Genomic DNA, 57,671 nt, shown 5'->3' on the forward strand with positions numbered 1-57,671 from the left:
ACCCGGCGTAAGTCCAGTCACAGGAATTCCTGTTGGAACAGTTAATCCCGGCGAGACAGTTACTGTTACATTCCAGATTCAAATAAACGCTATTCCTCCTAATGGAAAAATAGAAAATACAGCAAGTGTTACCTACACTTCTCAGCCTAATCCTAGCGAACCTCCTATTACAACAACAGAAACGACTCCTACCGTAACTTTACCTGTTCGTACCGCTAACCCGAACCCGCAAAAAACAGTGGATCGTGAGTTTGCAAGTATTGGTGATACGCTCACTTATACAATCACCCTTGAAAATACTGGTAATATACCTGCAACTAATGTCATTATTACAGATTCTATCCCTACTGGAACTACATTTATCCCTGGTAGCGTTACGATTAATGGCATTCCACAACCTAATTTGACCCCTGAAACAGGAATCCCAGTTGGCACATTAAACCCTAGACAAGTAGTGACTGTTACTTTAGAAGTACAAGTAACAGCTTTACCACCAAATGGCCTTATCTCAAATGAAGCAAATGTCACTTACACATCTCAACCAGACCCGACACTCCCGCCTGTTACAACAACCACACCTACTCCAATCGCAGAAACAATTGTGCAAAATGCAGAATTAGAGTCAACAAAAACAGTAGATTTGCCAATTGCTAACATTGGAGATGCACTCACTTATACAATCACCCTTGAAAACAACGGAAATATTCCTATGACAAATGTATTTGTCATTGATCAACCACCAGTAGGTACACAATTTATTGTAGATTCTGTTACAGTAAATGGCCTTTCACAACCAGGTGTTGATCCAAGTATTGGGATACCTATTGGTACAATACAACCAAATCAAATTATAACCATTACGTTCCAAGTAACGATTACAAATATACCTCCTAACGGGGTTGTTACAAATGTTGGTTCAATCAACTTTACCTCTCAGCCTAATCCAAATGAACCTCCTATTACAAAAACAGAGACAACACCACCCGTTAATACTGAGATCATTAACAGCATTATTAATCCAGCAAAAACAGCTAATCGAAACAACGTTGATATAGGTGATATCATTACGTACACCGTTACCTTCCAAAACTTACAAACAGTACAACTGACAGACATCGTTTTTACAGACCCAATCCCAACAGGGACTACTTTCATTCCAAATAGCGTTACAATTAACGGCACTCCAACTAGTAATGTAGATCCAGCTCTTGGCATACCTCTTGGCACATTAAACCCTAGTGAATCGGTCATTGTAACTTTCCAAGTTCGTGTTGTTTCCATACCACCTAATGGAATTATTGTAAATGAAGCTACTATCACCTACACCTTCCAACCTAATCCTGAAGAACCTCCAGTAACAGTAACTACACCGACTCCACCCACTACTACAAATGTCAACACCGCAACAACGAGTCCTACAAAATCTGCTGATAAAGTATTTGCTTTATTAGGTGACACAATCACCTATACGATCTCCTTGCAAAATACAGGAACCGTCCCTGCAACAAATGTACTTGTAACCGACCCTATTCCAGCTGGCACTACTTTCATTCCGAATAGCGTTACGATTAATGGTGTTTCACAACCAGGTATCATTCCTAATTCTGGAATTCTTATCGGTACATTAGAACCTAGCACTTCAGCCGTCGTGACTTTCCAAGTTCAAGTAACTTCGATACCGCCGACAGGTTTTATTGAAAATGAAGGGACCGTTTCATTCCAGTACCAGCCAGATCCGACTAGGCCACCTGTATCCGTTACTACGCCTACACCTACTACAAAGACGCAAGTAAGTGAAGTTACCACTAATCCTAACAAACAAGCTAGCCCTCAAGTTATTAATCTTGGTGATACTGTCACATATACAATTACATTCCAAAATGTCGGGAATATTAATGCGACAGATGTTATTATTACAGACCCTACTCCAGCTGGTACTACTTTCATTCCGAATAGCGTTACGATTAATGGCGCCTCTTCGCCTGGAGCAAATCCAAATAATGGTGTCAATGTCGGAATTGTTACTCCAGGACAAATTATTACGTTAACTTATCAAGTTACTGTAACTGCACTCCCGCCAGACGGTATAATTAAAAACACAGCAACTGTCACTTACACATTCCAACCAAATCCTAGTGAACCTCCTATTACCATTACAGATCCTACTCCAACTGTTGAAGTATCCGTTATTACGCCTACACCTAATCCAAATAAACTAGCTGATAAACAAATTGTAGATTTGAATGAACTCATCACTTATACAGTAACGTTCCAAAATCGTGGATCAGTCCCTGCAACTTCCGTTATCATTACTGATCCGTTAGCAAATGGGCTAACATTTGTTCCAGGTACCGTTATATTAAATGGTATTCCTGATCTTGGAGCAAATCCTGTAGAAGGTATACCTGTAGGTACAGTCAATCCGAACGATATAATTACTGTTCAATTCCAAGCGAGAGTAACAAGTGTACCACCTGGTGGTATCATTCGAAATCAAGCAACTGTTACTTTCACATATGAACCAATTCCTGGTGAACCACCTGTTACCATTACAGATCCTACTCCAATTAACACAACGAACGTAAATACAGCGATATTAAATCCACAAAAAACAGCTACGCCGGAAACAGTTACACTAGGTGATATCATTACGTATACGATTTCACTTCAAAATACAGGTACCATTCCTGCTAATAATATCGTTGTAACTGATACAATTCCTGTCGGGACTTCGTTCATTCAAGATAGTGTTACGATTAACAATGTGCCGCAACCAACCGCAAATCCATCCACAGGCATCCCGATTTCAACACTTGCTCCTTCTGAATCAGCAACGATTTCTTTCCGTGTCCTAGTTACTTCAATTCCACCAAGCGGAGAGATCCAAAACCAAGGTAACGTTTCATTCCAATACCAACCAGATGCTACTAAACCACCGGTATCCGTTACTACGCCTACACCTACTACAATTACTCCTGTAAACGTTGGAACTCTTAATCCGATAAAAACTGCTGATAAATCCGTCGTTTCCGTGGGTGATACAATTACGTTTACTATCACATTCCAAAACGAAGGTACGATTCCCGTGACTAGTATTTCTGTTACTGATTCACTTCCTGCAGGTACATCATTCATTCCAAACAGTGTTACAATTAACAACATTCCCGTTCCAAACGCAAATCCATCCACAGGCATTCCAGTCGGAACTCTTAATCCAACAGAATCCGTAACTATTTCATTCAAAGTACAGGTTATTACACTTCCAGCTAATAGAATGATTACAAATATCGCATCCATTACGTATACTTCTCAACCTGATCCTACTAGACCACCTGTCACAACAACAACTACAACACCACCAATTACGATAGAAGTAAACCCTAATGAGCCAAACACATTTATTAAGACCGCAAATGTAAATAGCGCCAATCTCGGTGATTTCATCACATATACACTTACCTTTACTAACAATGGCACCATTCCAGCAAATAATGTACTCATTACCGACCCACTTCCTCCTGAAGTTACTTTCTATCCAAATTCAGTAACAGTAAATGGAGTAGCACGTCCCGGAACTAACCCAACTATTGGTATTCTTATCAGCACTGTTAATCCAGGTGAATCTGTTTTTGTCTGTTTTATCGTTCAAGTAACAGCAGAGCCACGAAATGGTCTCATTCGAAATACCGCCCGCATTCGCTATACACTCAGACCAGATCCTACTCAACCACCGATTTCCGTTGATGAGACTTCAGAACCAAACATTATTCCATTTATCGGTCCGTTCGTCTCACCAAATTTAAATTGCTTTTTTAATGGTACACGTTTTATACGCCGCGGCTGGGATACAAGGTGTTAACAATATAAAATAAAAAGACAGCGTCAAAAAACGCTGTCTTTTTATTTTATACATATACAGTTTTTAAGTTAATTTCATATCTTTTTCATTATAAAAACCATCTTCTTTTTCCATTTCCTTTTGTAATTTCGTAAAGGAACGGTACATGGCAATTCTCCATGACACAATCATCGCGAACGCCAGTAAGAAGAACATGCCACTAAGTTGTCCTAAATCAAGAGATTGACTTAAGTATGTTTTAAATACAATTCGCACGACAAGTAATCCAATTAATATAAAAACAAAGGCTTTGGAACGCTTCAAATAAATCTCTTGTCCTCTAATTTCAAATTTAGATGTTTTAATAAGAAAAATAGAGAAAAACAAACCTACGCCAATCGCTTCTAACATCTCTGCTGGAGTTAATCGAAATTCAGGAAAAACATACATCAATGCTCCCGTACTCATAAAGAATGGCGGAAGTATAATTTTTTTCAATGTTGCAGGTTTCTTAGCTGCTTTTAAACGAATAAACATCGCACCAACAGCCATACAAACAGCAACGATACTGGATAAAACAACTATGTTCATATTTTCTCATCCTTTTTTGTGGCTATATGCAAAATATACTTTCATTATATGCTTTTCCGTTAGTATTTCCAACATTTTCACAGAATAATACTAAAAACCCGTAAAACCACCAAATAAACTTGAGAAATATACGATAATTTTTGTCATCCAGTTAAAGTATAAGAAGATACCCATGATAATCATAATGTATCCCCCGATTTTCATGAACTTCATACTGTTTCTTTTAATCCAAGACATTTTCGTAATAAAGAATGATAGTACGAAGAACGGGATAGCAAATCCAAGTATGTATGCAATCATATAAATCATTGCTGATTCTGGATTTGTTGCTGCTAATCCAATAACCGATACTAAAATAGGTCCTGTACAAGGTGTCCATCCTGCCGCAAATGCCAACCCAATTAGAACAGATCCAAAATAACCACTCGGACGATTTTTAAACGTGAATTTACGATCTTGCATTAAAAACTTCGGCTTAAACACACCGACAATAATAAGACCGAACACGATGATAAATATACCACCTAACTGTCTAATTAAATCTTTATAATTTGTAAAGATGCCTCCAATAAAACTTGTACCAAATCCAATTGCAATAAATATAATTGAAAATCCAAGTAAGAAAAACGCTGTATGTATCATACTTCTTTTGCGAAGCATTGCATTTTCTTCTTTCAGCTCAGAAACCGACATACCTGTTATATATGATAGAAATGCCGGATAAAGCGGCAAGCAACATGGGGAAATAAATGATAAAAAACCGGCGCCAAACGCTAAAAAAATACTAATATCTTGCATTGTTCCACTCCTCTCCTTACATATTGTAGCAAAAACACATAAAAATACTATGAACAATTCGTGAAATCACTTTTCCAACGTGATAATAAGAAAAACTACCCTTTCACACTTTTTCTAAAAAAACGTTTTCATTTCCTTCTATTATATAGAAAAATCTCAATTACACTACAAAACCTCTTTAATGTTATTAACATAACAAAGGTAATATAGTTTCTCAAATGATTAGCATGTTATTCGTACGCCTATATACATATTATTAAAAAAATATTTTTTTCAAATGCTGTCTTTATACAATATAAAGCTGATTTTACAATACTTCTATTATTACTAATTTCAAGATTATGCATAAATATCATACTTTTATTATTATTCTATAAAATGTCACACTTTTCTTTTATTTGACCCTTCATTTTTAATTTTGTATACTTCCCTCTAGTTATATATGTCCGTTACGGAACAATTTCATATAGATGGGAGGAATATTTCATGCTTCGTTATTCTCTTTTAGTTTTATTAGGAGCGTGTAGTTATGGGATTTTAGCTATTTTCGTTAAACTTGCATATGCAGAAGGATTTTCACTTGGAGAGGTAATTGGCAGCCAATATTTGTTCGGTTGGATTATTTTGCTTGCTATTACACTTCTATTTTCTAGACATCGTGTTCCATTAAAACAAGCTTTAATTTTATTCGTTGCAGGTACATCTGCAAGTTTCACTGGAATTTTTTATTATGCTTCATTAAAAACTGTACCAGCATCTATCGCCATTATACTTTTATTCCAATTCGTTTGGGTGGGAATTATTATTGAAGCAGTCGCAACAAAAACTTTACCTTCAAGAGAAAAAGTTATTTCTGTTATTTTCTTACTTGCAGGTACATTTTTATCAAGTGGTTTACTAGAAAAATCAGCAGGTGATTTCGATACGACTGGAATTATATTAGGCCTATTATCTGCTGTTACATTTGCAACATACATTTTCGTGAGCGGAAAAGTTGCTGTTGAAGTACCTTCATTACCACGCGGTGTTCTTTTAATGGCTGGTGCTTTAACTTTAGTAATGATCGTATTCCCTCCAACATTTATTCTTAACGGTGCAATTTCTGAAGGACTTTGGAAATACGGTTTAGGTTTAGGAACATTCAGTATCGTCATTCCTTCTATCGCCTTTACAATTGGTATTCCAAAGATTGGTTCTGGCTTAGCGACTATTCTTGGCGCTGCGGAACTACCAGTTACAACAATTATGTCTGTATTCGTTTTAAAAGAAGCTGTACTATCTTCACAATGGTTCGGTGTATCACTTATCTTAATAGGGATTGCAATCCCGCAAATTGCCTATGCAATGCGTGGACGTTATCGTAAACATCATACACATAAAAAATTGGCAGCATAAACGAGAGAGGATTTTCATTTGAGAATCCTCTCTTTTAATATTGTATACTTAATGTAAATACTTTATTTAGGAAAGAAGGCATTATAAGTGGCAGCAAATCTAGAGCGATTAACTGAGACGCTAATTTCTATTCGTCGAAATTTACATGAGCATCCAGAACTATCCTACGAAGAATTTGAAACGACGAAAGCTATAAAGAATTGGTTGGAAGAGAAAAACATTACGATTATAAATTCTAATTTAAAAACAGGCGTTATTGCTGAAATTTCGGGGAATAGTAACGGACCACTTATAGCAATCCGTGCCGATATTGATGCCCTACCTATTCAAGAAGAAACAAATTTGCCGTACGCTTCAAAAATTCACGGTAGGATGCATGCTTGTGGGCATGATTTTCATACAGCTGCTATTATAGGGGCTGCTTATTTGCTAAAAGAAAAAGAATCTTCTCTTAGCGGAACTGTACGCTTTATATTCCAGCCAGCTGAAGAAAGTAGTAATGGTGCTTGCAAAGTCATTGAAGCCGGGCATTTACGTGGTGTACAAGCTATTTTCGGTATGCATAATAAACCTGATTTACCAGTAGGTACAATCGGTATTAAAGATGGTCCACTGATGGCTGGAGTTGATCGATTTGAAATTGAAATTCACGGAGTTGGTACACATGCAGCTGTACCAGATGCTGGGGTAGACCCTATTGTCGCATCTTCTCAAATTGTGATGGCACTCCAAACAATTGTAAGTCGAAATATAAGTTCTTCACATAATGCCGTCGTTAGTGTCACAAACATCCACTCAGGAAATACGTGGAACGTTATTCCTGAAAAAGCAACACTGGAAGGAACTGTACGTACATTTCAAAATGAAACACGTGAAAAGATCCCTGCGCTAATGAAACGTATTATTCAAGGGGTTTCTGATGCATTAGGTGTAAAAACAGAATTTCGTTTTTATGCAGGTCCTCCTGCTGTTCATAACGATACATCCCTAACAAACTTATCGACTCAAGTTGCAGAAACTATGAATTTAAATATCGTCTCTCCTACCCCGTCAATGGCCGGAGAAGATTTTTCTTTTTATCAACAAGAAATACCTGGTTCCTTCGTCTTTATGGGAACAAGTGGTACACACGAATGGCATCATCCCGCTTTTACAGTAGATGAGCGAGCATTACCTATAAGTGCAGAATACTTCGCTTTGCTAGCTGAAAGGGCACTTAAACAATTTGCATAAAAAAGGAGCCGTTAAGACATATTTAACGGCTCCTTTTTTAAGTTAAATCACGTTTTAAAAATACTGTATAGGAAATGATTAAAAATACAAATAAATACAGTAATAACATACATGATGCAAACGGGAACGTTACTCCATCAATAAAGCTTCCATTCTTTGCAATACTATATAAATCTGTGTTTGCTGGCAATAAATATTTCGCCCAATCATATCTAGTTGCTGCTAGTAATGCGATATTACCTGATAAAGCAAGAAATAGTGAAATACCAATCGCCCCTCCGCTAGATCTTGTTAGCACAGAAATCATAAATGCAAACGCTGCGTACACAATCGTCGGCAACCACGATAAAATATAATACTTACTAGCTTCTACAAAAATATTTTGTTTTATAATATTTCCATCTTGGAAAATAAACTCGCTCCATGCAGGCTGCTGGAATTTATAAATAACCAGTCCACATAAAATGGAGAAAATCATATTAAATATAAACAATAATGCTGCAAATATGACAATTGCTAAAAATTTAGCTGTCAAAATTTTAAAGCGACTTGCTGGTCGTATCGTTAAAAATTTATATGTTCCCCAGCTATATTCATTCGCAAAAATTGTACTTGCATACACGAGGATAAACGGGAGCAATATTGGAAATACGATAAAACCTGTATCTCTCATGAAAGAAAGCGGAGAACTACTTGCCGGTGCTGTATCTGTATCTAAATGCTTCATCTTGAGCTGATATTCCTTTACAAGCTCATCCCCAGATCGTTCCGCTAAAATTGCTTCTTTTTCCATGCCTAGCTTTTTCTCAATTTCTACAGTTCGTTCTGTATAATCAGCTTTCCATCCTTTTGTTTCCGGCTCCAAATACTTTACAGTAACCCATCCTAATCCGATTATTAATACTGCAATAACTGCAAATGGAATAATCGTTCGCTTTCGCTTAAATATTTTATACAATTCGTTATACACTAAATTAAACAATATCTTTTCCCCCTGTTAATTCTAAAAATTGCTCTTCTAACGTTTTTCTTTCTTCATATACACGATATACTTGAATGTTTTTCTCAAGCAATGTACGAATAACATTTGGGATTTCTTCATCTTTTACATGAATAAGTAAATCATTACCTTTTATTAAAACATCTTGGTCTAACATTTCCGCCGCTTTATTCGCATCATCTACGCGTATACGGATTGTCTCCATCTCTTCACTTTGATGATGCTGAATATTTTGCGTCGCGACATATTCTCCGTGCTGAATAATGATAACTCTATCACACATTAGTTCAACTTCTGAAAGTAAGTGACTAGATACAAGAACAGCTTTTCCTTGTTCATGTGCAATTTTCTTTATGTACATTCTCATTTCATGTATTCCACTAGGATCTAATCCATTCGTTGGTTCATCTAATATCAATACATCAGGATCGTGAATAAGCGCTTGAGCAATTCCTAATCGTTGTCTCATACCGAGTGAATATGCTTTTACTTTGCGATCAATGACTTGTCCCATACCTAGCAGTTTCACTACTTCATCGATACGTTCTTCTGTAACGTTACCATTCATGCGTCCGAAATATGTTAAATTCTCATAGCCACTCAAAAACGGATAAAATTCCGGTGTCTCAATTACCGCTCCAATTTTCGAGGCAGTACTTTCAAATTGCTGTTTTACAGATTGACCATCAATCCAAACTTCGCCCTCTGTCATACGAATCATACCGACCATCATTCTCATTAAAGTCGTTTTTCCAGCACCATTTGGTCCAAGCAAACCAACTACTTCACCTTTTTTAACTTCGAAACTAATATTTTCTACAAGTGTCTTTGAACCGATTCGCTTCGTTAACCGCTCAACCTTTACAATCGATTGTTCATTTGTCATGCTATACAACCTTTCCTTCCCATTCTTTGTCAGGTCTTTACACTGTAACATGATTATTTTTATGTGTAAAATGGAAAAAGGCATGATTTCTCATGCCTTTTCTTTAAACTGAAATGAATTTTCATCTTGTAAACTTTGAACAAATCGAATACATTGCACCATCGATAATAGAAGGATAACAATCATAATTATACTCACTACTACTATTGCATATATTGTAATCGGTGCACTATTTATCCCTTGTATTCCTGTTATTTTCATAAAGATAATCGTAAATAATTTTAAAAATAACATCCCATTAACTAATCCAAAAACAAACGCTGCTCCATAAATAAATAATTGCTCCTGACATAATAAACATAGTACATCATTTCTCTTCCTATTCTCTGCTACATAAGATTTAATTTCTTCTTTCCTCGCTTGCAAAAGAGAATAAGTCATTTTATATGTAATAAACGTACATATGAAAATGACTACGATAAACAACGTGTAAAAACACATTTGAAATAAAAGTGTAGTCCCTAATTCCCCAGCAACTACTTCATTAAATTGTAGCGATATCATAAAAAACAAAATCATAATACTCATAGCAATCCACATAAATTGCTTCATCCTTTTGGTAGCAAATGTTCTTATATTTTTTCTCGCTAACCGACATAAAGACATAAAATTCTTCCCCTACCTTATTACATACGCATTCTATACTACTAGTGTATAAAAATATGACATTTTAAACATCACACTACAATCGGAATTTTCTCTAAGTCTTTAGTCCTAGAAAACAAAAATGAACATGTTTATCTCTTTCGTATAGAACTAAAAAAAGAACACTAAAGCAGAAATGCAATTACATTTCCGCTTTAGTGTTTAACGAGGTGTAATTTTTAATAACTTAATTAATCTCATCCTCAACTTCTATTCTTTTCTTCTCTCTTGCAATTTTTAAAAACTCTAAAAGCTCTGGATTGCTATTCATTTTTTTGTAAGCGACTGACATTTCTGCAACAAAATTAGAATCATATAGCTCTTTATATACAACTTCGGTTTTATATAATTTATTTGCCGATACCGGTATTACTGTAATTCCAATCCCTGCTGCTACAAGTCCCATAACTGTTTGATATTCCGTTGCTTCTTGCACAATACGCGGGCTAAATCCAACTTCTCTACAAAGGGATAAAATTGTATCATACAAAGCTGGCCATACTGGTCTCGTAATAAATACAAACGGTTCATCCCGTAAATCTTCTATATGTATTTCATCTTTCTCTGCAAGTGGATGAGCCTTCGGTAAACATAAAGTACAAGATAGTTTTTGAATTGGCTCTAATTCTAATAATTGTGTCGGGATTGGTGGACGCAAAAATCCAATATCAATACGATTATCATGAAGTGCATGCACTTGATCTGGAGTAGATAATTCGTGTAATGCAACAGATACCCTCGGAAATTTCTTTCTATACTCCCTTACGATAGATGGTAAAATATCATATATCGCCGCACCTACAAAACCAATTGAAAGTGAGCCCACTTCTCCCCTTTGGGCACTTTGTGCAATCTCTACAGCTTTTTCAATTTGTTCAAACGCTTTTTTTACTTCTTTCAAAAACATTTCTCCAGCTTCTGTTAATTCAACCTTTCTCTTCGTTCTTGAAAATAACATAACTCCCATTTCTTTTTCTAATTGCTGAATTTGTTGACTAAGCGGTGGTTGTGTCATTTGTAAACGAGCAGCTGCTCGTCCAAAGTGTAACTCCTCTGCCACTACAACAAAATATTGCAAATGCCGTAATTCCATTTTGGACACCCTTTTCCATTTCAATTAATACGTCTAATATATTAATAACATATAATTTATATATTAGACAAATTTTTCGAATGAACGTATAGTAGAAATTGTTAATTCTTTTTTACAATTTTTATGTAAAAAAAGAAAGAGGGGGTTACTGTATGAAATGGTGGAAATTAAGCGGACAAATTTTACTATTGTTTTGTTTCGCTTGGACAGGTGAATGGATTGCAAAACAGGCACACCTCCCAGTTCCAGGAAGTATTATCGGTATTTTTTTATTATTAATTTCATTAAAATTTAACCTAGTGAAAAAAGAGTGGATACAGGACGGTGCAGACTTTTTATTAAAAGAACTTATTTTATTTTTCATTCCTTCTGCAGTCGCTGTCATACGCTACAAAGATACACTATCACAATATGGAATCGATCTCATCTTAATTATTATGATTAGTACACTTTGTGTCACTCTCGTTACAGGACTCTTAACAGAATTGCTACTAAAGCGGAAAGGATCCGTGCAATGATCGGCTTTCTTTGTTTACTATTAACACTATTCACATATTGGATATCGAAGAAAATGTATCAACGCTGGAATTGGAGCCTACTTTCTCCTCTTCTCGTCTGTCCTATTATTTTAATCGCTTTATTACTCGGACTAGACACATCTTATGAAACATATGAAACTGGAGGCCACTGGTTAACAGAATTATTAAAACCTGCAACAGTTGCTTTCGCGTGGCCCATCTATAAATACTTTGATTTACTCAAGAAACATGGAATAGCTATTTTACTTAATGTCATTGTCGGTTCGTTTCTATCAGTTATTACTTCAGCACTACTAGCAAATTATTTTCAAATTGATTCGTCGTTAGAACATAGTTTAGCACCTCATATTGTAACGACACCAATTGCAATGGCTATTTCAGAAATGATTGGTGGTATGTCACAATTAACAGCAGTATTTGTTGTTTTAACTGCGTTAACAGGAGCATTGCTCGGACCTTCTCTCATTCGTATATGCCGTATTAAAACAGCAATTGCAAAAGGTATTATGTTAGGAACGAGCGCAAATGGAACCGGTACATCAAAAGCATTCGAAATCGGTCCTGTAGAGGGAACAATCGCAAGTTTATCTATGCTTTTAACAGCAGGAGCTAGTTTAGTTATCGTTCCGCTTTTCTTATCGTGGATACATTGAAAAAGCAAGTGTTCAAACACTCGCTTTTTTATTTATGTATTTGTTTAAAATCTCATAATCCTCCGGGAAAGATAGCGTTAATTCCTTCATTTCCTCTATCCCCTTCCAAGCAATTTCATGTATTAACTCATCAGGATCTTGGATTTTCATTCTACCGCCTATTTTTTTTACGACATAATAATGAACGTATACAGGAACCCCGTATGTAATCCCTTCTTTTTCGTATATTTTACTTACAACTTCCACATTGTAACCTGTTTCTTCCCAAACTTCTCGGATACAACATCCCTCTAGTGTTTCTCCTTTTTCAAGTCCTCCACTTGGGACGGACCACCTTTTTTCTTCACCCTTTTGTCCTTGCAATACCATTAAAACTTCATTTCTTTCATTTACACATACTGCTGCACAACCTATCCATCTTTCCATATATATCCCTCCCCTACTACTATTCGTCTCCTTTTTTATTTTCTCCTTGAAAAAAGAGGAAAAAAGGAAAACAATGACGAAAATTTACATCAACTTCATAGGCAGTTCCTTCTTAGCAATTAAAAACGGAAGGATGAAAGCATGATTTCTAAATATGTTGTGGAATGTGTCTTTTGTGAAGAAAATCGAAAACCTCGCCAAGCTATCGTCACAGTTCCTGCTACTACTCAGATACTAGCCATTGCAAAAGTGCGTGCAGAATGTAAACGTCGTTTCGGAAAAACTTTATTATTACAAACAGAAATTAAAGAAGAAATAGTTTTTGAACAAAAAGAAAGCTGACCATAAATTGGTCAGCTTTCATATCCGATCATATTTTCACATGAAGATTAGGGGCATCCTCTTTAAGGATCGGGATTTTCCCATTATGTACGTTCCATAATGGTCATCGAACAATATATTTCTATACAATTAAATATTGAATAGAATAGGGCAAAACTTGTTCGCATTTTTAGAAAAGGGATAGGGATATAATTCAAGTAGTACTTCGAATACTCGAACTTTACACTCATTATATTAAAGCAAATCCTTTTATATGGGAAATATGAATTACTTACATAATTCATTCGTAAAACATATTAGTTTGCTATATTATTTTCATTCCATTAATAGCATACATCCAGCGAAAACTGGTGTCATAATCATTGAAAACTTCAAAAGCATACTTGGTGCATAATTTGTAAACTTCGCACCGATATAAGCTCCTAACATCGTCCCAATTAATACTTGCAATAATAATATATAATCTAGATACCCTTCTGAACTATACCCTAACCCACCCCCAATCGCAATGGGCAATATAACAAGCATTGTTGTTCCTACAGATTGCTGAATCGTCAATCCTAATAGAACCATTAATCCAAGTTGAATAAATGGTGCAGAACCAATCCCAAATGAACCAGCCATCATTCCAGTGACTAATCCAAGACATATACATTTCATTATGTTCTCTTTCGAAAAATCTTTAATCTCTGCTAAAAGTAACTCTTCCCTATTTTGAAACTTAATTAATTTAATACACATAAAAATTGCAGATAAAAATAACATCCCAGCTGTAAACCAATGAAGAAGATGTCCTGGTATAAGTGAACCAATTTTTGAACCGATATAAGAACCAAGCGCTCCACATCCCCCAACAATCCCGCCTATAGTAAGTACTACATTTCCTTCACGATAATGACTTATAACCCCAGATAATGTCGTAAATGCCATAGCAGTTAAAGACGTTGCAAGTGCAACGTGAATAGGAATATGGAATACTAACGTGAGTATCGCGATAATGAACCCGGCTCCCCCAGCTCCAACAAACCCTAATAAAATCCCCATTACTAACATCGTTATAATAATTGCCACATACTCTCCCTCCAGTAAGGCAATTATCCACCATATTCTTTCTTCTACACAAATAAAAAGCATCCATCTAGGATACTTTTCATTTCAATACTATGTACTTAATCTTGATTAATCAAAATAACCGCGGGGCCAGCGACTACTACTCCAGCTACTTCGATTTTTTCAAATTCCTTTACTGTAATAGATATAACGCCTTCTCTTTCCATCAATTCTTTACTCAGGACATCAGTCGGTATAGCTTTCACCGTCTTACCTCCTTTTCATTTATACAATATGCAAAAAACAACTTAACGCATCTATATATATGCATCACCTCCGCTTTCATTCCTTATTCCCTTCAAAACCCTTCTCTCCCTTCCGTAACGTATTGAAAAATAAAAAAAGCACTCGCAATCGCGAATGCTTTTTCATTATTTACTTTCTATTACTTTTAACATTCTATTAATAAATGCTGCCGATTCTCCACGCGTTGCAGAACCTTTCGGCATAAATTCATTATTTTCATTTCCTTTTACAATACCTAATCCATAAACACGTTGTACAGCTTGTTTATCATATGCTAAATCTTGATCTGAAAATGGTAACGAGACTAAGTTACCTTTAATTTTTTTATATTGCAGTGCACGGTCAATCATGATAACAGCTTCATCTCGTTTAATCATATCGTTTGGAGCAAATATACCATTTCCTCTACCACTTATTATCCCAGCACTTGCTGCACGATTAATACCATCTATTAGCGATGGATGTGCTGTATTTAAGTCATTAAAATTCGATGATCCTTCAGGTAGCTGCAATGATCTTGATATTAAATTTGCAAATTCACCACGTGTCACAAGGCGCTCTGGCCAATAAGAACCTTTTCCATCTCCAACCATAATACCGCGCTTATCTAATTCACGAATGTCTGCTTCATACCAACCACCCGTTATATCATCTTTATGGTTCGCATCATAATAAACTTTCGTTCCTTGCAAGAATGGTTCCCACCCATTACTTTTAATCATAATGGCTGGACAAATCTTCCCACTCCAAAATTGATGTTTTTTCACATTTTCTAAAGGAATATTTAATTCCCCCATTAAATAAGCTGCTAGTTTACGAGCATTTTCAACAGCTTTATTATAATCACCATCTTCGTTTACAGCAATTTCAATCGCAATTGATTCTCGATTCCCAGTTCCTTCTGCTCCATCTCCTGCATGCCAAGCATTTTCGTTTAATGGCAGGTGTTGATAAATCTCTTTAGCGTCTACCGTAAAGTGCCACGACGCTGAACGATCTTCCGTTCCTGTTGCTTGGTTATATAAATATATCGCATGGTTTCTAGCATTTGCCCCAACATTATAATTATCGGTCTCATGAATCGTAATATACTTCGGGTTCATCGCATAACCTGGACGAATATTTTCATTTCCTTTTGGTACAATCATTTCTTTTAAAGGTACACCATAAATATCCGTTGTTTTCTCTTCTATTGGCGCAGCATACATAGCTGCTGCACGTTTTGTACGTGTTGGTGCTGCATCTTGTATAAGTGAAGCTTTTGTTCCTTCAAATTTTGCTGAAGGTGAATGAATCCATTTCATCTCATTATTTATTTTTACTTGGAACCATTCTCCCGCCTGTCCAATTGCTTGAATAGTTTGCGGCTCCAGTACATTTTCTTCTTTGTATGAAGTAAATGGTTCAGAGTAAGTAGAGCTTTCTTCATTAATAACTAACTTTTCACTTAATAACGGGTGAATTTCTTTAACCTCTACATTTCCATCACTATTTTGTATCCATCCCGTTCCCGATGAAGTTTGAACATAGTAAGCGTTTCCTTTTCTCTTCTCAGCTTTTACGACTTGATTCGAAATACGAATCCCTGTCTCTTTTTGAAAATTACTAGAATCGTATAAAGGTACTTCTTTCACTATATGTACAAGAAACTCACCTTGCACTTCACTTCTTACTCCTTTATCTTCCCCTCGACCATCTTCATCTTTCATATGGTTTTCAATACTTTTTAAAGCTTGTTCATCAGATGAAACTGTAACAGTTTTTCCAAGTTCATTAGCGTAGGAATAGTTTGGAATAGTTACCATACCAAATACAATTGATGCAGCTAAAACATTATAAAATCCTTTTTTCATCATACTACTTAACACGCATATCATTAAATTCGTGTTAAAATTCCCCTCCTCAACCAAAATATAGATTATCTACTAAACTATTAAGCAACATAACCATTTACAATATAACAGACTCATTCCAATTCGTATAGATAGGAATGACTACTATTTGCCTACATTTACTATATTGGAATATAAAAAAGAAGCTATAATATATAGCTTCTCTCTACGGTTCTTTAATCGGTATGCACCTTATATTCCAAAACTTTACCATCTCTATCAAATTGTAAAACAAGATGTTCACTATCTATGGGAATAAAGCCACGTTCAGTTCCAAGATAGTACGAAGTGATAACCCCGTTTTCTCCATTTCTCGTTTCAGTAGGCGTTCCTAATAATTGTGTAATTTCTTCATTTGATTTTCCTGTTAATTTATATTTTTGCAATAGATCATCTACCATATGTACCCGTTTATCTTCAGCATGTAACCACCGATCTTGGTTAAACTTGGAAGTGTACGTATTCATACTTAATTGTGCAGTACATACTACTAACGGAATAAGTGCTACTATTAATACTCCCGACATTTGCTTCTTTTCTTCATTACGATTTTTAGCAACATATAAGATCGACTTTTGAATCATAACTAATAAAACAAATGGCATGACTATTATAAAAATGCTCGTTACACTTAATGACGTATGAGCCATACCAATAATAAACATAAAAGCAAGATACATGAGTATATACAAACAAATATAAACATACAAAATACCCCTTAATATAGCACTCAGAAAGCCCACCTCTTTTTAATTCATTATATAATTCATTCGATTAATGGTTTCTCGAAGTTTTTCTAACTCTTGACCTGTATATATTACTTTCCCCGTTAAGAATTCATTTCTGAAAAACGATACAAGTTGCTCTCTATCTTTTAATCTCGGCGTTTTTTCTTCAGAAAGATCTAACACTTCTTTCCCATTCTCATTATAAAAATATACAATCGGATTTATGTTTTCCTTTACAATATCAACTTGCATTTCTTTCAAACAATTGTATAGAATATGAGATAGTTTCTTCGCTCTATATACTGGGTTCCCGTCATTTTTCACTTGTATCGTTAATGAATCTTCACCTGTAATATATTCAAACGTCTCTTCTTTCTCTATCTCTTGTTGATACTTGCCAATTTCATCAATCATAAATGAATATGTACTAGCATTTTCTTTCGTTAAGCCATGAATTAATTTCCCTGTCCATTCTTTCGTTTCAAGTACATACATACCCGTTTTACTTAAAACAAGATGATGAATTCGAAAATCATTTCTTCCATGCTGATTTCTCATAAAAACATTCGGCATAATATGAAATTCATTATCTAGTATTATGCCTTGCTCTACGAAGCCACGCTTCATATACTGTAATGTTTCGTGTGTACTCACTTCGGCTCCATTTTTCGTATACTCTCGCAAATCTGCAATTAACTTTTGAAACATATGTATTTCGTTACTATGTTTTTCTTGCATTTCACTGCGTTCTTTACTATGTTGCACAGCTAATTGATTTTTCATCATACGCATATTTTCAAGTTCTCTCGCTGCACTTATTTGTAAATCATTGTATTTTTTCTGTTCCATATTTTTTAATGTATTTTGCTGCTCTTTATGTTCTGTAACCGTAGCTGCAATTTCATTTTCGTACGTTTCAATCGCTTGTTTTTTTTCAAATTCCGCTTGCTGACTCTCTGATTCTAGCTGTTTATTTTTATAAAACAGCACGAATACTGCAGCTAATAATAATAAAATTACACCTATTAGCACATAATCCATATTTTTTCTCCTTTATTGCATTTTCAATTATTTTTATAAACATCCATTATATTATACTATGCTTTTAATATACACTTTGTAAAAATTACATATTTATAATAAAAGGCATCTCAAGCGAGATACCTTTTACGTTCATTTGATTGTACACTATACTGAATATAACTCGGATCATAGTATATCCATTCGCTTTCACCTAAAGCAAGCCAACTATCTTGTTCGTCCAAAACTTCATATGATTCTCTTCTATTTAGCTGACGGATTATATTTGACTGTAAAGATGGTCCACCCCATAAATTTACATTATCGCCATTAATTACAGTAACACCACAGACTGCAGTAGCAGTAATGGGCAGGGAAACATTTCCACCACCATTTGTTCCATTTCCTTGCAAAGCTTCTAATGAAACCGCTGCTGTGACGACGTTTATACTATAGACATAAAGAGCAAACATATTTTATAAACAAAGTAAAAAAAGCCTTGTAATTACAAGGCTTTTTGTAAACTTCCTTTATTTTGTAGTAAGTACATATTATAATACAATCCTTGTTCACTCAGTAATTCTTGATGTGTCCCTCTCTCTACTATCTCTCCATCGTGCATAACAAAAATTTGATCTGCATCTTGTATGGTAGATAATCTGTGTGCAATCGCTATCGTAGTCCGTCCTTTTCGCATTTGCTGTAACGCTGTTTGGATTGCATCTTCAGTTTCTGTATCAATATTTGCTGTTGCTTCATCTAATACTAACACTTTCGGATTCGTTGCTATCGTTCTAGCGAAAGCAATTAATTGTCGTTGACCACTAGAAAATGCAGCTCCTCTTTCTACTACTTCCGTTTCATACTGCTCTGGTAATTTTTCAATAAACGTATTCGCTTGCACAAATTGTGCCGCTTCTTTTACTTCTTCATCCGTAATTTCTTCATTATACATACGAATATTTTGCTTTACATTTCCCGCAAATAAAAATGCATCTTGCAATACAAGTCCTATTTTCTTTCTAATTTCTTGTTCTTCAAATTTCTCTAACTCTACACCATCTATTACAATATTTCCGGAATTAATATTATAGAATCTCAGTAATAAATTCATAATAGTACTCTTTCCGCTGCCAGTGTGCCCAACGAAAGCAACCGTTTGCCCTTGTTTCACGTGAAAAGATACATTTTTTAAAACATCACGTTTTCCATCGTACGAAAAAGTAACATTTTTAAATTCAATATCTCCATTAATAACTTGAGGATTTCCATCCCCTTTTTGAACTGGCGCTAAATCTTTCTCATCCATTAAATGAAATACACGTGATGATGAAACCAGTGCCTGTTGGAAAAATGATAATTTCATCATCATCTCATTTACAGGCTGGAAGAAACGATGTATATAGTTAACAAACGCATATAAAACGCCTACTTCAACAGGACTCTTCAAAGCATCAATTCCAAATAAACCAAGTACTAACGCAATAGCTACAATATGAACTAAATCAGTTGCTGGACGTAAAAGCAATGCATCTAACTTTAATGTACGTCGCCCTGCACTATAATGTTTATTATTCACTTCTTCAAATTCTTTTCTCATGCGCTTTTCTTGTCTGAACACTTGAACAATATTCATCCCTTGAATGGACTCGTTTAACTTTGCATTTAACACACTTAATTGATTACGGACTTCTAAATAAAAAGCTGCACTTTTCCGGCGATATAATACCATAATCGCAAACATGATCGGAATTAATACGAGAGAAAATAGCGCTAATTTTACATTTAATAAAAACATCGCTACTAAAATCCCTACTAAAAATACGATATTCTTAACAAATGTTGATAATACACTGACATAAAAATCTTTAATTGCTTCTGTATCATTCGTTATGCGCGATACGAGCGTACCAATCGGCGTACGATCAAAGAAACTTAATGACAACTTTTGAACATGCTCATATACTTCAACACGCATATCTTGAACAATTTTAAAAGCGATATTTTGAAAATATAACAAGTCTAAATAAGTAAATAATACTTTTAATAAGTGAGCAACAATATACACTACAAATAGAGTAACAAGTGCTGATTGATCAAAGTTACGTGGTACTAAGTGTTCATCAAGAAATTGTTTAATTAAAAAAGGACCCATCATTTCTGTTACAGTTGCACCAACTAGAAATAAAAATGCTAATGCTAACAGTCCTTTATATGGCCTCATATAAGACAGTAATCTTCTTAAATCGCTCTGTTTTTTCTCAGCCATCATACGCCTCCTTTCTCGACTAATGCTTCTAACTGCTGGCTCTCATACATTTCTTTATACCAACCATGTTCTTTCATTAGTTGTTCATGTGTACCTCGTTGTACAATTTTACCTTCATCCACAACAAGAATAAGATTGGCATGCTGAATTGCACTTAAACGATGGGCAGTAATAATTGTCGTTTTCCCTGCTCTCTCCCTCTTTAAAGCATTTAAAATCGTTTCTTCTGTTTTTGCATCTACTGCTGATAAACAATCATCTAAAATTAAAATTTCAGCATCCGTTAATAAAGCACGCGCAATAGAAATTCTCTGTTTTTGACCTCCAGATAAAGAAACGCCTCTTTCCCCAACTACTGTTTCATATCCTTCTGAAAATTGAAGGATGTCATTGTGAATACAAGCAATCTCTGCAGCACGGGTAATTTCATTATATGTAGCATCCGCCTTTCCAAAGGCAATATTCTCCCCAATACTCGCTGAAAATAAAAAATGATCTTGCGGCACATATGAAATAGCAGAACGGACACCGTAAAGTGTTACATCGCGAATATCCCGCTCTCCAACTTTTAATTCACCATTAAAATGATCATACTCACGGATTAAACATTTTAATAAAGTCGTTTTCCCTGCACCTGTACGTCCTACAATCCCTAACGTTTCCCCCTTCTTCAAATCAAAATGAATATCTGTTAAATGTAACAGTTCATTTTTCTTATACGAAAACGAATCGACCGCAAATGAAACATCACCGCTCGCTACTGTATGCACAGCATTATCTCTATTTACTACATCTGATTTTTGTGAGAGAATTTTTTCTACACGGTCATACGAAGCACGCCCACGCTCCATAATATTAAACAGCCATCCAAACGCTAACATCGGCCAAACGAGGGTACCTAAATACGTCGTAAATGTAACGAGATCACCTACTGTTAATTCACCTCTCACAACTAATACTGACCCGTAACATACTGCGATTAAAAATGAAAATCCTACGATAAGAGCGATTGTTGGATCAAATAACGAATCAATACGTGCAACTAACATATTTTTATGTACGACATCTTCTGATTTTTTTCGGAACGCTTGCAAATCTTCTTTTTCTTGTCCAAGCGATCGAATTACCTTCATCCCACTCATACTCTCTTGCACTTTATCATTGATTTCCGAAAACGATTGCTGTGCTTTATGAAACCTTTTATGTAATAAAGTGCCGTAATAATTTGTCGATATTGCTACAATCGGCATTGGAATTAAGCTTAACAGTGTTAACTTCCAACTAATTGTAAAACCCATTGCTACGAGTACACATCCTCCAACAGCCAATGAATCAACAAGTGTTAAAACACCCGCCCCAGCAGTTTGCTGAATTGCTTGAATATCATTGGTCGCGTGCGCCATTAAATCACCTGTGCGATTTGACTGATAGAAAGATGGACTCATCTTTGTAAAATGTTCATACAAATTTTTTCGTAATTGGCGAGCTAACTTTAATGAAGACCCAAAAATCATAATGCGCCACACGTAACGTAATATGTACATCGTAATACCTACGAGTACTAAGAGTACAACCCATTTCAGTAACTTTTCAGTCGTTAATGTTCCATCGTTAATTTCATCTACAACAATCCCAATCACTTTTGGTGCTACAAGTTCTAAAAGTGCGACGCCAAATAATAAAATAATTCCGGTTATGTACGCTCGTTTTTCTTGTTTAAAAAACCACGCTAAATTCATAAACACTTTCATATTTTTCCTCCTCCCTTAAAATGAGCGATGTTTTCAGTTTAACAAAAATACAGAATTTTTAAAAGTTTTAAACTCTATTCGTATAAAAAAGAAAAGACACTCTTAGCGAGTGTCTTTTAGCGCTTATTTCATTTGTTGCTTGTTCATCGCGCTCATCATTTGATTGATTTTCTTTTGGGAAGGTTTTTGTCCCATTTGCATCATCATCATTTTTAACATTTGTTCGTTAATTGGTGGATTTTTTTGTAAGTAATTCATCATGTATTTGCGGGCAATGAAAAATCCTAACGCCACGCCTGCTACTAGTGCTACTACGCCCACTAGAATACCTAACCAAATTGGCATATATTTTCCTCCTTCATGTTGTCTACCTTACAGTGTACTAAAACCTTTTCAATAAGACAAGATACAATTCGACATTTTTTACACATATGTTCGTACTTGTTTTAGAGGATTCAGCCATCCGTACTTTGTATTTTCATAATCCATAGCTAAAAATGTTAATTCACACTTCCGAAGCACCTCAAAGAAAGTCGTTTCCATAGAAACATTTCCAGAGGTATTCATGCGAATATAGTGTGGTTTCACCATTATTTCGCCATATTCTGCCCCTGTATAAAGTGTATGTGTATGATGTGTTCGATCATATTTACCAAGAACGCGCAAAGCTTGTTCTAATTTATGATGAATTTTCATTACTTGTAATGGCATCGTTATATACATCATTTGTTTATATAGCACTTTTTTCTCCGAAAGGGACCCAGATTCTGAAAATCGAGCAAATAAATCAAAAAACAAATATTCACGACCAAAGTAAGCTTTCGCAATATCCTCTTGAATTAAATACAATTCATACGTTTTCATCTTTCGCCTCCCAATCTGGACAACCTTTTCTCTTCATTATATAGAAGAAATTTTGCAATGATTGTCTGACTGCGGAGAGAGAAAAAACTTTTTCTGTCGAAAAAACTCATTTACATAGAAAAACCTCTCCATGCCGGAGAGATTTTTCTAAAATCATTAAAGCATTTCTTTTACTTTACGAACAACGTTCTCTACAGTAAATCCATACTCTTCCATAATCTTCTCACCAGGAGCAGAAGCACCAAATGTATCGATACCTAACACATCTCCTTCAAGACCTACGTAACGGTGCCATCCGAATGTAGCACCCATTTCGATTGCGAAACGTTTTGTTACTGCTTTTGGTAATACAGATTCTTTGTACTCAGCAGTTTGAGCTTCAAAGCGATCCATAGATGGCATGCTGACAACAGATGCGTCAACACCGTCTACTGCTAATGCTTTTTGAGCTTCAACAGCTAGACTTACTTCTGATCCAGTTGCAAGTAAGATTACATCAGCTGTTTCTTTCTTGCTTGCAGAAACTACATATGCACCTTTTGCTACTTTTTCATACGTATCGTCTTTTGCACCTTCTAATGTTGGAAGATCTTGACGAGTTAATACTAAAGCAGTTGGTTTGTTTGTAGATTCTAGAGCTAGTCTCCAAGCCGCAACAGACTCGTTACCGTCAGCTGGACGAATAACAGATACATTTGGCATTGCACGTAGCGCCGCTAATTGCTCGATTGGTTCATGTGTTGGACCATCTTCACCAACAGCGATACTGTCGTGTGTGAATACATACGTTACCGGCAATTGCATTAATGCTGCAAGACGAATTGCTGGACGTAAGTAGTCAGAGAATACGAAGAATGTACCACCGTAAGTTTTTAAACCACCATGTAGTGCAATACCGTTCATTGCTGCACCCATTGCGAACTCACGTACACCGTACCAAATGTTCTTACCGCTGTAATCATCTCTTGTAAAGTCTTTTTCGTTATTCATGTATGTTTTGTTAGAACCAGCAAGGTCAGCTGATCCACCGAAGAATGATGGTACAGATTCTGCAATTGCATTAATTACAGCACCAGAAGAATTACGAGTTGCTGCTTTTGATCCTAATTCATAAGTTGGTAAGTTTTGCTCCCAACCTTCTGGAAGTTGACCGTTCATTGCTGCTTGGAATTCGTTTGCTAATTCTGGGTATGCTTGTGCATATTCACCTAGCATCGTGTTCCACTCTGCTTGCGCAGTTTCACCAACATCTTGTACTGTTTTACGGAAGTTGTCGTATACTTCTTCTGCTACGTGGAAGTCTTGCTCAGCAGTCCAAGCGTATGCTTCTTTCGTTAATTTTGTTTCTTCTACACCTAGTGGAGAACCATGTGAAGCTGATTTTCCTGATTTGTTTGGAGAACCGAAACCAATTGTCGTTCTTACTTCAATTAGCGTTGGGCGTTTTTCGTCAGCTTTCGCTTCTTCGATTGCTTTTGCGATAGCTTCAATATCGTTTCCATCCTCAACACGGATTACTTGCCATCCGTATGCTTTGTAACGATCTTCTACACTTTCAGAGAATGAACGATTTAAATCGCCATCTAATGAAATATCGTTTGAATCGTAAAGCACAACAAGACGACCTAATTGTAAATGAGCAGCTAATGAAGATGCTTCAGCAGAAACGCCTTCCATTAAATCTCCATCACCACAAATAGCGTATGTATAATGATCTACTACATTATACGCATCACGGTTATATTTAGCAGCTAAATGTCTTTCTGCCATTGCCATACCTACAGCAGTTGCAATACCTTGTCCAAGTGGACCAGTCGTTGCATCTACACCAGCTGTATGACCGTACTCAGGATGTCCTGGAGTTTTGCTTCCCCATTGACGGAAGTTCTTTAAGTCATCCATTGTTACATCATAACCAGATAGGTGAAGTAGGCTGTATAATAACATTGAACCATGACCTGCAGATAATACGAAACGATCACGGTTAAACCACGTTGGGTTATTTGGATTGTGTTTCATAAATTGAGTCCATAATGTATAAGCCATTGGTGCTGCACCCATTGGCATTCCTGGGTGACCAGAGTTTGCTTTTTCAATCGCATCGATGGATAATGTGCGAATCGTGTTGATAGAAAGTTGTTCGATTGAATGTGACATGCTATTCTTCCCTTCGCTTATATTAGTAAACGTTTTATACATTTATATGATAGCTTCCCACGCAAGATTATACAACATGTATCGACAAATATGTTGATGTTTTTTTGATTTTTTATAAAAAAATCAATGTTTTCGGGAATGTATGGGTATTCAATATGACATACTTTTTTATTATTTTTATTTTGAAAAGAAAGGGAATTATCTGTATATTTATACAGATATACAAAATTCTTCTATACTTACTTTTTTCAATACATTTTACAAAACACAAAAAAGCATCTAACTTCGATGCTTTTCAAATCAGTTAAACAATCCGTTTCCGAATCGAACTTGAAATAAAATCAATGATAATGACCATTAAAATGATGCCCAATAAAATAATTCCCACGCGAGACCAATTACGTGAACTCAGCGCAAAAATTAGGGGCGTACCAATACCACCTGCTCCAATAACACCTAAAATGGCAGCGGATCGTACATTAATTTCGAACCTGTATAATGTATACGATAGAAAATCTGGTAATACTTGTGGCAATACTGCATACCAAAGTATTTGGAACCGGTTTGCGCCTGTAGCTATTAACGCCTCTGTCGGCCCCTTATCTATATTTTCAATTCCTTCTGAATATAATTTCCCTAACATTCCAATAGAGTGTAATCCTAAAGCTAGAACGCCGGCAAAAGAGCCTGGTCCAACAGCCTTTATAAATAAAAGGGCCATAACTAATTCAGGAAATGTACGAACAAAACTAAGTACAAATTTCCCAGTTCCTGAAGTTAGTTTTCCACTGCTCATATTCGTCGCCGCCCAAAAAGCAAATGGAACAGATAAAAAGGCAGAAATAAATGTACCCAATATCGCAATTGCCAACGTATCAATTAAACCATGTAATAAATCTTCACCATCTGGCAAAGATACATACGCCCAATCTGGATTCAATACACCTGTCATAATTGCTTTTGTAATTTCTCCTGCCGTATCCTTAATTCCTTCTAGCGGTACTCCTGAAAAAGCCCATACGTAAACAAATGTAAGTGCTATAAAAATAAACAAGCGATACACACTCGGTTTCTTCGTTTTTGGTACGATTATCGTCGTTTTACTCATTATAATTTCTCCCGCAACAATGTACTTACATAATCAATTAACAATACAACAACAAGGGTATAGATAATAATAGATGCAGTTTGCTGATATTGTAAAAATCCAAGTGTACGATCATAGTATAATCCAATACCACCTGCTCCTACTAAACCTAAAACAGCTGCTGCACGTACGTTCACCTCAAATGTATACAGAACATAAGAGACAAAATGCGCTTTCACTTGCGGAATTACTCCATAAACAATCCATTGCACTTTATTTGCTCCTACTGCTGTCATCGCCTCTAACGGACCTGGATCAATTGATTCAATTGACTCATACAACAATTTCGCCACGAGCCCAATCGAGAAAAAAGTAAGAGCCAGAATACCTGGAAGTGGCCCGATTCCAAAAATCGCTACGAAAATTGCCGCTAATAATAAATCTGGTATCGTTCGGATAAAATTTAATATCATTCGAGCTGGACTGTATAAAAATGTACTAGTAAATACATTACTTGCCGCAAATAGTGCCAGTGGAATAGCTAAAATCGCACCTAAAGTCGTCCCAATAATCGCCATACGTATTGTATCTAACATCGCTGTTGTAATAACTTGAAAATAACTCCAATCTGGCGGCACCATCTCTTTTAACAAATCCATCATATTAGGAAAACCAACTACTAGTTTTGACAATGATGCATCGACCTGTACACTACTTCCCCACAACAGTAAAATGACTAGAACAGCCGTTAACATATGTTTCAACTTACTCGGTGGCTTCGGTATCGATTTCGAATATATCGTCACGTCATTCATTTAACTGCCACCTCTAACAATTCACTTTTCTGTACTACGTCACCATAAATTTCAGCAAACTTTTCATCCGTTGCCTCTTCTACTAAGCCATCAAAAACAATTTCTCCTGCATGTAATCCAATAATGCGCGTCGCATATTGCCTAGCTAAATCAATAGAATGTAAGTTTACAATTGTTGTAATTCCAAAATCTTCATTAATTTTCTTCAAATCATCTAATACTTGCTTTGTTGTTAGCGGATCTAACGATGCAACAGGTTCATCTGCCAATATGATTTTTGCTTCTTGCGCCAACGCTCTAGCAATCGATACACGTTGCTGTTGTCCTCCTGATAATTCATCAGCACGCGCATATGCTTTTTCTAAAATATTTACTCTTTTTAACGATTGAAAAGCAAGCTCCAAATCTTCTTTCGGAAATAGGCCTAACGTTGTACGCAACGTCGAATGATACCCAACACGGCCAGCTAATACGTTCTTTAATACTGTTGATCGCTTTACAAGGTTAAAACTTTGAAAAATCATACCAATATCCCGGCGCATGCGGCGTAATCCTTTTCCTTTCGCAGCCGTAATAGACTCACCTTCAATCATGATTTCTCCTTCTGTAATCTCATGAAGACGATTTACCGATCTTAGAAGTGTAGACTTTCCAGCTCCGGAAAGCCCTACCATTACAACAAACTCACCTTTTTGAATTTTCAAGTTTATATTATTCAATCCTTTTGTACCATTTGGATACACTTTGGAAACATTTCGAAACTCTATCACACATCTTACCTACCTTCTATGTATTCAAAACGGCAAACTAACTGAAAACATACCTTTCCAGCTAGTTGCCATTTCCATATGTATTATTGCGTTTTTACTTTCTTTCCATATTCACGAACGATATCAAATTTACTATCATCAGATTTAACATATCCTTCATGTGAATATACTTCTTTAATGATTTTGTGACCTTCCTCATTCTTTCCAATTTCAATGAAAGCATCCTGTAATTTCTTGCTCCACTCTTCATCTAAATCAGAACGTACCGAAATCGTATCGTTTGGAATTTTCTCCGTAAATTTCACTATTTTCGTTTGATCGAATATATTCGGATAATCTTTTTTTACAATATTACGAGCATCTTGGAATACAACAGCTGCATCTACGTCACCATTTAAAAGAGCAATAAGCGACTGATCGTGACCTTTTAATGTAACAGGTTTCACATCTTTTAACGGATCAATGCCCTCTTTTAATAGTACAGCCGCAGGCCACACATATCCCGCTGATGACGTTACATCTTGATAGCCAATTTTTTTACCTTTTAAATCTTTTACACTATTAATATTTGAATCTTTCTTAACAACAAACTCAGATTTATAAAAGTCTACTAAGTCCTTTGTAGGAGCTCCCGTTTCATCATCTACGCCAAAACGTTGCGCTTGTAAAATTACGTTTGCTGCCTTTTTCTCATGTGCTAACACATACGCTGTTGGGGGTAAAAATCCTACATCTACTTGCTTAGATGCCATCGCTTCTACAATTGTATTATAATTCGTTGAAATACTAACTTTTACTGGAATATTTAACTTATCACTTAATAGCTTCTCAAGTGGTTTTGCCTTCGCCTCTAACGTATCTGCATTTTGAGAAGGAACAAATTGAACATTTAAAGTCTTCGGTACATACCCTTTTTTCGTATCTTCATTTTTACTTGCGCTTGATTCCTTCGTTCCACAGCCACTTAACAAACCCGCTGCTAATACAACTGTTGTGCTCATTGCAAAAACTTTTTTCAACATGTTAATGCCTCCATTTTTCATTGTTATAAAATAACCTTTCATAAACATGAAGAAATATATCACACATTTTTACAAATAATTGATTATTTACAGAATCTTTACACATTATATACACTCACATTAAAATTCTCTCCATATATTTGATATGCTTAATCAGTAGATAATAATAGAAAAGGTGAATGATATTGAATCAAAATCAAATTGTAACTTTAAACATCCTATTAACAAGTGATATACATGGTACTGTTTATCCAATTCACTACCAAGATAACTCTCCAGCAGAAATTGGTTTAGCTAAGATTTCTACTCTTATAAAAAAAGAACGGTCCCAAAATAAAAACGTTCTTTTAATTGATAACGGTGACTTCATACAAGGAACACCATTTACTTACCATTACGCTACATATGAAAAAGATAAGAAAAACCCAATGTCATTAATAGCAAACTATTTACGTTATGACGCTGCAGTGATTGGGAATCATGAATTTAATTATGGAATGGATGTATTAAACAATGCTATTTCTACTGCAAACTTCCCATATTTATCAGCAAATATTTTAGACAAAAGCAGTAAAAAACCTTATTTCGGGAAACCATATATAATAAAACATATTGAAGCAAATATAAAAATTGCTATTTTAGGGGTGACAACGCATTATATTCCAAATTGGGAACAACCCCATCACATTAAAGACTTGCAATTTGAAGATGCGTTAGAAACAACAAAAAATTGGGTTTCTTACATTCACGAACATGAGAAACCAGATTTACTAGTCGTAGCGTATCATGGGGGATTTGAACGCGATTTACAAACTGGAGAACCGACTGAAGTTTTAACAGGCGAAAACCAAGGGTATGCTATGTGTCATGAAATTGAGGGCATAGATATTTTATTAACAGGCCATCAGCACCGAGAAATGGCTCAAACAGTGGGTAATGATGTAACAATTTTACAGACTGGATGTAATGGACATTCAGTTGGAAAAGTAACTGTAACATTTGAAAAAATAAAACAAGAGTGGGTAAAAAAAGAGAGTTATTCAGAACTATTGACTGTGCAAGAAATCGAGGCAGATCCAGATGTTCTTTACTTGGTAACCAATTATGAAGAGAAAACACAAAAATGGCTTGATCAACCTATTGGAACCATCCACGGTGACATGCAAATTTCAGATGCTATGCAAACTCGTTTGCAAGACCATCCTTTTATTGAATTCATAAATAAAATACAGATGGATATGGCTAATGTTTCTATTTCTTGTACAAGCTTATTCCATAATACATCTCCAGGTTTCCCGACATATGTAACAATGCGTGACATCGTTTCTAATTATATTTATCCAAATACATTAAAAGTAATTAGAATAACTGGAGCTGATATAAAAGATGCTCTCGAACTCTCTGCTTCTTATTTCACATTAAAAGAAGATGGAACCATCATCGTAAACCCTAGCTACATAGAACCAAAACCGCAACACTATAATTACGATATGTGGGAAGGAATTTCGTACGTATTAAACATTTCCAAACCAATTGGCGACAGAGTAGAATCTTTACAGCATAAAGGCACTCCTCTTAATATGAGTGAAGAATATGACGTCGTTATGAATAATTATCGCGCGAGCGGCGGAGGGAACTTCTTTATGTTTCAAAATAAGCCCGTAATAAAAGATATACCAACAAATATGTCTGAACTTATCGCTAACTATATATTGAAGCATAAAAAGATAGAAGCAACAGTCAATAAAAACTGGAAAGTTATTAAATAAATAAAAAAAGATGGGCTTCGCCCATCTTTTAGTTTAATTTTGCATTATCTTGCTTTTTTAAAGCTTTTAATTTCGCCGGTGTAACATCAGTACCTTGTTCGTTAACGACTTTAATTCCTTTTAGTTCGTTTAACATATTTTGACGAAATCCTTTTAAATATTGTTCACGTAGCGATTGACGCTCACGTTGTTCTTCTTCAGTTAAACCTTCAGCTTTTGCTTTTTTCGCTAAGAAGTTAATGCGTTCAACGAGTTCGTGACTAAGCATCTCGAATCCCCCTTCTACTCAAAACTGATTATTATCATACAATAGTTACTCTTCTTTATCAAGCAATTGCTTTGTATACTCTACATATCTACGATGTACCGTCGCTTTTGAAACATTATGACCAAAGCCACGTAGTGTTGCTGCAATTTCTTCGAAAGTAAGTTCACTCTTACGCAAACGTACAATTTCCTCAATTGGCACTTCTTTCTTCTCTCGTCCTACACTTAAATGACGATTCTTTAAATTATTTTCTGGACGATAGCCTTTTTCTACTGCTCGTTGCATACCACGTTTAATTTTTAAATTATGAATCTTTCTTTGATACTCTTCAACAATACCAATAATATCTAATACCATTGAATCAGAATCCGACAATTGCAATTCACCATTATGTGTATGCGTATATACTTTTATTCCTTCTTTATGTAAACAGTGCATTAACGCAATCTTTGCATTCCCCCTACCAAGGCGCGTTTCATCTTGTATAAGTAGCACATCAATTTGTTCGTCTCGAATTGTATCTAGCACTTCTAATATACCATCACGTTCAATTGTATAGCCACTAGCCTGCTCTTCAATCACCTTAGTAACATTCATTTGATAGCGCTCCGCTAAATGCAATAATTCATCTTTTTGACGTAATAATGATGTTTCTTGCGCTTCTTTTGTTGTACTCACACGCGCATAAATAATTGCATTCATTATGAACCCCTCTTTCTCACTATAATTTCCCTTTAGTGTAACATAAATTCGCCTTTTGTTCGAACTTATGTTTGTAGAATGTTTTTTCACATGTTATACTTATTAATAAGAAAAATGAAAGAAAACGAGGTGTTAGAAAACATGGAAAAGTTAACGAAACGCCAGCAAGACATTCTCGACTTTATTAAGCTAAAAGTACAAGAAAAAGGATATCCACCTTCCGTACGTGAAATTGGTCAAGCAGTCGGCCTCGCTTCTAGTTCTACAGTGCACGGACATTTATCAAGATTAGAAGAAAAAGGATACATTCGACGCGATCCAACAAAACCACGCGCAATTGAAATTTTAGGTGAAGACCGAATGGATACAGAAACACAATCTGTTATTCAAGTTCCAATTGTCGGGAAAGTTACTGCTGGATTACCAATTACAGCAGTCGAAAGCGTGGAGGAACACTTCCCTCTTCCAGCTAGCATTGTCGCAGGAGCAGATCAAGTGTTTATGTTACGTATTTCTGGAGATAGTATGATTGAAGCTGGTATTTTCGATGGAGATTTAGTTGTTGTTCGCCAACAACAGTCTGCATATAATGGTGAAATTGTAGTCGCTTTAACAGAAGATAATGAAGCAACTGTTAAACGTTTCTATAAAGAAAAAGACCATTTCCGTCTACAACCGGAAAACTCTTCATTAGAACCTATCATTTTAAAGCAAGTGTCAGTTATCGGTAAAGTAATTGGCGTATATCGTGATTTACATTAAGAATATAAAAGAAGATAATTACCTTATTTATATAAGGTAATTATCTTCTTTTTTTGTATTTTGATAGATTTTCACACATTCTATTTCTTACGAACGCGTTTCAATCGTCACATCGCCCGCAGCTGTTTTACCGCTAATCTTTTTACTCCCATTACCAATCGTTACGTCTTTATTTTCTTCATTAAAAATTGTTACATCCCCGGCAGCACTTTGCCCAGTAATTACCGCATCTTTTGGTTTTTCCGATAAAGTAATATTTATATCTCCCGCAGTTGAACTTGCTTCTAGATTGTACTTAGAATCATGATCTAGAATATTTATTTCCCCACTGGTCGTTTTTGCAGTCACTTTCCCTATTACTTTTTTAAAGTTTACTTCACCAGCTTTTGTAGATCCCTCCACATTCTTAGCCGTTACATGTTTCAAATCCACTTCTCCAGTAAGTGTTCTAGCACTTACACGGTCACTTTTCACATCACTTATTTCAATTTGTCCAGCAGATGAATTTACTTTTACATCTTGGTAAGAGCGTTCAGGCACAAGGAGAGTCAATGTAGACGTTTGAAACCTAAAATCGTAAAAAGAAAAATCAAATGAAGCACCTTTTTCTCTTTCCCCAATGATTTTTAATGTGTCACTATCTTCAGTAATACGAATCTCTTGTTTACGCGCATCTCCTGATTGCTTTACATAAAAAGAAGCGTCAGGAGATTTTTGGACAACAATATCCCCGACATCTAACTTAACTTCTATATTTTTTAGTGTTTCGTTTTTAATTATATCTTCTTTGTTTCCTTTTTCTGCAGTTTGCACTGCTTTTTCATATGTTTGTGAAATTCCTATTACTCCAATAATGATACAAGCGATCGCTACTAACAATATTTTTTTCATCATCTACTCTCCTTTTATCATTTTGAAGTTCCATATGACATAACGTACACATAACCTTTTAAACCACTTCGTACTATAATAAGCGATAATACATAACAACAAACCTATCCCAACAAATGTTATACTTACGAATACATCTAACCATATAAATGTACCCATAAATACTTTTCCAATTACGAAAAATGGTGTCACTACACTAGCAATCCCACCGACCCAAAAAGAGAATATAAAAGCGATAATTGCAACTAACGGGCCTAATACAATAATGAAATTAAACAAACTAAGTCCAATCGCTGCCATAACAGCTCTTGTCACATTTGAAGTTGACGGATCTTTTTTCATTTCATCAAATCGATACATCGCAAGTAATTCTTTTGCAATTACTTTCGGAGAGCCAAGACCCTTTATTATTTCCGATTCAGTTTTCCCCTCTTCTATCCCAAACTGAAAATGCTCTTCATAATCAAATAAAATATCTTTCCTCTCTTCGTCCGGTAACTTTCTAAGATGACTTGATAATTCCTTAAGAAACTGTTCTTTACTCATCCCATTCCACCCCTTCAATAATTTCTTGTACACCTTTCGCAAAATCACGCCACTCTGTTACTAACAAATTCAGTTGCGTTTCCCCTTGCTCAGTTAGTTGATAATATTTACGAGGCGGTCCCTCCGTAGATTCTTTTAAATACGTTTGAAAATATCCTTCTTTCGTTAAACGACGTAATAAAGGGTATACTGACCCTTCCGATATTAAAAATTTATTTGAGATTTGCTGAACAAGTTCATAACCGTAACAATCTTTACGTTTCACAAGTGCCAATACACACAGTTCTAACACACCTTTTTTAAACTGAACGTTCAAGTGCAATCCCCCTTTCTCATTCCAGTACTGTTCAATACACGGTACCTGGCATATCCATAATATACCACTCGATATTGTTTATTGCAAGGTACTCATTTGTATTTACTACCTAAATTTAAAAAACGCACAAATAAAAGCCCTAATAATGTCCTATTATAACTGACCATTATTCGGGCTTTTATTCGATTCGAACCGCTTGCATACAAAACTTCATTCACTCTTTCTCCTCTAAGAACCAACTTCCATTTGTGCCCCTAATAAACTTCGGAATACACCTTTTCTCTCTTTAGCCAATTGATTAAATTCACCTTTTTGGACAATTTCACCTTTTCCTAAGACAATGACTTGATCTGCATTGCGTATAGTTGATAAACGATGCGCAATCACAACAATAGTCATTGTTCCTTTCAATCTTTCTATTGCTGATTGGATTTTTACTTCATTTTCAGCATCTAATGCACTTGTAGCTTCATCTAATACTAAAATCGATGGCTTTCTTAAAATAGCTCGAGCTAATACAAGTCGCTGACGTTCACCACCTGAAAGCCTCACACCACGATCTCCAATCAATGTATCAAGCCCCTTTGGAAGTGTTTGTACAAATTCAGCGGCGGCCGCAAAACTTAATGCATCCCAAATTTCTTCCTCACTTGCATTCGGTTCAATCATCAATAAATTATCCCTTATGCTCGCATTAAATAAGAAAGGATCTTGTGGTACATAACTAATAGCCCGTCTTAATGACAATATATTATCAGTTATAAGTGGAGTACCATCTATTAATACTTGACCTTTTTCTGGCTGGATTAATCCCATTAATACATCAATTAATGTACTTTTTCCTGCACCAGAATGTCCCACAATGGCCGTCATACTATTTATTGGAATTTGTACATTAATATTTTGAAGTGCGTATAAAGATTCTTGCTTATTATAACGAAAGTGAACATCCTTACACTCAATACCTTGTTCAATACAAATCGGCTTTATATGCTTTTGCTGATGTATATCCTGCATTTCAAACACTTCCTTATATTCCTCTTGCAGCTCCCATAATGACTTAAAAGCAGGAATACTTGCAGCCAGTTGTTCTAAATTTGACTGAATCGTCATAAATCTTGGCCACAGTCTAGAAAAAATGAGAATGATTAATAGTAGTTGAGTGGATTGCGCTTGAAACATACTTACTGATAATAATAAAAAAAATGCAATTAATATAGCCATTGAAACTTTATAAAACAATTGAGAGTTCGATCTTATTCTCATATACTCCATTTGCTCATTACTCATCTTTTCTGTTATAGATTGTAACCAATCTAAACGTGATGATTCCAAAGTATTACTCTTTATCTCTTTAATTCCATTAAAATGATCTGTTATACCAGAAAGATAATCTTTTGCCAATTCTGAGGTCTTACCGCCTAGTATTCGTGCTTTTTTTATAAAAACACGAGAAGCTACCAAGAATAATAAACCAAAGACCAAAACAAATATAGTTATTTGAGGAGATAATAAAAATGCAATCCCCACCTGTATAAATGTAAACAGAATAGCAGCTAACAATTGTAAAATTAAATTAACCCCATAACTTACACGAGCTAATTCTGTAGTTAATATATTTATTAGGTTTGTTTTCCTTTTCTCTAAAAAAAAACTCCACTTTGCTTTTAAAATCATACTATATGTTTCTATTCTTAATTCTCGTACAAAAGCTTGTTGCGTTCTCGCATCCCTTAGCGCTATATTTCTTTGTAGTAAATTTTGACCTAACACTATTAGTATATATATACCTAAAATAAAAGCTAAACTTGTTGTTTTAGGAAAATCCTGCAAAAATCTAGAGACAGGTACAATAAAAGTAGTCTCCTCGCCTAAATTAATTATTCCAGTCATACTTATCATAGGAATTAATAAAATAATACCTATCCCTTCAAGTAAACTGATTAAAACCATACCAAATAAATTCACATACATTATTTTTCCCGCTGAAGAATATAATTTCTTCATAAAATATATAATATGATTCATCGATGTTCCCCCTATAACAAAGCAAGCTTCTTTGTTTTCCTCCAAAGACATAAAAACGGGCGTAAAGGAAAATATAAAAAATGAAGAAATTTAGGTAACGGTAATGTTTTTGCATCAATGGGATAAGGATATAATTGGCTCATAATATATAAAATCTTTTGCTGATTAGACATTAATGAAAATAAGTGTCGACTATGATAGATAAATACTTCTTCTGGGACAGGTTCGGTATGCAAATTTATCATTTGCTTGAAATAAAACAGCGCCTCTTGAGCTAACTGCTTTGAATGTTTTTTCGCTACTAATTCCATCATCCTTTCATCTAGTCGTATACCTAGCAAATGAGCTGCTAAAATTAATGCTTGTCCTCCTAAATGAAGCATTTGATATTTTCTCATTAACTTATGAATCTCACTCCAATTAAGATCTTGATCGACAATTTTTTTTATATCCACTAACCAGCGTAATCTGGACCAACCATGTCTAGCACCATGAGATACAAGAAACAAAAATAAATCTTCCTCCCCTAACATATATACAGAATTACTCGTAAGGGTACTTTTTCTCTTTCGCTTCCAAAGTTCTTCAAACCCAGGTTCCTTACCCGGTCCGGGATTTAACCTCCAATGAATCTCAAGCTTAATCTGCTTTGTTGGATGAAAAAATGTTATATGATGATGCCTCCATTTCCAATCATTTAATATCGTTTGAATATAATCATCTTTTACGTACCCCTGCTCTAAAAGTAGGATTTCTACTTTTTCTAAATTTTGCATCGGAATTAGAACGTCCAAATCACAGGATGTTCGTAAAGAAATATCCCCATATAAGTCCTGAGATAGTACTGGTCCTTTTAGAAAAATCATACGAATCCCATTTTCATTACATAGTTTATTTATTCGTTCCATTTCAGCACTTAAATAAAGCATGTGAAATGTATTTTTTTTATATTTCCTATTCAAAGTTTGTACAATATGTGAAGGAATTAGCTCCTCATCCACCTGTTTAAATTTTTGATATATCACCGGATAAACGCGATGATGCACAGCTTGCTCAAGAAATACCTCCCAATCAATATCCGAAAACCATTCATTACTGTACGTTTGCACTGTTTCATCATCTTGTAACTTCAAAATTGCAAAAAGAAGTTTCAATTCCTTAGACATGAACTCTACATTCAGACCAAAATCTTTCTCCATTTTATTCTCCTTTAATAGTGTCCTCACTTAGCCTCTTTGCAAATGATCCAACGACAGTAAATTTCTCCATTCCTTCTGATCCAGTAACATAAAAAGAACCACTCCGTAACCATGCATGCGCAATTAATTCCCCATGATTATCCTTAGCAGTTCCTAAATAAAGAGTACTCTCAATGTGACGTTTTTCGAGCATTTTCATCCCAGCTATAGCTTTAACAAGGCACTGACTTTCCCAAAAAGTATAACGGCTCATAATAGAAATAGCTTCAGACACCTTTTTTAGTGTATCCCCGTGTGGCTGAATTTGAGCAACTGATGTTTCGTTCATGTAATCCCCTAAAGAAGGTGCAACTTTGGAAAAGGTAATACTTTTTAGTACACGCGCCCACCCTAAAAAAATAAAAGCCTCTAAAAATAAAAGCTTTGTTTCCATGTTCAGCGATAAAAATACCCTTAACCTTTTCACAATATTCATTAATCCCTTCCTAACAGTTTTCTTAACATTACAAATCTATCTATTAGATTGACCTTTTATTTGAATTAAATCTTCTTGAAATAAACACTCTAAAAAGGAAAGAACTTGTTCTTCGCAATCGCTCCGTTCAATGTTGTACTTTGACAACAATGTACTGACAAGTTCGGTAACTATAATTGGAGTTTTTATTAGGTCCCAAATTTCCCCCCCTGTTTCTCCCAAATTATAATATTTCCCTTTCCGAACATTTAACATTACTTTTTCCCCATCCATATCACTCACAATATTCTCTTCACTTTGGACAATCTGACACTTTAGAGAAATTCTCTCTGTATACATCATCTATTACTCCTCCATGTATAGTTTTTAATATAATTGATACGAGCTCATGTGCTGTAAACCTATTATTTGGACGTTTCAAATGAAACATATCTACCTTGTTTATCACACTTGTAGAAGTAGTGAAATGCCACTCTGTCAATTTTAATTGCGTAACTAAAAACTTACGAAACGTGTGAAAAAACAATGTACGCAGCCGTTCAAGTCCTTCCATTCGAATTAATTCAACATTCTCATCCTCTGTTTTCGTTAACTCAATAACACCAGCAAGAGGTAATGGTTCAGAGAAAAAATGAGATTGTACAGGCACAGCATACTTTGTTTCTCGCTCAAACAATGGATTATAACTTGCCGTTCCCATTCCAAAAGCATTCAAACTTTCCGCCCACAATTTTTGTTGCGGATAAGATGGAATCACAATTGGAGTCTTATCTGCTGAAACTGTCACAGCAATTACATCATCACTCAAAAGTGTATATCCTTTACTTAAAAAAGCTGCTGCTAGGGTTGATTTCCCAGCTCCTGAATTACCTAAAATAGCATACACTTTTCCATCAATATTTATTGCACTCCCGTGCAAAGGCAATATTCCTCTCTGCATTAATAAGGCTCCCATACAAATTCCAAGTATATAAAGTCGTATCTTATCTTCACAAGTGTTCCCCATAGGCGAAACAATGATTTGCTTTCCTTCTTGTATAGAAAATATAGCTGTATCAGGAATACGAATCATAACTACGTTTTTATCAACTACAAAATTTTGTTCTGTGTTAGTAAATTCACTCCATTTCTGAAATAAATCAGCAGTTCGTATTATTACTTCCCTCGTTTCTTCTTGTTCATTAATTCTAGGTAATTCTGGCAATTGAATTTCACTCAACACTCTTAGCCCAAAAACTTTATACATATTTGTTTTTGTAGTTTTAATCAACTCTCTCACTCCAAATAATTATCAACGTTGTTTTACAAATCCCCCTTATACTTCTAGTGTATAAGGGGGATAGGAAACATGAGATCTAATTGCTACTCGATAAATTAACTATAGTGCACTACTTCATCAATATCTGGTTGAACAGCATCCGGTGTTTTAAGTCCCGGTCCAGCCATTGTCATATTAATATCAAGTACTTCCAGTGTAGGAGTGGTCCAATCTTTTTTCATGATGTCACCTCCCTTCAAATAATTTTCTTCATAAATCGATATACTATTAAACTACGCATTAAAATTCGAAAATCCAAATCAAATGCATATTCTGGATGGGGTTCTTCTTTAATCTTAGAAATCGCAGTTCTAATAACCTCTATATCCAAGAATTCTGAAATTATAGGATCCTTACTAAGCTGCTCAAGCTCTTCAATAAATCCACTCCATTGATGCGTCATACGATAAACACCATCAGAACCTTGAACACCTCGAGTAAGTTGATTTAACCTTATCTTATCAGGCAAATAATTTTTGGTTGCTCTTCGAATTAGTGCCCGATCCACACCATTTTGAACGTATTGTTCCTCTGGAACAGCTAAACAAAATTGAACAACCCGTAAATCATTCGTTGGATCTCGATCCCATAAAGAATAGCGCAAAGATAATTTAGATCCGTATGTACCAGTTATGCTCCAATAATATAACTGTTCAAATTGCCTTTTTTTTATTTCATATACATCTGTTATAGAGGTTCCTGTTATATCAACATCATGTTCTAGAAGTTTCTCAAATACATTCATTCTATTTGCAAATTCTGGATTTATTATTTTAGGAAACATAATTTGATTTTTTGATAAAGACATTCGATTCAAAAATGGAAATGTCTTTTTTCTCACCACTGAAAATACTCGCGATTTCTTTACACCAATATTTTTACTATACGAATATAACTCGTGCAAAAAGCGCCGCAATTTCATCTTTTTCAAAAGCATAGCTTGATAATCCAAAGCCGGGCCCCATGACACCGTCCAGTTTCCTCTCTGTCCGTTTAAAAGTACCCCAATCCCTTGTAACCGGGCCTTCTCATAAATTCCCCTAAGCCAAAAAGTGTTCTCGAAGAATTTATATGGCATCTCTAGAATTTCAAGCCACTCATCTATTTCTGATAGAGGACTTCTTCCTGAAAAATCCAAATAATGCTCCTTAATATTCCCTACATGCTGTACAGTTGATTGAATAAAAGGTCGTTCATCAGCCATTCTACTTCTATGCGTCCAATCTACAAAGCCTTTTACTGGCACATAACTATATGTATGTAGTCGTTTATTTGTTGCACTTAAATCTCGTGCAGCAAAGCTAACTACAGAACCCGAATCAAGTCCTCCACTCAAATGGGCCCCTACTTGATGATGAGTACGTAAACGTGATCTTATAGCATTTTGATACACTTCTAAAAACGCTTCTTCATACTCTTCATTTGATTTGAGCTGAAGCCTTTCTCCAGTAATTGGTGTATTGTATCTCGCTAACTGCACTTTCCCATTTTTCACAATTACAGAATGGGAAGGTGGGATTTGCTCAATAGTTTTATATACTGTTGAAGAAGGATCTACCGATTCGAAATTCACAGGTATAGCTAAAAATTCAGCAAACCACTGCTCATTCAATTGTTTTTCAACGTATGGTAGAGTAAATAATGGCTTTATAATAGTACAAAAAGCAAATTTTTCCTCACCACGATAAAAATAAAGCGTCCGGTTTCCCGAAAAATCTCTGGCCCCAAAAAGCATTTGTTTTTTTTCATCCCAAATCATAAAGGCAAAATCGCCTACCAAATATTTTGGAGCCTCTTCTCCCCATTTCTGATAAGAGAGTAAAATTAACTCACTATCTGCCATATTTTTCCGATCTGAATAATCCACTTGTAATTTTTCAAATAACTCATCACGATTATCAATAATAGCATCCGCTGTAATTGTCAATTGCTTTTCATAATTATAAAAGGGTAGTTGTTCACCAACTGACTCTGGTGTAATCCACTGTGCGTGACACCCAAAAAAAATATTTTCTTTGTGCCATATTTGAATATCGTCAGCAGGGTACTTTCGTAAGTCACTCATTAATCGTGTGCCATGTTCAATTGATATAGGTTCATTATTAAAGTGAATAATGCCAGTTATAGCGCTCATTTTCCCCTCCTAATATATAGAAAATTACTACAAATACTATTTACATATTAAATTCGTTAACCCTCCCTCTTTTTCATTCTTTTTTAAGAACGAAATTATTTATTTTCTCAATTACATGCCTTACTTTACTTTTAGACTAATACATAGATATTCAACATCCATAATCCTCTCTTTTTTATGGATTTTAAAACTGATCGCCTAAAAAAATTCATTATAAAGAACAATTTGTGGTACGTATACACATCTAATTCCACTTTCACTCACTTTTCTTTTACTTCTTCCATTCTACAGCTTTTAAAATACCTTGAATTACCCTTTGTTGATCTTCTTCTAACATATTAGATCCTGAAGGCAAACAAATTCCGCTTTGAAATAGGTACTGCGACATATCTTCATTTTTGCTATGCGGATAATACTTCTTACCTTTAAAGAGTGGCTGTAAATGCAGTGGCTTCCACATAGGACGTGCTTCAATATTCTCTTCTGCTAAAGTTCTCAATAATTTTCCACTAGAGATCGCGGATTCCTTTTCATCAATTGTCAATGTAGTAAGCCAACGATTCGAGCGGGTATTTTCTAATTCAGGCATAAAATAAAATCCTGGTATGAGAGATAATTCTTTGTAATACCGTTTATATACAGATCTTCTAGCTCTCACCCTGTCTTCTAACACTTCTAATTGTCCTCTTCCAATACCAGCCAATATATTACTCATTCGATAATTATACCCTACCTTACTATGCTCATAATGTGGCGCTGGATCCTTTGCTTGTGTCGCTAAAAATCTCGCCTTTTCTAACGCTTCCACATCATCAGAAACTAGCATTCCGCCGCCTGAAGTTGTAATAATTTTATTTCCATTAAATGAATAAATCCCAAACCTCCCGAATGTACCACTTGCTTTCCCTTTATATGTAGAACCTAAAGATTCTGCTGCATCCTCGATTATAGGAACATCATATTGATTACAAAGCGAAAGAATTTCATCTACCTTAGCACTCTGACCATATAAATGAACAAGAATGACAGCCTTCGGTAATTTCCCTGCTTTATTAGCATCATGCAACGCAAATGCTAGAGCTTGTGGTGACATATTCCATGTTTCCGGTTCTGAGTCAATAAATACCGGTTCAGCTCCCAAATAAACAATCGGATTCGCACTCGCTACAAAAGTGAAACTTGAACAAAATACTGTATCTCCCTTTTGAACGTCTAATAATCGCAAAGCTAAATGAATGGCAGCCGTACCCGAACTAACCGCAGCCCCACCCTTAACTCCTACAAAAGAAGCAAGCTCTCTTTCAAATTCATCTACATTTGGACCAAGAGGTGCAATCCAATTTGAGTCAAAGGCATCTTTAATATATTTTTGTTCATTTCCACTCATGTGTGGAGAGGAAAGATAGATTTTCTCCTTATTTTTTATCATCATTCTTCATCTCCTCTTAATTTACTACATTAATAACTTTGGCTGGAATACCAGCAGCAGTACAATTAGATGGAAAATCATTTATGACAACAGAACCAGCTCCAACAATTGACCACTTACCAATTTGAACACCTGGAATTATAGTAGCTGATGCTCCTATATGTGCCCCCTCTGCTATAGTGACAGAACCTGTAAGCGTAGCATGTGGTGAAATATGAACAAAATCATCAATTATATTATCATGTTCTATTATTGAGCCCGTATTTATTATAGTATGGTTACCGATGAAAGTATCCGCATTAACAACCACATTTGGCATAATTACCGTTCCGTTTCCTATATAAGCATTTGAACTTATAATGGCTGTTTTATGAATTAAAGTAGCATATATGCTACTTTGTTGATTTAATATTTCTGCAATTTCCCTTCTAATTTTATTATTTCCTATAGCAATAACGAGCTTTACATCATTAAAATTATTGATAATTTCCCTTGCATCTGCAATTGCTCCAAAATAAAGATTATCTACAATATTTATACCTGTATACAAATCATCTAAATAACCGACTATTTCATATCCTTTATTTGATAAAATTATATCCCTCACAACCTTGCTGTGCCCACCACATCCTATTATTAAAATTTTCATTTTCCCTCCCCCTTTATTTCTATTTTCCCTCCAGTAAATCGCTCCATTGTCACATGCCCTACATGGTTTATTCCCTCTGTTTTAAATACTTTTAATATTGTAAGTACAATTATTTTCAAGTCTAATAAAAAAGAGCGATTCTCCACATACCATACATCCAATTCAAATTTTTCTTCCCAGGTAATCAAATTCCTACCATTTATTTGTGCCCATCCCGTAATTCCCGGTTTTACATTATGCCTTTTAGCCTGTTTACTAGAATATAGGGGTAAGTATTCCATCAATAATGGTCGTGGACCTACTAAACTTAAATCCCCCCTTACAACATTTATAAGTTGGGGTAACTCATCCAAACTATATTTTCGAAGAATTGCCCCAAAAGCAGTCAGTCTATTTTGATCTGGAAGTAATTCCCCATCACTACCCTTCTTATCTAGCATCGTTCGAAACTTATAAAGATTAAACGGCTTTCCATGTTGTCCTGGGCGCTGTTGTGTAAACAGTACAGGAGATCCTAATTTCATCCTAACTAAAATTGCTACAACAAAAATAGGAAGTAAACATACAAATAATAACAATAAAGAAATACATACATCAAAAATTCTTTTCATGTACTATCCTCCCTTACCTATTTATGTTTAATACTCCTAACCTTTTAAAACTTTATATGCAATTAAACAAAACAAGAGGCAACTAAATTTAGTTGCCTCTTGTTTTGTTTAATTACGTTATCTATCATTCATTCTATCTCATCAAATAGGTTAACATAACTAACTCATGTAACTATTTCCATGCGGTATCACTACTTAGGAAGTGTCTGTTACTCCATTAATTCCTATAACTTTACACGGAAGGATCAAAGACGCCATTAATATAATTATCCTTTTTTATATGTTCATCCCTTAACTTTATAACTACTGTGTCCACAATATTATCTTTAAAAATCAAAGTGATTGAGGATGAAATCTGATTTGCATTCAAGCCTATCATGTTTTTATTTGACCTAAATATATTATTTTCTATTAACATAAACTCACTCGTAAATGTTTCATTCCAAAAATTAATTATATTGTCTGTCGATTCCGAATTAAGGTATTCGAATGCATTATTATTAAATTCGATTCTTCCCCCAATGTCCCACAAAAAAAATGCTGAGCCCCATCTTCCCCCTCTAAAATTACTATTTTTCACTTTTAGCATCGCTATCCTTTGAGAAGACTCAACAGTAAAAAGATTATACGCATCCCAACTAAATGAACATCCATTAAATTCATATTCTGCTTGAGGCGTTTTTGTAACAAATGATATTGTACCGCTGTTCTCAAATTTGCATCCCGTATATACTCCTGGCGGTAAATTCGTAATGATTCCTTGCGGGTGTTTCGTATCTATAAAAGAAATATTATTTAATCTCCATCCATTTTTCATACCAGGTGATACACCTGTTAAACTTGTACCCTCTACAGCCCCTCCTTTAATAACACAATCTGATATAGTTTGTGGTTCTGCTGAGAAACCTATTATTGAACCTAACTGTGAAAATGAATGAAATAAATCTTGATCACTAAAAAATTCGCATTGGTTAACTTGAATGCAATACGCTTTATCTCTTCCCATTAATAACGCACTATTATGGAAAATACAGTTACCAATAAGCGCTTCTTTGTCTCCTTGATCTATCGTGACTCGAGTAGCATACATTTGATTATTTGTAAAAGTTACTTCTCCGCTTAAAACACAACTTACTTCCCTTAAGTGGTTATTGTTTATAATCACTTTCTCTACATTTTCGCCCACTACTAATGAATTATTAGCTAATTTATTTTGAATAATATTAATATATCTACCACCGACTACAACAATGTTATATCCTTGATTATCATATATATTATTACGCTCAATGTTTATATATTGATTTAATAGATATCCATCTTCAATATCTATTGCTCCCTGAGGTGCTGTACCTTTCATTTTGTAAATTTCACAATCTCTAATGTAAATTTGTTTCGCTCCAGATACGCTTATCCCAAGTCTTCTACAATCATGTATTTTACATTTTTCAACAAAGACATTTTTAGAGAATTCCGGAATTCTAACAGTTATTTTACAACCATTTTCCGTAGGTATTTCACCTTGGTGAAGAACTATTTTCGCATAATCTGCTTCTTTCGGAACACTCACTTCTTCAAAAAACCTTACTCTCTTAGCAGCCGTTACAAAAGTATTATCAGCCTTATAAAACAACACATCATATAATTCTGTGTATATCTCTGAACCAATTCCACCATAGCCATCTCCATACAAACCGAAATATCCCCACTTTATAATGCTATCATGATGTAAATCTATTTTTAAATTCGATCTAATTTTATTATCATCTACTATTAGGGCACCATTGACATCACTAATCCCGCCCACTTCAAATGTACCAGCAAAATCATATTCTCCAATTTGTCCCCATGTACTTTCCATCGCTATACCATCGCCAGTACAATTCAAAATTTCCATATTATCTATTGAAATGTAATTCATATTACTCCCCTCAGCAGGAGTCGTATTCCCTACTTCAATCCCATATCCCCATTCATGAGTATGAGGAATCGTTGTATAATCGTGTGTATCTTTATCCCCTTCAACTCTTCCATTGGTAACCCGAGAAAATTTTTGATTTCTTTGATATCGTACGATTGCATATTTAACTAATCCATTACTTCTTATTTTTAAAGTTGATCCACCTAAATTTAAAGTCATAAAGCTTTGTGGCTCAATTGGTGTATTTTCATCAATTAAATATGTCCCCGGGGGTAAAACAACTTCTATAAACCCTTGTTGAGATGCCCATAATAATGCATTATTAATCCCTTTAGAAGTATTATCAGCGTCCGTTCCATCATTTTTAACATTCCATCTCTCTAACTCAAGAACATACGTGCCCGAAACCACATTAGCAGATTCTGTTTCTCCAATCAGTGATTTTCTGGAAGTAAAACCTCCAAATGTATTGCTTTTAATTTTACTTACTAACCTCTCAAATTTATTCTCTGTTGATACTTTTACATTCCCTTTTTTCGTCCCAATAAATAACTCACTAGTATCTATACAAAAACAAAATTCTCCCTCGCTTAACACAGGAAGATTACTTTTTAAAACACATGTCACCTGAAATTTTGCCATGATTTATATATAACCTCCAACTAAGATGCAAACTGAATTTCACCAGAAAATTCAAACTTATATCAGTAGATTGGGATAAACATTTTATATTCTGCCTACATAAGTATCCCTTTAATAGAATACTATGCGTGATATAAATATTATGTTAGGGCTAATGCTTCACGTTTTCTAATTAAAATCAGGTTTCTACAATATTATACTTTCTTATTAATTCAAATCAGTATAATGTCCATACTTTTTTATACCTAAATAACGTTTTTTTTCTTTTTAATTTGTAAAAACATCATACTAAATATATTCCTTACATATTGAAATTCTGTACTTTTATAAAAAATTAAAACGTATATTACATTTGGTACTAATAAACAAATCACACCTTTTCCAACTAACGAAATAAAGGTACTACCTTCTATAAAATAATTACATATACTTGTAGTAATAAAGCCTGTCACGACAGTTAAAAATACATAAAATATATATGTTGTAAAATACTTACAAACTGATTTCTTAAAAAGATTTCTATATACAATATAAGGCTGAATCCAAAGTACAGTAGCAATTGTACTAATCGCCGTTCCTATGAATATACCTACCAATCCAAACATTTTAGCTAATAGAATAGATAAGCTTAAATTGATTATCGCTTCAACTAATGGAATATACTTATCTTGTACAAATAATCCTGCTTTATTTTTAAAAATGGCTATTGCGGTTCGCATCCCTGTTATATAAAAGTTTATGAGTATCACTACAAAAACTATGTTATTTAATAAATACTTCTTATCAAGCCACCACCCTATAAATGGCTCTAACAGATTAAATAAAAATATGGTACAAAAAGAAAAGATCCAAAAATTCACTAGATATGTCACTTTAAATATTGCATAATTTTTGTCACTATTCTCAGTTGCGATTAGATTTCCTACACTTGCTTCAATACCATTTAATATAGGATTTACTACAGCTGCTAATTGATTTATTATCATTGTATAGTTCGAATATATCCCGACCGTAGCAAGACCTATAAAAGATGAAATCAGTATATTATCCGTTCCAAATACAATATATCCTCCAATATTATGCAAAAACATCGCCTTTACATTTATAATTAATTTTTCTTTCGTATCATTATCTATAGAATACTTCTTTTTCGTCTTTATATAAGAATAGTTTTTATTCACAATCCTACCGTTTACGACATTTTGAATTACATATATACTCAACTCTATAATTAAATACAATATATAATTTTTTGTGTACATTAGTATAAATATTTTAAATATTGTAGTTACCACTTGGAATAAGAGATCCACCCTAGCCAATACGTATCCTCTTTGATCAGCTTGTATTAAAGACCTCTTATGAGCATTTAAATAGGTAACGACATTTTTCACCACGAATATCGAATAGATTATCGCAACATTCGATATAGACTCCCCATCTTTCATTAAATGACTTAAGACGGGATATATCATAGCACTTATTACTAAAATAATGATCGCTAAAATCTGATAAATTTTTTTATATAATTGAACAAGGGCTATAATTTTATACTGATTATTTTCTGCCAATGGTTTATACAAATTGTATACTATACTCGCTCCTATACCAGCTTCAATTAACACTAACATAGATAAAATATTAATTAACAAGCCATCTATCCCTAAATACTCTATTCCTAAACTATCTAAAAAAACTTTCCTAGATATAAACCCTAGAATAACGATAACCATTTGAGAAAGTATACTTATTGATATATTCTTGATTGAATGCATCGTTCGCATGATTAAACCCCTTCATAAGTTAAACTAAACTATCAATAGGTGAATATTTAAATTGTATTATTCTGGATATCCCTCACTCCTATCTTTTAAAATCCCAGCTACAGCCACCTCTTCTTCATACCTATCCCCTTTTTGCAAAATTATTAATTAAAAATTTATACAATAATGGATGTAGCTTGGTCGCCAACAATAAAAACTTTACACTTTTCCCATACTCTTTTAAACGTATTGTTTTATAAAAATAACGATTCAATATACCAGTAACCTTATAATAGTTATTCTTATGCTCAGCAAGCCTTCCATTCGCTAATATTAAATTTAAAACTACCATCGAGCAATTTCCTAGTTTTAATATAACTAGGTTATATAGCTCCTTATAGTATCGCTCCATAAAACTACACATCTCATCATAAATTAAGACTGAGTCAATCTTAATCTCTTTTACAGCCTGATCCATCATACTATTATCACGCTTTATATAATGATATTTAGGTTCTCCTATAAAACATACTTTTTTACACTTATGAATAACTTTATACGTAAATGCTGTATCTTCATATGACATACCTACTGGAAATTTAATATCTTTTAACAATTTCCTTTTGAACAATTTCGTCCACACAACTTCATCATATAGATTCCCTTCTAACATCGCTTTCATCGCACTATTTCTATTATGAATAACAAACGGATGATTGCTTGAAATTACTGTTTTATCATTGTAATGAATTTCACTACTACAAATAGCTATATCACAATCCTGTTCTACACACATACCATATAACAATTCATACATATCCACTTCTATCCAATCATCACTATCAACAAACCCTATATAATCTCCTTGCGCTATTTGTAATCCAACATTTCTTGCAGAAGATAAACCACCATTCTCCTTATGAATTACTTTAATCCGGCTATCTTGAATCGCATACCTATCACAAATCTCACCACAACTATCAGGGGATCCATCATCAACAAGTATCAACTCAAAATCTTTGAACGTTTGCTTTAATATAGAATCTATACATTTATGGATATACTGCTCTACTTTATAAACTGGAACAATAATACTAATTTTAGGATTCATAATTGCACCCTTTCATTTGCAATTAACTCAGAAAACTATTTACCTTTTCTAAATTATTAAATTTCTCTTCTGACAATTTAGTCGTTACCTCTTCACGCACTCTTTGTTGATCCAAAAGATATTTAATCTTGTTATATAGACTTTCCTCATTACACTCAGCAACAAAACCATTGTATCCATCTTTTATTTGCTCATATGCCCCTGTAAAATTAGTCGTTACAATAGGTTTTTTTAAGCATTTCGCCTCAGCTAATGTGAGGCAGTACCCTTCATGCCTAGAAGTTTGAACATATATATCTGATTGATTTACATAGGGATATGGATTATGTGTCGATCCTAATAGTACAAAATCCTTTTTTAGATTATATTTACCTATTAGTGTCTCGTAATACGCTCTATTCTCTCCTTCTCCAATACAGTACCATCGTACTTCATATCCTTCTTTACGTAACATTGATAAAACTTTAATTGCAATGTCTTGGCCTTTTTCTTTTGAAAGTCTACCTACCGTTACTATCTTCATACCTTCATATCCATTATCAAATTCTATTTTTTCTTTCGCCATTTCATTTATTAAATCTGGAAGTACAATATTTAAAAAGACACTTGTCTTACTTTTTACTTTAGGAAATTTCTCTATTAAATGTTTTCGTGCTTCTTTAGAAACTACAAATATATTATCCAGCTGCTCATATAATTTCTCATATAACTTTGTATTAATTTGATGTTGAAACACATCAAAATGTATCCAAGAAATTTTCTTTTCTGCATTTACTCTATTAACTATATAATAATCAATTATGTCAGTAGGTCCTTGATATGCTATTGCAATATCATATTGATTCTTATTATGCGGAATATCTTTAAACACCTCTTTATAGAAAATATATCTATCCTTTAATTTTTTGGATATCACATAAGTGCGTAAAAAATTTAATCCCTTAATATACCTTGCATTTTCAAAGTACTCTTTAATCGTTTTCTTTGGTGGTTGCATAATTATAGGTTTAATATTTTCAAACCAAGTAACTTCTTCTACCTTTACCCAACTTGGCAATTGTTTCAAAAACCCCCCTCGTTTCTCTAGCATCAATACTGTAACATCATACTTTTCTTTCGAGATTACAGATAACAATGAAAGAAGTGATTTTTCTACACCACCTATATTCATACTACTTACCATAAAAAGCACTCTCTTCATAACAATCTCCTTATATCACCTAAAAGTTGTATAACAAAATAAAAAACACCTTCCTAAAGATGTTTTCCAAACAACATAATTTATAATAATGAGCCGCCAATTTTTTTGTAATACGAAAATAATACCTTCTAAAACAAGTTACATATTAGAGTTTACTATTCTATATAACTTTTCCAACTCTTCCCTCGTATCTACCACTTCTTTTTCTATATTTTTTCTCAACCGTCCACCCAGCAATTTATCACTTAATATTTGTACAATAGAATCATACATTTGCTGCTCATCAAATTGAACAATTAATCCATTGTGGTTATGAATGATTTGTTCACTTGCTCCTGTAAAATTTGTACTAATAATTGGGTTATTAAAACACCTAGCTTCTGCAAGCGTTATGCAGTATCCCTCATATCGGGACGGCTGTACATATATATTACATTGTTTCATAAATGGATAGGGATTGGACACTGATCCTAAAAATATATAATCGTCCTGAACATCGTAATCTTCCACAAGCTTTTCATACAATGCTCTTTCCTTTCCATCACCTATACAATACCATCTAACATTGTAGCCAGCTTCTTTAAGTTTTGCTAACACCGATATTGTTAAATCTTGTCCTTTTTCTATACTCAATCTACCAACAGTAAGGATTCTTATTCCTTTAAAATCATCCGTAAATCCAACTCCTTCACTCGCCATATTTGCTATCATTTCAGGTGAAATAATATTTAAAAATGTCTCTGTCTTATTAATTAATTCCGGTACCTTTTGATTAAGTTTTTTCTTTCCTAAATCCGAAACGACAAAAACATGCTGAAATTTTTTATATACTTTATTAACAAAGTATTTGTTAAAATATATTTTTTCAATGTCAAAATGTATCCATTGAATCTTTCGTCTGGCTTCTATTTTATTTGCTACAAAGTAACTAATAAAATCCATCGGTCCAGCATAAGCGATAGCAATATCATAATTTTTATAAGCACCTTCATAATTCTGTAAACAATATTTAAAAATAACACTCCGTTCTTTCATAATCTTAGAGATTACGTACAACACGGCCAGTTGCAGCGCTTTTACAATTTTTCTTTGTTTTATAAAATCTGCTATAACTAATCGTGTTGGTTTATTCAATATATATTGCATTTCCTCGTAATCCTTTACATACTCAATACGAACCCCCTTTGGAATAAAATTTAAAAAATCTCCTTTTTTCTCTAACATTAAAATTGTCACTTCATATTTTTCTTTTGGGATTTCTGCTAGCATATTTAATAAGGCTTTCTCCGTACCACCTATATTCATATTTATTATCATAAAAAGTATTTTCTTTTTCATAGTTCCCCTATTCTTTCTATTTATAAAATCCTTTAATCGAAAGAAGCATATATCTTCTCAATTTCCTCTTCCGTTCCAACCTTTTCTTTCTTTAAATTTTCAAATAACCGTTTTTTTAGCAAATCGTTTTCTATAATTTCTTTCACTCCTTCATATATTGCTTCCGAATCCATCTTTACTATTAAACCATTCTCTCTATGTTTGATTTGATTATGAACTGTAACAAAGTCGGTTACTACTATAGGTTTTTGAAATATTCTAGCCTCTGCTATTGCCAGGCCAAATCCTTCGTACCTAGAGGGTTGTACATAGATATCACTTTGTTTGATAAAGGGATAGGGATTCTTGTAAGTACCTAATAATATAAAAGTATCGTGTAAATTATATTTACTTATCTTATCCTCGAGTTCTCTTTGTAGATTTCCTTCGCCAATTACATACCACTTAAATCTATACCCTTTTTGCTTCAATTTATAACAAGCTTCTATGGCCAATTCATATCCTTTTTCATAGACTAACCTACCAATCGTTAATATTCGTAATCCCTCAAACTGATCACTAAATCCTCCACTCTCATTTGCCATCGATTTAATTAATGTCGGCGATATAATATCATAGACAACTTGAATTTTCGACTCTACTTTAGGAATTTCTTGAATCAATACTTCCTTACAACCATCGGAAACAGCTACTATTTCATTAAATTCCTCATAATAGTTCAAGTCAAAATCTTTATTATATGCAGCTAACCTATAATCCGTATTCACCCAAGCGATTTTTTTGCACGCGTAAACCTTATTTGCCACAAAATATGTTGGCATTCCTTGACTATAAGCTATGGCAACATCATATGTCCCCTTTAAACTATCCATCCCTTTAGACACCCATCTCCAAACTACTTGAGCTGCATGTAATTTTTTATTTATGTATGGATTTCTAAGAGATATAGAAGCCCCAACTCTAAGAAATAACTCTTTAAAGTATTTATGTTTGATTAAATAATTAAATTTCTCAGCCTGTCTTTTAATAATTGTCGGGACTTCTAAAATGTTTACCTGTTTTGGAAGTAATGGTAAATACAATCCACTAGCAGAGAACATTAACAAATCAACTTCATATTTCGTATAATCAAATAAGGAAAGTAAAGAAACCAAACTTTTTTCAGCCCCTCCACTTTGTAGCGAATCTATAACGAATAAAATTTTTTTCTTCATAACTATCACTACCCTAAAGTGTTTTTATTGCGCTCAAAATATTAAAAATCATTTAATTATTCTCCCTTTACGAAAATAATGCATATAATTTATTGATTTCATTACGATTTCCATATTCACCTTTCAGAGTATTTTCTACCAGTACTTCCCTTAATTCTTTATCTTCAATAAGTCTCTTTATTCCATTAACTATCCCGTTTATTCCCATCTCAGTTATTAATCCATCAATTCCATCCTGTACCTGGCTTTTGGCAGTTGAAAAATTAGTAATAAGTACTGGCTTTCCGATGATTTGTGCTTCACGAACTGTTACAGCTTTCCCCTCATACCTCGATGGCTGCACATATATATCACATGCTTTTATATATGGATAGGGATTTGTCTTTTTACCCAATAAAAAAAAATGTTTTTCCAGGTTAAGTTCAGCTAATAACTTTCTAAGTTCAGCTTCTAGTGCTCCATACCCAACTACATACCATTCCATATCATATCCCTCATCTAATAACTTTCTTAAGGCATGCATAGCAACGTCTATTCCTTTTGCATATGATAACCGCCCTACAGTAACAAGCTTTATTTTTCCAGGTTTCATCTGTAGTTCTTTCATAACATCTTCCCTGTGTGCTTGCTCACGTACGAACTCCGGAGATAATATATTTTCTATAATTTCAACATTCTTATTTACATTTGGTAAAATACTAAGAAATGAGTCTCGACATCCTTCTGAAACTGCTACGATGTTATCCATTTTGCTCCACATTTTATACTCCATGTTTGCATTAAGATTTATATTTGAATAATCTGTATGAATCCAACCAATCTTTCGTTTCGCTCGAACTTTATCTCCAACAAAATAATGGGGCCATAAAAAACTAATTGCTACATCATACTCCTCTTCCAGTTTCGGTATAAATGGTAAAGTTATTCTCCATCCATACTGAATAACGAAATATCCCACCTCTGCACTTTTCACATATCTCCCATGCACATCTCCTAAAATTTTCCCTAAAGTCCTTGCCATTCCAATTGTAATTTGCCCTTCTTGCAATATTTGTTTAATCGATTTTCTAAAAGTAGTATATTGTTTTACTTCCTTTAACAAATTAGGCAGTTTAGGTAATAAAAAAAGAAACTCTCCCTCATGTTTAAATAACATTAAATCTACATCATATTTGCTATAGTCGATTGTATTTAATAAACCAATTAAACTTCTTTCTACTCCTCCAATTGCCATATCAAATGATGTAATGAGAATTTTTTTCTTTTTCATTTCTTACTCCCTCATCCGATTTATTTTACTAGTTTTGTTTTTATGAAAATGATTGCATTTAACTATGGTCCCCTATACTCTAACCCATATAATAATAACCACTCTGGAATATTACTTTTTATATCAAAACCTAGCTTCGAGATTGTAGCAGCTGTTATTTCTGTATTTAATTTTTCTTTTTCCAAAAGCTTTTGAATTTCTACAGACCATATTTTAAGATTTTCATCTAAGCTAACAAATGATATTATCCCTAATCCCATATCAATATCTTTAGTTATTGTATTTGCCACTACACATGGAACACCTGCACACTGTGCTTCTAATGCAACAATTCCAAATCCTTCAAAAAGTGACGGAAAAAGAAAAACATCAAACATCCTTATAATTCTTGGAATGTCTTTTCTTACTCCTAAAAATCTAACTTTTTCATAGATACCTAGTCTTTTAGATTCTAGCTCAATAGAATTCTGTAACGGACCATCTCCTACTAAAACAAGAATAAAATTAGGATCATATTTTAATACTTCATTGAAAACTTTTAATATAAATATATGATTTTTAGATTCAGAAAAACGCCCAATATGACCAATTACTTTCTTTTCAACCGGTATATTGAATTGATTCCTTACTTTATTGTCATCCTGCATATCTGCATTAATAAATTGATTAGTATCTATTGCATTTTTCATTATCTTTACCTTTGAATTATCAATATTTTTTTGAAACAAAAAACGTGCAGAATCTACACTGCACGCACAATAATTTGTTCCAGCATAAGTAATAATTGTTCGTAAAAAACTCAATAAAACTTTCCCTTTTACCCCCGATCCCATCGGCCAATTATTACTATGCGAATGACAAATCCTTATTTTTATCCCAGCTATTTTAGCAGCAATAGCAACAAATCCACCTTGATAATCAGTGTGTGCATGGGCCGCCACATATCGATTACTAGACATTACCTTAACAAGCTCTTTCATGTATGCAAGAGGTCCTAGCTGCCCTAAGCTAGATATTCGGTGTATTGTCCCACCCAACGCAATGATTTCTTTATCATAATCACTTTCTTCACTTTTATGGGAAACAAAATCAAATTGCACCATTTCTCTATCTATATTCCTATATACATTCATTAATAATGCCTCAGCGCCACCTCGGTCCATCGCACTAACGATATGTAACACTCTTTTTGGTCGTTCTTGTTTAAGCATTGAAAATTACTCCCATCTAAGAATGTTTTTCAAATATATATTCTATCCCCAGAAACTACTCTGATAAATTATCCCTAAAGTAATAATATGTTCATATACAAAATAGACAAAATAACATACTATTACTGCATAGTAAATTAACTTTTGATCCTTTTCTATAAATAGCTTTATAACCCACGATATCAATATCAAATGATATAGTCCAAAATATATGGAGAATCTTGCAAAAATCCAATTTTGAGTTGAAATAATCATAAAAACTAAACCTAATAATGCCATATTTACAATATAATCACTTTCCGGAAAAATCTCTCTTAATTTATGTCTTCCAATATAAGCTAGAATGAGCGGTATTGCATCCACAGCAACCCGAAGAATATTAGCTCCTCCTTCTTGAAAATCCTTATAGTGACCATATTGTGTATCCCCTATAGTTGCAAAGAAAATTTCTGCAAACTGATTAAACCCTATTACTATAAGTACCGCAATAAAGAGTAGTATAAATGTTATTGTCGACCATGCTTTTCTTCGGACTACAAAATAAATAGGAATTAATACAAGAGCGCTTTGATGAAAAGTAGAAGCAAATAAAACAATCAAAAAATATCTTTTCCAATTCCCATCTAAAATATATTTTGTAGCAGTAAAAATAATCGCTGCGGTTAAATACTGTCTTACTCCATTCATTGAAACTAAATACATACCCGATGCGATATACACATATAAACTTAACTCAATCATTCTTGAATATTTATATAGAACTGCTACTATTAATATATTTGTTATTAGAGCTGTTATAAAAACCAAAACTTGCGGATCATTCGTATATGTTTTTAAAATCATTTGTAAAATACTGAATCCAACATCCTTACTACTTTGAATATAAGCCCAATTAAAATCAGTAACTGTAAAAGCATGCATATAAAAATACGTATCACCAATATTATTTCTAAAACCAGATACTAGTACAAGAGAGGTCGTCGCCATTAAAATCAATAGTCGATTTGGTTTTAACATCACAATTTCTGAAGTTACTGGCATAGCAAAATACCGTGCGAAAAATGCTAGTATGAACACTATAAAGAAATTCATCCAAAGTATAGTCATTATTCTTCCCTCTTATCAATCCTAAGTAAATTCCTATATATTTACTTTTATTCTTGTTTTCAATGTAATGTAACTATATAGAATAACCCCAAATGGTACTGCGCAAAGGGTAAGCACTTTGCATGGTGACTCTTTTATAAATTTTTTATTTTTCGCTATAAAGCTACTTGATACATAATGTACAGCTTGTCTATATTTAAATAACCTATTTGCAAACGGTAGCTTCATCAGTTCCTTACGATAAAAAGCAAAACCTTTTGGATTTTTACGATATTGACTTAACATATTCATCGAAGAACCATCGGGCATATATTCAACATAACAAAGTGCTTCGTTCATGAGTAACATCTCATGTTTCTGATCCAACATATAGTATTTATATGCCAAACCTACATACTTTTCATTTTTAAAAACCGGATAAGGATACTTCTTAGTTAATTCTGTGCGATATACTAATTTCTTATCTCCAGTTACACCATGTTTATTGTAAAGATTAAAAAGCGTAGAACGTTTTAGATTCAATGGTAATTTTGAACCAATTAATGTCCCATCTTTATATAAATCAA

At 34.2% G+C, this 57,671-nt stretch carries 54 protein-coding genes and 2 pseudogenes (2 of these 56 cut by a window edge); 8 read left to right on the forward strand and 48 right to left on the reverse strand.

All coding sequences use genetic code 11. From position 1 onward, the window contains the following. Window positions 1–3,859, forward strand: the 3' portion of a protein-coding gene (locus MR147_RS12640; RefSeq protein WP_242304325.1) for a DUF7507 domain-containing protein. 3,704 nt of this gene lie to the left of the window's left edge; only the last 3,859 of its 7,563 coding nucleotides appear in the window; its start codon lies off the left edge, out of view; the stop codon is at window positions 3,857–3,859. A gap of 63 nt (window positions 3,860–3,922) precedes the next feature. On the opposite strand, the gene MR147_RS12645 is transcribed toward MR147_RS12640, so the two are convergent. From MR147_RS12645 to MR147_RS27255, 3 genes and pseudogenes are all read right to left on the reverse strand, one after another. Further along, window positions 3,923–4,429, reverse strand: a complete 507-nt coding sequence (locus MR147_RS12645; RefSeq protein ID WP_001028639.1) for a CcdC family protein — start codon at window positions 4,427–4,429, stop codon at window positions 3,923–3,925. 90 nt (window positions 4,430–4,519) lie between these two features. After that, window positions 4,520–5,227 (reverse strand): cytochrome c-type biogenesis protein CcdA, encoded by a 708-nt coding sequence (gene ccdA / locus MR147_RS12650; protein ID WP_001152681.1) that lies wholly within the window; start codon window positions 5,225–5,227, stop codon window positions 4,520–4,522. A gap of 16 nt (window positions 5,228–5,243) precedes the next feature. Further along, window positions 5,244–5,387: pseudogene (locus MR147_RS27255) on the reverse strand (peptidase T). Window positions 5,388–5,713: 326 nt separating this feature from the next. Between MR147_RS27255 and MR147_RS12655 the strand changes: the two are divergent. Both MR147_RS12655 and MR147_RS12660 read left to right on the forward strand, forming a co-directional pair. After that, complete coding sequence (locus tag MR147_RS12655) at window positions 5,714–6,622, forward strand: EamA family transporter (RefSeq protein WP_074608406.1); 909 nt, start codon at window positions 5,714–5,716, stop codon at window positions 6,620–6,622. An 87-nt stretch (window positions 6,623–6,709) separates the two neighbouring features. Further along, window positions 6,710–7,855, forward strand: a complete 1,146-nt coding sequence (locus tag MR147_RS12660; RefSeq protein WP_074608404.1) for a M20 peptidase aminoacylase family protein — start codon at window positions 6,710–6,712, stop codon at window positions 7,853–7,855. A gap of 37 nt (window positions 7,856–7,892) precedes the next feature. Here the strand turns inward: MR147_RS12660 and MR147_RS12665 are convergent, their stop codons facing one another. The 4 genes from MR147_RS12665 to alsR all read right to left on the reverse strand — a co-directional run bounded on the left by MR147_RS12665 (window position 7,893) and on the right by alsR (window position 11,539). Then, on the reverse strand, window positions 7,893–8,837 hold the full coding sequence (locus MR147_RS12665) for an ABC transporter permease (RefSeq protein ID WP_046198981.1): 945 nt from the start codon (window positions 8,835–8,837) through the stop codon (window positions 7,893–7,895). Beyond that, window positions 8,830–9,741, reverse strand: a complete 912-nt coding sequence (locus MR147_RS12670) for an ABC transporter ATP-binding protein (protein ID WP_074608402.1) — start codon at window positions 9,739–9,741, stop codon at window positions 8,830–8,832. The genes MR147_RS12665 and MR147_RS12670 overlap by 8 nt, the downstream gene beginning before the upstream one ends. A 90-nt stretch (window positions 9,742–9,831) precedes the next feature. Continuing rightward, a complete protein-coding gene (locus tag MR147_RS12675; protein ID WP_000050622.1) occupies window positions 9,832–10,407 on the reverse strand; it encodes an FtsX-like permease family protein in 576 nt (191 codons plus the stop codon). Between the two features lie 226 nt (window positions 10,408–10,633). Then, a complete protein-coding gene (gene alsR / locus MR147_RS12680) occupies window positions 10,634–11,539 on the reverse strand; it encodes an acetoin biosynthesis transcriptional regulator AlsR (RefSeq protein WP_000423226.1) in 906 nt (301 codons plus the stop codon). Between the two features lie 152 nt (window positions 11,540–11,691). Between alsR and MR147_RS12685 the strand changes: the two genes are divergently transcribed. Then, window positions 11,692–12,057 carry a CidA/LrgA family holin-like protein gene (locus MR147_RS12685; protein ID WP_000872364.1) on the forward strand — a complete coding sequence of 122 codons (366 nt, stop codon included), beginning with the start codon at window positions 11,692–11,694 and terminating at the stop codon, window positions 12,055–12,057. After that, on the forward strand, window positions 12,054–12,731 hold the full coding sequence (locus MR147_RS12690; protein WP_000578957.1) for an LrgB family protein: 678 nt from the start codon (window positions 12,054–12,056) through the stop codon (window positions 12,729–12,731). Before MR147_RS12685 ends, MR147_RS12690 begins: the two co-directional genes overlap by 4 nt. 12 nt (window positions 12,732–12,743) lie before the next feature. Here MR147_RS12690 and MR147_RS12695 read toward each other — a convergent pair whose 3' ends face one another. Next, entirely contained in the window at window positions 12,744–13,157 is a 414-nt protein-coding gene (locus MR147_RS12695) for an NUDIX hydrolase (protein ID WP_242304328.1), read from the reverse strand. A 141-nt stretch (window positions 13,158–13,298) separates the two neighbouring features. Between MR147_RS12695 and MR147_RS12700 the strand changes: the two genes are divergently transcribed. Continuing rightward, a complete protein-coding gene (locus tag MR147_RS12700) occupies window positions 13,299–13,499 on the forward strand; it encodes a DUF3903 domain-containing protein (RefSeq protein WP_074608398.1) in 201 nt (66 codons plus the stop codon). Between the two features lie 315 nt (window positions 13,500–13,814). On the opposite strand, the gene MR147_RS12705 is transcribed toward MR147_RS12700, so the two are convergent. The 15 genes and pseudogenes from MR147_RS12705 to MR147_RS12775 all read right to left on the reverse strand — a co-directional run bounded on the left by MR147_RS12705 (window position 13,815) and on the right by MR147_RS12775 (window position 29,230). Beyond that, window positions 13,815–14,570, reverse strand: a complete 756-nt coding sequence (locus MR147_RS12705; protein ID WP_242304330.1) for a sulfite exporter TauE/SafE family protein — start codon at window positions 14,568–14,570, stop codon at window positions 13,815–13,817. A gap of 98 nt (window positions 14,571–14,668) precedes the next feature. After that, window positions 14,669–14,815 carry a BC1881 family protein gene (locus tag MR147_RS12710; protein ID WP_000644411.1) on the reverse strand — a complete coding sequence of 49 codons (147 nt, stop codon included), beginning with the start codon at window positions 14,813–14,815 and terminating at the stop codon, window positions 14,669–14,671. A gap of 165 nt (window positions 14,816–14,980) precedes the next feature. Continuing rightward, the gene (locus tag MR147_RS12715; protein ID WP_242304374.1) at window positions 14,981–16,708 is read right to left on the reverse strand and encodes an S-layer homology domain-containing protein; all 1,728 of its coding nucleotides are present in this window, start codon (window positions 16,706–16,708) and stop codon (window positions 14,981–14,983) included. A gap of 215 nt (window positions 16,709–16,923) precedes the next feature. Further along, window positions 16,924–17,490 carry a hypothetical protein gene (locus MR147_RS12720; RefSeq protein WP_074608394.1) on the reverse strand — a complete coding sequence of 189 codons (567 nt, stop codon included), beginning with the start codon at window positions 17,488–17,490 and terminating at the stop codon, window positions 16,924–16,926. Between the two features lie 6 nt (window positions 17,491–17,496). Beyond that, a complete protein-coding gene (locus MR147_RS12725) occupies window positions 17,497–18,516 on the reverse strand; it encodes a nuclease-related domain-containing protein (RefSeq protein ID WP_000386801.1) in 1,020 nt (339 codons plus the stop codon). Between the two features lie 149 nt (window positions 18,517–18,665). Continuing rightward, window positions 18,666–18,935 (reverse strand): annotated as a pseudogene (locus MR147_RS12730) (SH3 domain-containing protein); the annotation flags it as partial. A 65-nt stretch (window positions 18,936–19,000) separates the two neighbouring features. After that, window positions 19,001–20,764: an ABC transporter ATP-binding protein gene (locus MR147_RS12735; RefSeq protein WP_000818393.1), complete on the reverse strand. Its 1,764-nt coding sequence runs from the start codon at window positions 20,762–20,764 to the stop codon at window positions 19,001–19,003. After that, on the reverse strand, window positions 20,764–22,515 hold the full coding sequence (locus MR147_RS12740; RefSeq protein WP_242304333.1) for an ABC transporter transmembrane domain-containing protein: 1,752 nt from the start codon (window positions 22,513–22,515) through the stop codon (window positions 20,764–20,766). Before MR147_RS12740 ends, MR147_RS12735 begins: the two co-directional genes overlap by 1 nt. 123 nt (window positions 22,516–22,638) lie before the next feature. Beyond that, complete coding sequence (locus MR147_RS12745; protein WP_001123317.1) at window positions 22,639–22,860, reverse strand: YneF family protein; 222 nt, start codon at window positions 22,858–22,860, stop codon at window positions 22,639–22,641. 78 nt (window positions 22,861–22,938) lie between these two features. Then, window positions 22,939–23,379: a sporulation inhibitor of replication protein SirA gene (sirA, locus tag MR147_RS12750; RefSeq protein ID WP_000860645.1), complete on the reverse strand. Its 441-nt coding sequence runs from the start codon at window positions 23,377–23,379 to the stop codon at window positions 22,939–22,941. A gap of 156 nt (window positions 23,380–23,535) precedes the next feature. Next, complete coding sequence (tkt, locus tag MR147_RS12755; RefSeq protein WP_000019767.1) at window positions 23,536–25,536, reverse strand: transketolase; 2,001 nt, start codon at window positions 25,534–25,536, stop codon at window positions 23,536–23,538. Between the two features lie 304 nt (window positions 25,537–25,840). Further along, the gene (gene phnE / locus MR147_RS12760) at window positions 25,841–26,644 is read right to left on the reverse strand and encodes a phosphonate ABC transporter, permease protein PhnE (protein WP_074608388.1); all 804 of its coding nucleotides are present in this window, start codon (window positions 26,642–26,644) and stop codon (window positions 25,841–25,843) included. Beyond that, window positions 26,644–27,438, reverse strand: a complete 795-nt coding sequence (gene phnE / locus MR147_RS12765) for a phosphonate ABC transporter, permease protein PhnE (protein ID WP_074540617.1) — start codon at window positions 27,436–27,438, stop codon at window positions 26,644–26,646. The genes phnE (MR147_RS12760) and phnE (MR147_RS12765) overlap by 1 nt, the downstream gene beginning before the upstream one ends. Then, complete coding sequence (gene phnC / locus MR147_RS12770; RefSeq protein ID WP_000569254.1) at window positions 27,435–28,208, reverse strand: phosphonate ABC transporter ATP-binding protein; 774 nt, start codon at window positions 28,206–28,208, stop codon at window positions 27,435–27,437. The genes phnE (MR147_RS12765) and phnC overlap by 4 nt, the downstream gene beginning before the upstream one ends. An 83-nt stretch (window positions 28,209–28,291) precedes the next feature. Then, window positions 28,292–29,230, reverse strand: coding sequence for a phosphate/phosphite/phosphonate ABC transporter substrate-binding protein (locus MR147_RS12775; protein WP_074608386.1), 939 nt, complete (start codon window positions 29,228–29,230; stop codon window positions 28,292–28,294). A 185-nt stretch (window positions 29,231–29,415) separates the two neighbouring features. Here MR147_RS12775 and MR147_RS12780 point away from each other — a divergent pair, with 185 nt between their 5' ends. Then, on the forward strand, window positions 29,416–30,999 hold the full coding sequence (locus tag MR147_RS12780) for a bifunctional metallophosphatase/5'-nucleotidase (protein ID WP_242304336.1): 1,584 nt from the start codon (window positions 29,416–29,418) through the stop codon (window positions 30,997–30,999). Between the two features lie 28 nt (window positions 31,000–31,027). Here MR147_RS12780 and MR147_RS12785 read toward each other — a convergent pair whose 3' ends face one another. Both MR147_RS12785 and MR147_RS12790 read right to left on the reverse strand, forming a co-directional pair. Further along, complete coding sequence (locus MR147_RS12785; RefSeq protein ID WP_000948565.1) at window positions 31,028–31,267, reverse strand: DUF896 domain-containing protein; 240 nt, start codon at window positions 31,265–31,267, stop codon at window positions 31,028–31,030. Window positions 31,268–31,312: 45 nt separating this feature from the next. Further along, on the reverse strand, window positions 31,313–31,969 hold the full coding sequence (locus MR147_RS12790; protein WP_000991471.1) for a YneB family resolvase-like protein: 657 nt from the start codon (window positions 31,967–31,969) through the stop codon (window positions 31,313–31,315). Between the two features lie 141 nt (window positions 31,970–32,110). On the opposite strand from MR147_RS12790, the gene lexA reads away from it, so the two are divergent. Beyond that, window positions 32,111–32,731, forward strand: a complete 621-nt coding sequence (gene lexA, locus MR147_RS12795; RefSeq protein ID WP_000413738.1) for a transcriptional repressor LexA — start codon at window positions 32,111–32,113, stop codon at window positions 32,729–32,731. An 87-nt stretch (window positions 32,732–32,818) separates the two neighbouring features. Here lexA and MR147_RS12800 read toward each other — a convergent pair whose 3' ends face one another. From MR147_RS12800 to MR147_RS12910, 23 genes are all read right to left on the reverse strand, one after another. Beyond that, complete coding sequence (locus tag MR147_RS12800; RefSeq protein ID WP_074608383.1) at window positions 32,819–33,625, reverse strand: DUF4097 family beta strand repeat-containing protein; 807 nt, start codon at window positions 33,623–33,625, stop codon at window positions 32,819–32,821. Then, window positions 33,626–34,168 carry a DUF1700 domain-containing protein gene (locus MR147_RS12805; RefSeq protein WP_046198986.1) on the reverse strand — a complete coding sequence of 181 codons (543 nt, stop codon included), beginning with the start codon at window positions 34,166–34,168 and terminating at the stop codon, window positions 33,626–33,628. It lies immediately after the preceding gene. Continuing rightward, window positions 34,161–34,484, reverse strand: coding sequence for a PadR family transcriptional regulator (locus MR147_RS12810; RefSeq protein WP_001102620.1), 324 nt, complete (start codon window positions 34,482–34,484; stop codon window positions 34,161–34,163). The genes MR147_RS12805 and MR147_RS12810 overlap by 8 nt, the downstream gene beginning before the upstream one ends. Window positions 34,485–34,712: 228 nt before the next feature. Then, the gene (locus MR147_RS12815) at window positions 34,713–36,512 is read right to left on the reverse strand and encodes an ABC transporter ATP-binding protein (protein ID WP_242304339.1); all 1,800 of its coding nucleotides are present in this window, start codon (window positions 36,510–36,512) and stop codon (window positions 34,713–34,715) included. A gap of 11 nt (window positions 36,513–36,523) precedes the next feature. Next, complete coding sequence (locus MR147_RS12820; protein WP_242304342.1) at window positions 36,524–37,711, reverse strand: nucleotidyltransferase domain-containing protein; 1,188 nt, start codon at window positions 37,709–37,711, stop codon at window positions 36,524–36,526. A gap of 1 nt (window position 37,712) precedes the next feature. Continuing rightward, the gene (locus MR147_RS12825) at window positions 37,713–38,186 is read right to left on the reverse strand and encodes a lasso peptide biosynthesis B2 protein (RefSeq protein WP_001989480.1); all 474 of its coding nucleotides are present in this window, start codon (window positions 38,184–38,186) and stop codon (window positions 37,713–37,715) included. A 36-nt stretch (window positions 38,187–38,222) separates the two neighbouring features. Beyond that, window positions 38,223–38,528 (reverse strand): lasso peptide biosynthesis PqqD family chaperone, encoded by a 306-nt coding sequence (locus MR147_RS12830; protein WP_000990395.1) that lies wholly within the window; start codon window positions 38,526–38,528, stop codon window positions 38,223–38,225. After that, window positions 38,479–39,456 (reverse strand): aldolase, encoded by a 978-nt coding sequence (locus MR147_RS12835; protein WP_080493727.1) that lies wholly within the window; start codon window positions 39,454–39,456, stop codon window positions 38,479–38,481. Before MR147_RS12835 ends, MR147_RS12830 begins: the two co-directional genes overlap by 50 nt. Before the next feature lie 104 nt (window positions 39,457–39,560). Then, on the reverse strand, window positions 39,561–39,686 hold the full coding sequence (locus MR147_RS12840) for a paeninodin family lasso peptide (RefSeq protein ID WP_139302779.1): 126 nt from the start codon (window positions 39,684–39,686) through the stop codon (window positions 39,561–39,563). A gap of 14 nt (window positions 39,687–39,700) precedes the next feature. Further along, a complete protein-coding gene (locus tag MR147_RS12845; RefSeq protein WP_074607926.1) occupies window positions 39,701–41,638 on the reverse strand; it encodes a lasso peptide isopeptide bond-forming cyclase in 1,938 nt (645 codons plus the stop codon). A gap of 271 nt (window positions 41,639–41,909) precedes the next feature. Further along, on the reverse strand, window positions 41,910–43,067 hold the full coding sequence (locus MR147_RS12850) for an aminotransferase class I/II-fold pyridoxal phosphate-dependent enzyme (RefSeq protein ID WP_074607935.1): 1,158 nt from the start codon (window positions 43,065–43,067) through the stop codon (window positions 41,910–41,912). Window positions 43,068–43,083: 16 nt separating this feature from the next. Then, complete coding sequence (locus MR147_RS12855) at window positions 43,084–43,716, reverse strand: acetyltransferase (RefSeq protein ID WP_000697621.1); 633 nt, start codon at window positions 43,714–43,716, stop codon at window positions 43,084–43,086. Further along, entirely contained in the window at window positions 43,713–44,327 is a 615-nt protein-coding gene (locus tag MR147_RS12860; protein WP_074607922.1) for a sugar transferase, read from the reverse strand. The genes MR147_RS12855 and MR147_RS12860 overlap by 4 nt, the downstream gene beginning before the upstream one ends. 232 nt (window positions 44,328–44,559) lie before the next feature. Then, window positions 44,560–46,890, reverse strand: coding sequence for a right-handed parallel beta-helix repeat-containing protein (locus MR147_RS12865; protein WP_242304347.1), 2,331 nt, complete (start codon window positions 46,888–46,890; stop codon window positions 44,560–44,562). A 245-nt stretch (window positions 46,891–47,135) separates the two neighbouring features. Beyond that, window positions 47,136–48,674 (reverse strand): lipopolysaccharide biosynthesis protein, encoded by a 1,539-nt coding sequence (locus tag MR147_RS12870; protein WP_242304350.1) that lies wholly within the window; start codon window positions 48,672–48,674, stop codon window positions 47,136–47,138. 121 nt (window positions 48,675–48,795) lie between these two features. Next, complete coding sequence (locus tag MR147_RS12875; RefSeq protein WP_074607916.1) at window positions 48,796–49,764, reverse strand: glycosyltransferase family 2 protein; 969 nt, start codon at window positions 49,762–49,764, stop codon at window positions 48,796–48,798. A gap of 22 nt (window positions 49,765–49,786) precedes the next feature. Further along, window positions 49,787–50,965, reverse strand: a complete 1,179-nt coding sequence (locus tag MR147_RS12880; RefSeq protein ID WP_046198995.1) for a glycosyltransferase — start codon at window positions 50,963–50,965, stop codon at window positions 49,787–49,789. Window positions 50,966–51,103: 138 nt separating this feature from the next. Then, window positions 51,104–52,303 (reverse strand): glycosyltransferase, encoded by a 1,200-nt coding sequence (locus tag MR147_RS12885; protein WP_074533368.1) that lies wholly within the window; start codon window positions 52,301–52,303, stop codon window positions 51,104–51,106. A 32-nt stretch (window positions 52,304–52,335) separates the two neighbouring features. Next, on the reverse strand, window positions 52,336–53,517 hold the full coding sequence (locus MR147_RS12890; RefSeq protein ID WP_074607912.1) for a glycosyltransferase: 1,182 nt from the start codon (window positions 53,515–53,517) through the stop codon (window positions 52,336–52,338). A gap of 67 nt (window positions 53,518–53,584) precedes the next feature. After that, window positions 53,585–54,787, reverse strand: a complete 1,203-nt coding sequence (locus MR147_RS12895; RefSeq protein ID WP_046198998.1) for a glycosyltransferase — start codon at window positions 54,785–54,787, stop codon at window positions 53,585–53,587. A 62-nt stretch (window positions 54,788–54,849) separates the two neighbouring features. Continuing rightward, window positions 54,850–55,998: a glycosyltransferase family 1 protein gene (locus MR147_RS12900; RefSeq protein WP_046198999.1), complete on the reverse strand. Its 1,149-nt coding sequence runs from the start codon at window positions 55,996–55,998 to the stop codon at window positions 54,850–54,852. Between the two features lie 42 nt (window positions 55,999–56,040). After that, entirely contained in the window at window positions 56,041–57,105 is a 1,065-nt protein-coding gene (locus MR147_RS12905) for an EpsG family protein (RefSeq protein ID WP_046199000.1), read from the reverse strand. 33 nt (window positions 57,106–57,138) lie between these two features. Next, window positions 57,139–57,671, reverse strand: the 3' portion of a protein-coding gene (locus tag MR147_RS12910; RefSeq protein WP_046199001.1) for a glycosyltransferase family 2 protein. The gene runs 361 nt beyond the window's last position; 533 of the gene's 894 nt are visible here — the last part of the coding sequence; the start codon falls outside the window, past its right edge — the gene reads right to left on this strand; it ends in the stop codon at window positions 57,139–57,141.

Source organism: Bacillus cereus group sp. BfR-BA-01350, from assembly GCF_022663775.1.
In the GTDB taxonomy this organism is placed as follows: domain Bacteria; phylum Bacillota; class Bacilli; order Bacillales; family Bacillaceae_G; genus Bacillus_A; species Bacillus_A paranthracis.

Coding starts and splice junctions, on each gene's coding strand:
- MR147_RS12645 (WP_001028639.1), bottom strand. CDS start 4,429: ATGAACATAGTTGTTTTATCCAGTATCGTTGCTGTTTGTATGGCTGTT.
- ccdA (WP_001152681.1), bottom strand. CDS start 5,227: ATGCAAGATATTAGTATTTTTTTAGCGTTTGGCGCCGGTTTTTTATCA.
- MR147_RS12655 (WP_074608406.1), top strand. CDS start 5,714: ATGCTTCGTTATTCTCTTTTAGTTTTATTAGGAGCGTGTAGTTATGGG.
- MR147_RS12670 (WP_074608402.1), bottom strand. CDS start 9,741: ATGACAAATGAACAATCGATTGTAAAGGTTGAGCGGTTAACGAAGCGA.
- MR147_RS12675 (WP_000050622.1), bottom strand. CDS start 10,407: ATGTCTTTATGTCGGTTAGCGAGAAAAAATATAAGAACATTTGCTACC.
- alsR (WP_000423226.1), bottom strand. CDS start 11,539: ATGGAATTACGGCATTTGCAATATTTTGTTGTAGTGGCAGAGGAGTTA.
- MR147_RS12685 (WP_000872364.1), top strand. CDS start 11,692: ATGAAATGGTGGAAATTAAGCGGACAAATTTTACTATTGTTTTGTTTC.
- MR147_RS12690 (WP_000578957.1), top strand. CDS start 12,054: ATGATCGGCTTTCTTTGTTTACTATTAACACTATTCACATATTGGATA.
- MR147_RS12695 (WP_242304328.1), bottom strand. CDS start 13,157: ATGGAAAGATGGATAGGTTGTGCAGCAGTATGTGTAAATGAAAGAAAT.
- MR147_RS12700 (WP_074608398.1), top strand. CDS start 13,299: ATGATTTCTAAATATGTTGTGGAATGTGTCTTTTGTGAAGAAAATCGA.
- MR147_RS12715 (WP_242304374.1), bottom strand. CDS start 16,708: ATGAAAAAAGGATTTTATAATGTTTTAGCTGCATCAATTGTATTTGGT.
- MR147_RS12725 (WP_000386801.1), bottom strand. CDS start 18,516: ATGGATTATGTGCTAATAGGTGTAATTTTATTATTATTAGCTGCAGTA.
- MR147_RS12735 (WP_000818393.1), bottom strand. CDS start 20,764: ATGGCTGAGAAAAAACAGAGCGATTTAAGAAGATTACTGTCTTATATG.
- MR147_RS12740 (WP_242304333.1), bottom strand. CDS start 22,515: ATGAAAGTGTTTATGAATTTAGCGTGGTTTTTTAAACAAGAAAAACGA.
- MR147_RS12745 (WP_001123317.1), bottom strand. CDS start 22,860: ATGCCAATTTGGTTAGGTATTCTAGTGGGCGTAGTAGCACTAGTAGCA.
- sirA (WP_000860645.1), bottom strand. CDS start 23,379: ATGAAAACGTATGAATTGTATTTAATTCAAGAGGATATTGCGAAAGCT.
- tkt (WP_000019767.1), bottom strand. CDS start 25,536: ATGTCACATTCAATCGAACAACTTTCTATCAACACGATTCGCACATTA.
- phnE (WP_074608388.1), bottom strand. CDS start 26,644: ATGAGTAAAACGACGATAATCGTACCAAAAACGAAGAAACCGAGTGTG.
- phnE (WP_074540617.1), bottom strand. CDS start 27,438: ATGAATGACGTGACGATATATTCGAAATCGATACCGAAGCCACCGAGT.
- MR147_RS12775 (WP_074608386.1), bottom strand. CDS start 29,230: ATGTTGAAAAAAGTTTTTGCAATGAGCACAACAGTTGTATTAGCAGCG.
- MR147_RS12785 (WP_000948565.1), bottom strand. CDS start 31,267: ATGCTTAGTCACGAACTCGTTGAACGCATTAACTTCTTAGCGAAAAAA.
- MR147_RS12790 (WP_000991471.1), bottom strand. CDS start 31,969: ATGAATGCAATTATTTATGCGCGTGTGAGTACAACAAAAGAAGCGCAA.
- lexA (WP_000413738.1), top strand. CDS start 32,111: ATGGAAAAGTTAACGAAACGCCAGCAAGACATTCTCGACTTTATTAAG.
- MR147_RS12800 (WP_074608383.1), bottom strand. CDS start 33,625: ATGATGAAAAAAATATTGTTAGTAGCGATCGCTTGTATCATTATTGGA.
- MR147_RS12805 (WP_046198986.1), bottom strand. CDS start 34,168: ATGAGTAAAGAACAGTTTCTTAAGGAATTATCAAGTCATCTTAGAAAG.
- MR147_RS12815 (WP_242304339.1), bottom strand. CDS start 36,512: ATGAATCATATTATATATTTTATGAAGAAATTATATTCTTCAGCGGGA.
- MR147_RS12820 (WP_242304342.1), bottom strand. CDS start 37,711: ATGGAGAAAGATTTTGGTCTGAATGTAGAGTTCATGTCTAAGGAATTG.
- MR147_RS12825 (WP_001989480.1), bottom strand. CDS start 38,186: ATGAATATTGTGAAAAGGTTAAGGGTATTTTTATCGCTGAACATGGAA.
- MR147_RS12830 (WP_000990395.1), bottom strand. CDS start 38,528: ATGATGTATACAGAGAGAATTTCTCTAAAGTGTCAGATTGTCCAAAGT.
- MR147_RS12840 (WP_139302779.1), bottom strand. CDS start 39,686: ATGAAAAAAGATTGGACCACTCCTACACTGGAAGTACTTGATATTAAT.
- MR147_RS12845 (WP_074607926.1), bottom strand. CDS start 41,638: ATGAGCGCTATAACTGGCATTATTCACTTTAATAATGAACCTATATCA.
- MR147_RS12850 (WP_074607935.1), bottom strand. CDS start 43,067: ATGATAAAAAATAAGGAGAAAATCTATCTTTCCTCTCCACACATGAGT.
- MR147_RS12855 (WP_000697621.1), bottom strand. CDS start 43,716: ATGAAAATTTTAATAATAGGATGTGGTGGGCACAGCAAGGTTGTGAGG.
- MR147_RS12860 (WP_074607922.1), bottom strand. CDS start 44,327: ATGAAAAGAATTTTTGATGTATGTATTTCTTTATTGTTATTATTTGTA.
- MR147_RS12865 (WP_242304347.1), bottom strand. CDS start 46,890: ATGGCAAAATTTCAGGTGACATGTGTTTTAAAAAGTAATCTTCCTGTG.
- MR147_RS12870 (WP_242304350.1), bottom strand. CDS start 48,674: ATGCGAACGATGCATTCAATCAAGAATATATCAATAAGTATACTTTCT.
- MR147_RS12875 (WP_074607916.1), bottom strand. CDS start 49,764: ATGAATCCTAAAATTAGTATTATTGTTCCAGTTTATAAAGTAGAGCAG.
- MR147_RS12880 (WP_046198995.1), bottom strand. CDS start 50,965: ATGAAGAGAGTGCTTTTTATGGTAAGTAGTATGAATATAGGTGGTGTA.
- MR147_RS12885 (WP_074533368.1), bottom strand. CDS start 52,303: ATGAAAAAGAAAATACTTTTTATGATAATAAATATGAATATAGGTGGT.
- MR147_RS12890 (WP_074607912.1), bottom strand. CDS start 53,517: ATGAAGAAAAAAATTTTATTCGTTATAGATTCGCTACAAAGTGGAGGG.
- MR147_RS12895 (WP_046198998.1), bottom strand. CDS start 54,787: ATGAAAAAGAAAAAAATTCTCATTACATCATTTGATATGGCAATTGGA.
- MR147_RS12900 (WP_046198999.1), bottom strand. CDS start 55,998: ATGCTTAAACAAGAACGACCAAAAAGAGTGTTACATATCGTTAGTGCG.
- MR147_RS12905 (WP_046199000.1), bottom strand. CDS start 57,105: ATGACTATACTTTGGATGAATTTCTTTATAGTGTTCATACTAGCATTT.